Origin of the sequence: Pseudoalteromonas sp. McH1-42, from assembly GCF_022347845.1 — a bacterium.
GTDB lineage: Bacteria > Pseudomonadota > Gammaproteobacteria > Enterobacterales > Alteromonadaceae > Pseudoalteromonas > Pseudoalteromonas rubra_D.
The window spans coordinates 1-57,671 of sequence record NZ_JAKRFU010000005.1 but is presented as its reverse complement, the minus strand read 5'-3'; the positions used below and the strand labels follow the sequence as shown (position 1 = coordinate 57,671).

General features: G+C 48.2%; 35 protein-coding genes and 2 CRISPR repeat arrays (1 of these 37 running past the window's edge). Of the genes, 7 read left to right on the top strand and 28 right to left on the bottom strand.

All coding sequences use genetic code 11. The annotated features are described in order from the left end of the window. From MHN31_RS05530 to MHN31_RS05515, 4 genes are all read right to left on the bottom strand, one after another. Positions 1-976: the beginning of a DPP IV N-terminal domain-containing protein gene (locus MHN31_RS05530; RefSeq protein ID WP_239443677.1), read on the bottom strand. It extends 1,313 nt beyond the left edge of the window; 976 of the gene's 2,289 nt are visible here — the first part of the coding sequence; its start codon is at positions 974-976; its stop codon lies off the left edge, out of view. Positions 977-1,044: 68 nt separating this feature from the next. Further along, a complete protein-coding gene (locus MHN31_RS05525; RefSeq protein ID WP_239443676.1) occupies positions 1,045-3,849 on the bottom strand; it encodes a TonB-dependent receptor in 2,805 nt (934 codons plus the stop codon). A 291-nt stretch (positions 3,850-4,140) separates the two neighbouring features. Then, entirely contained in the window at positions 4,141-7,902 is a 3,762-nt protein-coding gene (locus tag MHN31_RS05520; protein ID WP_239443675.1) for an ATP-binding protein, read from the bottom strand. A 161-nt stretch (positions 7,903-8,063) separates the two neighbouring features. Continuing rightward, complete coding sequence (locus MHN31_RS05515; protein WP_125562494.1) at positions 8,064-9,233, bottom strand: PQQ-binding-like beta-propeller repeat protein; 1,170 nt, start codon at positions 9,231-9,233, stop codon at positions 8,064-8,066. A 376-nt stretch (positions 9,234-9,609) separates the two neighbouring features. Between MHN31_RS05515 and MHN31_RS05510 the strand changes: the two genes are divergently transcribed. Then, a complete protein-coding gene (locus MHN31_RS05510) occupies positions 9,610-14,031 on the top strand; it encodes an AMP-binding protein (RefSeq protein WP_239443674.1) in 4,422 nt (1,473 codons plus the stop codon). A gap of 78 nt (positions 14,032-14,109) precedes the next feature. Here MHN31_RS05510 and MHN31_RS05505 read toward each other — a convergent pair whose 3' ends face one another. From MHN31_RS05505 to MHN31_RS05475, 7 genes are all read right to left on the bottom strand, one after another. Further along, a complete protein-coding gene (locus MHN31_RS05505) occupies positions 14,110-15,339 on the bottom strand; it encodes an MFS transporter (RefSeq protein WP_194868619.1) in 1,230 nt (409 codons plus the stop codon). Positions 15,340-15,554: 215 nt separating this feature from the next. Further along, entirely contained in the window at positions 15,555-16,985 is a 1,431-nt protein-coding gene (locus tag MHN31_RS05500) for a S41 family peptidase (RefSeq protein WP_239443673.1), read from the bottom strand. Between the two features lie 400 nt (positions 16,986-17,385). Further along, positions 17,386-18,072 carry a hypothetical protein gene (locus tag MHN31_RS05495; protein ID WP_239443672.1) on the bottom strand — a complete coding sequence of 229 codons (687 nt, stop codon included), beginning with the start codon at positions 18,070-18,072 and terminating at the stop codon, positions 17,386-17,388. A gap of 3 nt (positions 18,073-18,075) precedes the next feature. Further along, positions 18,076-19,158 (bottom strand): hypothetical protein, encoded by a 1,083-nt coding sequence (locus tag MHN31_RS05490; protein WP_239443671.1) that lies wholly within the window; start codon positions 19,156-19,158, stop codon positions 18,076-18,078. Positions 19,159-19,160: 2 nt separating this feature from the next. Then, positions 19,161-20,132, bottom strand: a complete 972-nt coding sequence (locus tag MHN31_RS05485; protein ID WP_239443670.1) for a hypothetical protein — start codon at positions 20,130-20,132, stop codon at positions 19,161-19,163. 776 nt (positions 20,133-20,908) lie between these two features. After that, positions 20,909-22,282: a winged helix-turn-helix domain-containing protein gene (locus tag MHN31_RS05480; RefSeq protein ID WP_239443669.1), complete on the bottom strand. Its 1,374-nt coding sequence runs from the start codon at positions 22,280-22,282 to the stop codon at positions 20,909-20,911. Positions 22,283-22,366: 84 nt separating this feature from the next. Beyond that, positions 22,367-22,780: a VOC family protein gene (locus tag MHN31_RS05475; RefSeq protein ID WP_239443668.1), complete on the bottom strand. Its 414-nt coding sequence runs from the start codon at positions 22,778-22,780 to the stop codon at positions 22,367-22,369. Between the two features lie 416 nt (positions 22,781-23,196). Between MHN31_RS05475 and MHN31_RS05470 the strand changes: the two genes are divergently transcribed. Continuing rightward, positions 23,197-24,660 carry a collagenase gene (locus tag MHN31_RS05470; RefSeq protein ID WP_239443667.1) on the top strand — a complete coding sequence of 488 codons (1,464 nt, stop codon included), beginning with the start codon at positions 23,197-23,199 and terminating at the stop codon, positions 24,658-24,660. Between the two features lie 309 nt (positions 24,661-24,969). Here the strand turns inward: MHN31_RS05470 and MHN31_RS05465 are convergent, their stop codons facing one another. The 9 genes from MHN31_RS05465 to MHN31_RS05425 all read right to left on the bottom strand — a co-directional run bounded on the left by MHN31_RS05465 (position 24,970) and on the right by MHN31_RS05425 (position 39,465). After that, positions 24,970-25,644, bottom strand: a complete 675-nt coding sequence (locus MHN31_RS05465; protein WP_239443666.1) for a hypothetical protein — start codon at positions 25,642-25,644, stop codon at positions 24,970-24,972. A gap of 109 nt (positions 25,645-25,753) precedes the next feature. Then, positions 25,754-29,510: direct repeats of the CRISPR family, unit length 29 nt; unit sequence CGGTTTAGCCCCGTGCGTACGGGGAAGAC. A 155-nt stretch (positions 29,511-29,665) separates the two neighbouring features. Beyond that, positions 29,666-29,974: a type I-E CRISPR-associated endoribonuclease Cas2e gene (gene cas2e / locus MHN31_RS05460; RefSeq protein ID WP_239443665.1), complete on the bottom strand. Its 309-nt coding sequence runs from the start codon at positions 29,972-29,974 to the stop codon at positions 29,666-29,668. Continuing rightward, positions 29,971-30,900 (bottom strand): type I-E CRISPR-associated endonuclease Cas1e, encoded by a 930-nt coding sequence (gene cas1e, locus MHN31_RS05455; protein ID WP_239443664.1) that lies wholly within the window; start codon positions 30,898-30,900, stop codon positions 29,971-29,973. The genes cas2e and cas1e overlap by 4 nt, the downstream gene beginning before the upstream one ends. A 62-nt stretch (positions 30,901-30,962) precedes the next feature. Continuing rightward, positions 30,963-31,640, bottom strand: a complete 678-nt coding sequence (gene cas6e, locus MHN31_RS05450) for a type I-E CRISPR-associated protein Cas6/Cse3/CasE (protein ID WP_239443663.1) — start codon at positions 31,638-31,640, stop codon at positions 30,963-30,965. Continuing rightward, positions 31,633-32,304: a type I-E CRISPR-associated protein Cas5/CasD gene (gene cas5e / locus MHN31_RS05445; RefSeq protein ID WP_138550959.1), complete on the bottom strand. Its 672-nt coding sequence runs from the start codon at positions 32,302-32,304 to the stop codon at positions 31,633-31,635. Before cas5e ends, cas6e begins: the two co-directional genes overlap by 8 nt. Beyond that, positions 32,301-33,446, bottom strand: a complete 1,146-nt coding sequence (gene cas7e, locus MHN31_RS05440) for a type I-E CRISPR-associated protein Cas7/Cse4/CasC (RefSeq protein WP_239443662.1) — start codon at positions 33,444-33,446, stop codon at positions 32,301-32,303. Before cas7e ends, cas5e begins: the two co-directional genes overlap by 4 nt. A 14-nt stretch (positions 33,447-33,460) precedes the next feature. Next, positions 33,461-35,539 (bottom strand): type I-E CRISPR-associated protein Cse1/CasA, encoded by a 2,079-nt coding sequence (gene casA / locus MHN31_RS05435; RefSeq protein ID WP_239443661.1) that lies wholly within the window; start codon positions 35,537-35,539, stop codon positions 33,461-33,463. A gap of 109 nt (positions 35,540-35,648) precedes the next feature. Next, the gene (gene cas3, locus MHN31_RS05430; protein ID WP_239443660.1) at positions 35,649-38,525 is read right to left on the bottom strand and encodes a CRISPR-associated helicase Cas3'; all 2,877 of its coding nucleotides are present in this window, start codon (positions 38,523-38,525) and stop codon (positions 35,649-35,651) included. 106 nt (positions 38,526-38,631) lie between these two features. Beyond that, entirely contained in the window at positions 38,632-39,465 is an 834-nt protein-coding gene (locus tag MHN31_RS05425) for a WYL domain-containing protein (RefSeq protein ID WP_239443659.1), read from the bottom strand. Between the two features lie 359 nt (positions 39,466-39,824). Between MHN31_RS05425 and MHN31_RS05420 the strand changes: the two genes are divergently transcribed. Then, positions 39,825-40,010 (top strand): hypothetical protein, encoded by a 186-nt coding sequence (locus tag MHN31_RS05420; protein ID WP_239443658.1) that lies wholly within the window; start codon positions 39,825-39,827, stop codon positions 40,008-40,010. Positions 40,011-40,047: 37 nt separating this feature from the next. Continuing rightward, positions 40,048-40,887, top strand: coding sequence for a hypothetical protein (locus MHN31_RS05415; RefSeq protein ID WP_239443657.1), 840 nt, complete (start codon positions 40,048-40,050; stop codon positions 40,885-40,887). A 66-nt stretch (positions 40,888-40,953) separates the two neighbouring features. Beyond that, positions 40,954-43,490: direct repeats of the CRISPR family, unit length 29 nt; unit sequence CGGTTTAGCCCCGCGTCTGCGGGGAACAC. A 319-nt stretch (positions 43,491-43,809) separates the two neighbouring features. Here MHN31_RS05415 and MHN31_RS05410 read toward each other — a convergent pair. The 5 genes from MHN31_RS05410 to MHN31_RS05390 form a co-directional block, all read right to left on the bottom strand. Then, positions 43,810-44,244, bottom strand: a complete 435-nt coding sequence (locus tag MHN31_RS05410; RefSeq protein WP_125564685.1) for a hypothetical protein — start codon at positions 44,242-44,244, stop codon at positions 43,810-43,812. A gap of 9 nt (positions 44,245-44,253) precedes the next feature. Continuing rightward, positions 44,254-44,508, bottom strand: coding sequence for a hypothetical protein (locus MHN31_RS05405; protein ID WP_010379919.1), 255 nt, complete (start codon positions 44,506-44,508; stop codon positions 44,254-44,256). Between the two features lie 147 nt (positions 44,509-44,655). Further along, positions 44,656-45,330, bottom strand: a complete 675-nt coding sequence (locus MHN31_RS05400) for a hypothetical protein (RefSeq protein WP_239443656.1) — start codon at positions 45,328-45,330, stop codon at positions 44,656-44,658. A 202-nt stretch (positions 45,331-45,532) separates the two neighbouring features. Beyond that, positions 45,533-46,525, bottom strand: coding sequence for a phosphatidylinositol transfer protein (locus MHN31_RS05395; RefSeq protein WP_239443655.1), 993 nt, complete (start codon positions 46,523-46,525; stop codon positions 45,533-45,535). A gap of 112 nt (positions 46,526-46,637) precedes the next feature. Next, on the bottom strand, positions 46,638-47,303 hold the full coding sequence (locus MHN31_RS05390) for a hypothetical protein (protein ID WP_239443654.1): 666 nt from the start codon (positions 47,301-47,303) through the stop codon (positions 46,638-46,640). A gap of 390 nt (positions 47,304-47,693) precedes the next feature. Here MHN31_RS05390 and MHN31_RS05385 point away from each other — a divergent pair, with 390 nt between their 5' ends. Beyond that, a complete protein-coding gene (locus tag MHN31_RS05385; RefSeq protein WP_125564678.1) occupies positions 47,694-48,887 on the top strand; it encodes a GGDEF domain-containing protein in 1,194 nt (397 codons plus the stop codon). Positions 48,888-48,894: 7 nt separating this feature from the next. On the opposite strand, the gene MHN31_RS05380 is transcribed toward MHN31_RS05385, so the two are convergent. Next, positions 48,895-49,749, bottom strand: coding sequence for an SDR family oxidoreductase (locus MHN31_RS05380; protein WP_138538493.1), 855 nt, complete (start codon positions 49,747-49,749; stop codon positions 48,895-48,897). Positions 49,750-49,848: 99 nt separating this feature from the next. Here MHN31_RS05380 and MHN31_RS05375 point away from each other — a divergent pair, with 99 nt between their 5' ends. Then, positions 49,849-50,748: a LysR family transcriptional regulator gene (locus MHN31_RS05375; protein ID WP_239443653.1), complete on the top strand. Its 900-nt coding sequence runs from the start codon at positions 49,849-49,851 to the stop codon at positions 50,746-50,748. Between the two features lie 149 nt (positions 50,749-50,897). After that, positions 50,898-51,344 carry a DoxX family protein gene (locus MHN31_RS05370; RefSeq protein WP_125564674.1) on the top strand — a complete coding sequence of 149 codons (447 nt, stop codon included), beginning with the start codon at positions 50,898-50,900 and terminating at the stop codon, positions 51,342-51,344. A gap of 72 nt (positions 51,345-51,416) precedes the next feature. Here MHN31_RS05370 and MHN31_RS05365 read toward each other — a convergent pair whose 3' ends face one another. After that, positions 51,417-52,088 carry a hypothetical protein gene (locus MHN31_RS05365; protein WP_239443652.1) on the bottom strand — a complete coding sequence of 224 codons (672 nt, stop codon included), beginning with the start codon at positions 52,086-52,088 and terminating at the stop codon, positions 51,417-51,419. Positions 52,089-52,557: 469 nt separating this feature from the next. After that, a partial coding sequence (locus tag MHN31_RS05360; RefSeq protein ID WP_239443651.1) for a non-ribosomal peptide synthetase occupies positions 52,558-57,671 on the bottom strand: 5,114 nt, incomplete at its 5' end.

Below are 57,671 nucleotides of genomic sequence, written 5' to 3'. Positions count from 1 at the left end.
TACCCCGTCGACGATCATGGTAGACATAACGACCATTGTCCTGCCACCAGCCCCACAATGCGCTGCCATAGTAAGTCTGCATCACAGGCGGAGCATCCAGCTTGATGGCCTTTTTCTTATCGGTGTCCACCAGCACCAGACTGGCTTGTGGTAAAGTCTCCTGCCCAGCTGAAGGATAGTAATAACGTACCGTTTTCGGTCTCAGGCTCGCTTCATGATCAGACTGAACCAGGGTGTATAAGTCAGTGCCACTGCGATCCAGCTGATAGGTGATTAGATAGCGGCTATCTTTGGACCACGTCAGTGAGGCGCCTTCACGCTGATAGTCTGTGCCCGTCTTAAAGCTGCGCGCCGGATTCGGGTGCGTTGCAGCATAAGGGCGCTTCTCAGTGCCATCCTGAGTGAGTACAGTGCGTTCCCCCGAATGCTTATTGGCCAAAATCAGATTGTGATTTTCAACCACCACTTGCCACCGCCCATCAGGTGAGGCACCTTGTTCTGATTCTTCGGTCTGTACGCGCGTTCGATGATCACAGGTATATGCAGGCATAGTGCAGGACCATTGAGTCTGTTCAATATTGAACCCTAACCGGGACCCGCTCAGTGTAATTTGCTCAAATGGCAATCGCGCTGCTGACACCTCTGTCAGACCCTCTGCGCGCAACACATCCGCAATTTTCTGATGATCAAACGCCGCAGACTGTGTGTTCTTGTTCGGGTCAACCAGCACAAAGCGGTGACCATGGCCATGCTGCTGAACAAACCAAAACCGACTCCCCCCATCCAGCCAGTTTGCGGTCAATTTATCGTTTTTGACTAAAGGGGCGAGATTTTGCGGCAAGAATTGTTCAGCCCGAAGATAGAGCTTCTGACTATCGCTTTGTTGCTCTGCCTGCGATTCCCTGACGGGAAGGCTCTGACAGGCTGTCAGTATCAGGCTAGAGCTGAAGAATAGTGCCAGTGTGCGCTGCAACATAAAACGGTCTCCTAAACTAAAAAAGCCCACTGCGCGCAATGCGCAAGTGGGCTGGGGGAAATAAGCGCTCAGAAACGAACTTTGGCCTGTAAGAAATACTCCATACCGACCGGGTTGTACTTATTGATATCGGCGAATGGCCACCACTTTTCAGATTCATGCTGATGCGGCTTTTTGTCGAACAAATTGACCACACTCAGAGACAAACTAATGTCTTCAGTGACATCGTAGCCCGCTTTCAGGTTCACTGTAGTCCAGGCAGGATAGCGCTCTGGCTGCTCTGCGTCCTCAACAGGCGACGTACCCAAACGATTAATGAACAAAGAGGCTGAGACCGCTTCTTTATGCCAGCCCAGTGTCAGATTGGTTTTGGTCCGGAAGGTGTTATTCCATGGCAAATCTCGGATGTCCTCCACCTCATCTTCAGGCAGGAATCGGAACGGTGATTCAAAGATATGGCTGTAGTCGAGCTTAGCTTTGAAAGTACCAAATTCATGAGTGTCGATTTTATAGCTGGTGCTGAAATCAACACCGGTTTGCTGCCGGAAACCTATGTTATAAGGTATGGTCGATACGCTGATGACCCCATTCTTTGGACCGCCTCGCTGAACGCGCGACAGGGCATCCTGGCACTTCGGGGAGTTTTTATCTATGTTGCTATCAAACTGGCCAAAGCCCAGCAAACATTCCGCCTCATAACGGAACAAACCATCCATAGTCATCACGCCAATCTGGTTTTCCAGGTGAAGCTTGTAAAAATCCAGGGTCATTGACCAGTTATCGGTGATATCTGCCACCATGCCAATGCTGGCACTGTAACCCGTTTCTTCTTTAAGCGATAAGTCACCTTCTGTGTATCTGCGAACGCTACCTGAACCGTAATCTTCAGAGCAGAACTTCCACCCCTGTCCAGCCGTCAGCCCTTCTTTGGTTGCACACTCATAAAAATCAGTGCCCGATGCGAAGGACGAACTACGCTCAGCATTCATCACGTGCATATCCGGCGCACGGAAGCTTGTTGCATAGTTTGTGCGTAACATCAACTCTTCCATAGGCCGCCAGGTCAGTCCAAACTGATAAGTGGCAGCACCATTTACATCGGATTTATCGTCATAATGGTCATAACGTGCAGCCAGTGTTGCATCCAGTTTGCCAGCACCGCTGCTTTCATCCAGCAACGGGATAGCCAGCTCAAACCCAATTGCGTAATGGTCACGCTCCCCTTTACCCCGGATCCCACTCCAACCGTAAATATCCCCATCTACTGTTGGCTGATCGGTGATAAATTCATAGCTTTCCTGAATAATTTCAGCCACAGTTGCGAACTGCAAAGGCCCGCTATCCAGCTCCATCAGGGTACCCGACAACTCGAATGCCAGGTTATACATGGAAGAATCCCCCTTACCAACTGAGGTATGCGTAACATCATTGAACATGTCTGGCGTCAGCTCACCGAGAATATCGAAATTTTTCGGGGTGTAGTCGCTGTTAAGCTGGCTTGCGTTAACCGTTACCCAGCGGCTTCCTTCCCAGGGTTGATCCCAGTCTTTGTCTTTTTCGCCGAAAATTTTCGCCAGCATCTTTTGATCATCAAAACGTACGACACTGTCTTCATAGTCATACTGACCGCCAGAAAAGCTCACGCTGTAATCATATTCACCCGCAATCACACCGCGGATCCCGGTGATGAAAGTCAGTGATGTTTCATCAAAGACCTGATTAGATGTGGGTACTTCATGACTTCTGAAAGTGCGATAAAAATGACGGCTGCCCAGCCAGGAATCCCCATCGGCTAACTCACCTCGCACGTCATAGTCAGCTTTGAAGCTATATCGATAGATCCCTGCCTCCCCCTCGGATTTCATGGCAATGATATCCGCAAACAAGGATGTGTCGGCATTCAAGTCATGGTCCAGGTGCAAAAACATAGAGCTGCGGTCCCTGTCATTCCTGACGGTGTAAGTGTTATAGGTATTATCACCACAATAATGGGGTGTATCCGTGTCGGAGTCATTTTGTTTGAACGGCGTGCGATTGGCGTTGTACACTGCTTCATATCCGACTGCAGCACACTTATCTTCAATGTCGATTAGCATGTAAGGATCCGGCTGATATCGCGCCCAGTAAGACATAACCTGAGTTAGGCCATGGCGAGTTTCATCCGGGCCATCAGTCGGCTCATCAAACCAGTCTCGGTCATCACCATGAATGGGTTTGCGTTGGTCAAGTTCCAGTCCCAGGGTAAAGTTGGTATCACCAAAAGACCCGCCAGTCGTAAAGCTCAACTTATTTGAAGCACCGCCTCCATCTTTGGTATCACCTCGACGATACGTTAAGGTGGATTCATCAACATCATCTTTTAAAATCACATTGACCACCCCGGTCACCGCATCCGAACCATAAATAGCAGAGGCGCCACCGCTGAGAATTTCAATCCGCTTGACCGCATCGCTGGGGATCGTAGCCAAATTTGTGACGTTGCCACTCACGGTGCCTGAGGGTTTAGGTAATACCGGAATACGGCGACCATTGATTAACACCAGGGAATATGAGGAGCCAAATCCCCGTAAATTGAGCGCCTGGGCATTGGCATTGAAGTTATTAGAGTTTGCTTCACCTATAAAAATACCACTGTTTGACGAAATTGCGCTCAGCGCATCAAAGACATTGGCATGACCCTGCATCTGAATGTCTTCGGCCGTAATGGTCACCAAAGGAGAGGCCCCTTCGAGATCTGCACGCTTTATCCGTGAGCCTGTTACTTCAACCACATCCATGTCCTGATTTTCAGATGCTTGCTGCTCGGCATAAACCGGAACAGCACAACTCATAGAAACGCACAGCGCCACCGCTGACTTACGAAAATTTAACATACCGAATTTCCTGTTGTTATTTATTGCTTTTTATTGAAGATCGGTACGACTATAGCTCAACGATAAATTGTATACAATATTTAATATCCCATTATGAAAAATGTCATTTTTATCCATTTCAGTGACCGAAGTGTCACCAAACCTCTTCGGCCAGGACAAATGGTCTGCATTCTTCCAGCCAGATAAAGGGGAAAATCAAGTTTGTTACACGAGGCAATGGCTTATCAAGCCTGCCATACACAAACGTCTGACTGGCATAAAATTGAGCAGGCAAGGAAACCGGACAATGTGTTAACCCGATGCCTGGCGCATCGGAATGGTGATCAAAAAAGCCGTGCCCATGTTGTCTTCTGATTCCACCGTAAGCTCCCCCCCTAATGCGGATTTAGTCAGATTGTATACAACATTGAGTCCCAGGCCGGTGTTGCCGCTGCCACGTTTAGTGGTGTAAAAGGGTATGAAAATCTGTTTCTGTATGTTTTCGTCTATGCCCACGCCATTATCTTTAAACATAATGGTTGCCTGGTTTTTTTGTGCACTTACCTGGATATCAACACGCTTGTCTTGTGCTGCGGGCATGTCCGGCTGATACTCAAAGGCATGGGCAACCACATTGTTAATCAAACAACCGATTATCTGACTGATAACCCCAGGATCGGTCATCAGTTTTGGGTCATCTCCAAAGACCTCGATCGCAATGCTGTTTTGCGCCAGAGTAAACTCAAATGCCTGCATCAACTCTTGCAGGTAGGTTTTAAGCTGGATCTCTCTGGGTTCCGATACGCTTTGCTCCGCTGACAGCTTTTTGAAGTCCTGGACCAGCCGCGAGCAGCGCTCCAGTGAGCTTTGTGTCAGAGATTCCGTCTCAAGACTTAACTGGGCAAAGTCGCTGATATCACACTTTCTAATCTTATTTTCTGCCAGTTTCTGCAAAATACTATTAGCGCCTGCGCCCAACCCGGTTATCGCAGTTAATGCAATCCCCAGTGGCGTGTTAATCTCGTGCGCCACACCAGTAACCACATGGGTTAATGAAGCGAGCTTTTCAGACTCTATCAAGCGTTCCTGCGCATTAATCAAATCGGCATGTGCCTGCGCATTTTCGATTGCCACAGCAGCATAGCTCGCAATGGTCGCAAGCGTTTGCAGATCAACACTACGAAACGCTTTTTTACGATGGCTTTGCACGCTGATACAGCCAATCACGTCATCTTGCAGCCAAAGTGGAATATAGATAATGGATTCGGTCGGGCTGCCAAACACCGGGGGCTTGAGAGACTGACCCAGCAACGCTTGCAGCGCGTCCTGACTGGACACACATATCTCTTTTTTGTGTGTCACACACCAACAGGCCGGCCGCGACAAGTCGTCTAAAGGATAGGAAAAGCTTGCCTGACGCACACCATCTTCAAAACAACCTGCAACATGCAGTTCATCCTGCTCATGATCAACCACGGCAATTAAAAAGACATCACAATGCAGTAAACTGGTCACTTTTTCATGCATCATGTCCATCACTTCATCTAAGTCCAGCGATGTGGTGAGCTCTTTACCTATCTCCGCCAATTGCTCTAATCGCCGGGTTTTGTCTTTCACCAATCTGTTCAGCAGGTGTGTCTGCTGTTGCAAACGACGCACTCTGAATCTGACGATACCCCAGATACCTAACAGCAACAGTGAAACGCCTCCTAAGTAGAATGCGTGAGTCTGATACCATGCAGGCAACTGCCTGACTTGAAGAAGTGTTTTTTCCTCACCCCAATTTCCAACCGCATTGGTACTCTTAACCAATAACTGATACTCCCCCGGTGGTAAATTGGTATAGGTAACGCGGCGCTCTTTGGTATCCTGCCACTGCTCATCAAAACCACGGAGTTGATGCATATACTTCAACTCCTCGGTATTTTTATAATCTAATGCACTGAACTGAATCGTAAAATTTTTAGAGGCGGGTGGCAGATCCAACTGTGTGTCACTGATAATGCGTGCCTCACCATTCACCTCTGCACTCGTAATCGCAATGTTGGGGCGAAACATCCAGGGTTGCCATTGCTGTGTATCAAACATGATCACCCCGTCCGGGCAGCCTATCAGCAGCAGAGTTTGGTCGACCAGATGCCCGCCTTCGCCATAGCACAGCGCATAAATGCCCAAAGCAGAATTGATATTGTCCCAGCGCGATAACTCAGGGTAATAAATACTGCTGTCGTTCCAGATGCGCTGACGCTGATCAACCCAAATATTGGCACCCGCTCGCACATCAGCACGTTCAGAAGGCAGCTGCTCGGCCTGAACAGGCCAGGTTTGAGTATCCAAATAGTAAAACCCCTGTAGTAGCTCATTGGTCACGATTAACTGGCCATTTGGATGAAATGCCACCCCGAAAGTCGCGGCTTTACTAATACCGCTGGCCGTCTGTGCTTCCTCATTAACCGCCAGCAAGGCCTGCGCTCCTTTACGCAGCACATACAAACCCGCTCGCGACGCAATCCACAAATTACCCTCGGAGTCTGTAAGTAACACATTTGAAAATGTTTTGTATGAGGTGGCCTCATTGCCAATTGTCTCAATTTTTTCTATTGAAAAATCGTCCAGGCTGACGCGAAACAGATGGTCTGAGGTACTCAAAAATGCCTCATCTGTCGAAAACGCCATGCGTCTGACGGCGCTGCCAGCAAACTGCCACGGCATTTTAGTTGCTTTTTGTGTGGCCGGTTCAATTACAAACACCCCGACATTTGTGGCAGCCCACAACTGCCCGTCAGGCCCTGTGCGAATTGTAAATACAGTGGCCGCATCCAGCTCAGTGCCAGTTTTTAGCGGAGCAAAGTCTTTATCCAGCCAGGAATACAAGGTGATACCCGCGCCCACGGTCCCAAACGCCAGATAGGCCTTATTGAGTGCGGCAATGGCACGGATGTTGTTGGTATTAAACGTTTTACTGAGAGAGGACCCCGCAACCAACCGCCTAATCGCAGTATGTACAGGGTCAAGCGTAAACACACCATCTCCCCATGTCGAAATCCAGATCACACCAGCGGCATCACGAAACAACGACTTTGGGTTAGTAGAAGCCAGAGCATGCGTAAACCCAGCTTCTGTATGAATAATGCTTTTGACCTGCAATGATTGTGCGTCTATCACCAAAATACCCACACGCAGTGCAACAGCCCATATTTCCTGATCAGACACCTGCAACCAATCTTCAACATCCACAGGAGTTTCAGACACACTGTCTGAAATTTGAGTTAGTGTATCCTCCGCTGTATTGAGGCGGTACATCCCCGCTGATGCCGTGCCAACCCAGACCATCCCGTTACCTGAAGTGAGTGATCTGACGGGCAGATCAGCCAGGGCTGCAATTTGCCGTGCCTGATATACCTTTGCTCTGCCTGGGATGGCAAGTTCACACAAACCAAAATCGCCCCCAACCCAGAGCGTTTGTGCATTTTGCCAGTGCAACGTATGTATGTATTGAGTACTAAACTCAGCACCGCACTCACCTTGCAGGGTGACGGCTTGCACATTAAACCCTTGACTGTCTTCGAAGATCAGGTCCAGCCCGGATGTGCTGGACACCGCAACGGTGCCCTGATTATTTCCCTCAATAGCAACCACACCATTGCCAGTAAGGCCGTTTGGCGGCGCACTCGCTGCATTAATGCGAACAGCAGACTCGGTTAACGTATTGAAGATGCTGATCCCTTCTGAGGTGTGTGATAACCACAATCGGGACTGGCTGTCCATCCAGAAACCGTTAACCAGATTGCTGGCAATGCTGGTCTGATCATCAACATCCAGATTGAAAGGTTTAAAGGTGTGTCCGTCGTACCGGTATATGCCCATATCTGTGGCGAACCAGATCAGGCCGCGTTCATCCTGCGCTATCTGGTAGACCCCCCACAGGGGCCACTTTTTGGTGTCTAACTTTTTAAAGTGACGTAGGCCTTTTTCAAATAAAGCGGTGTATTCATGTTCTGGCGAGGCACCTGCAAACCCGACGCCCCCTGTCAGAAATAACACCACCACACCAATGAAAAAAAGCCTTTTCATTAGCAGAACTCTTCAGTCGATAACCCACAAAGCGTAGTCTGCTATGGACCTCAGTGCAAAGTAACGCCCAACATGACTAAACCCGTCCCTTATATTGTGTGGATTAAAATCGGCCCTGAGATATATGCTCAGGGCTCTAAGTTGATTGCAGTTATGTTTAGTTACTCTTCAAAAACATGAATATAGCCATCCAAATCCGGCACGATCACTTTGCCATATCCGACCGCTGGCGCACCGTAAACACCACCATGAACAAAACCATTAATCTTCTCAGGCTGGTACTGCCATTGCTGCTCACCTGTGTGGCCATCGACCGCAAAAAAGCCTCTTTGGGTTGCAAACCAGCCTGGTTCATCATGACCTGTTGCGCCGATGTACACAGTGCCATTTTGGGCAACTGGTTGGCCCCAGCTCCATCCTCCAGTTTCGAATTGCCAGATCAGGTCACCGCTCTGGGCGTGATATTTATTGAGTAAATTGGAATCTGAACTGCCGATGTAAAAATGTTCACCATCCGCAGCCGCTGTTGCCGACGACTCCACCCAGGAGCCACCCGGATAAGCCTGCTTCCACAGTAATTCACCATTGAGTGGGTCAAGCCCATATAAATGGGTGTCACGGGAGCCAATCACCAGTACGTCATCGACAATGGCCGGGCTGGACGTCAACGCCCCCTGCGTATCATATTGCCAAACCCGTTCACCTGTATTCGCATCCAGCGCATAGACAGATCCATCCCAGCTGCTGATAAATACAAGCCCCTGATGATGCACAGGTGTAGCGCGAATTTTACCTTCCGTTTTAAAGCGCCACAGCACCTTACCGGACGATCTGGCGATGGCATAAAGGTGACCATCACCACTGCCAATAAAGACTTTGTTACCCTGAACCAAAGCACTGGATTTACTGTAGTCAAATTCCCACGGTGCATGGTTAGCAGGCAAAATGCGCTGTACGTCCGCATCATTCAGACTGGTGCGCCATAACAACTTACCCTGCCAACGATTGAGTGCATATAAATAGCCATCATCGCTACTAAAGAAGATCTGATGATGTTTTATCGTGGGCTTAGATCTCACCAAACCGTCGGTTTTATACGACCAGGCCAGCTTAGGCTGATTCACATTCAACGCATAAAGGTGGCCATCATCACTGCCAAAGTAAGCCGTATGATCGCGCAGTGTTATGCCTCCCCAGTTCTCTCCTTTAACCTGATAACTAAACAGATAATCGCCGCTAGCGGCAAAGGCTGTCTGCGCAACATCATGGCTGAGTCCGGTCGCCAACAAACTGACCAATCCAAGCTGTTTTAGTGTTTTAATTGAGTTCATGGTGTTCTCCTTGTGTGATTTGTCATCACAGTGGCGCAACCCGCGCTCAAAGATCCTGAAAACGCTCTGAAACCTTCTTAAAGATCCTTAACGCCTCGTCTCATGCCTTCACATCACTCCACGCAAAAGCCAATAAGCAACTGATTTTAATGCTTTTAATTATTATTTAGGTATTAAACCCACACTTTTAGTGACAAAAATATGAAATAATTTATTCAGCTCCACATTCTTTGCGCATTTCCTTTCTAGCTTTAAAAGAGGCAAAGCGAACGAGCGCTTTGGCAACATTTTGGCACCGTTTCACGACACATTAGACCAGATAAGGCAGTTCTGGAGGCAGTTACTAAACGGGCAAGGCCACAGAAGGAATATTGAAATGAATGAGTTAACAACCAAACAACAGTCACTGAACGCCTTTAAATCTCGCGTTATATCACAGTTGGGCTGCCATAAACTGGTGCATGAGCAATTACAAATCGCCACCGACAGCGTACTGAATCCCGACACGCTGAAGTATCACATCGGAGGCTTGTTTCATCTGCAAGGTGATATCTGTGCCCGGGACATGATCAGGCAAGTGACCTTAGTATTTAACCATCTGTGCGGTGAAAGCGAGCTGGACATAGATATGACACCGGAACTTGCAGATCAGGCACAGGCCAGAGCGTTCGCCGAGCAGTGCAAGCAGCAACCGTTTGATTTAAAGCACGGTGCCCTGATCCGCATTGCCATGAGGCGTGCTGCACAGGGCGGATACTATCTGGTGCTGATTGCACACCATATCCTGCTCGATGGACTGAGCCTGTACCGACTCTTTTGTAAGGCGCTGACCATGTTATCCATGTCAGTCGAGGAAATCACCAAAGAGCTGGCGCAAATGCGCTACGACAATGCCCACAAACACAATAATCGCCACCTGGCACACTGGCAGGCATATCTACAAAATTTACCTGACTTTATGTTTGACTATATCCCACCAGCACAGGCGGGCCAGCATACCCTGAGTACACACTTTTCGGTACCCAACACACAGATAGATGCCCTGATAGATCTCTGCCAGCAGCACAAAGTGGGCTTCCATGTTTACATTGCTCATCTGCTGGGGGAGTTTTATCAGCATCACTTTAAACAATCCGTGGTCGTTGGGTACGCTCTGAATCATCAGCGCCGAGACCAATACAGTTATGGCATGTCATCTAAAGTGTTGCCACAAATCGTGCCGCCAGCCGCAGACACTTTTGTTGAGTCTGTTCAAACGCTGCAAGCCGACTTCAACCAGTTATTCAGAAAAAGTCAGGTGCCCATTGGCGAAATTAATCAATGCGCAGCGGTGTCAGCCAGTGCCCGCACTTTGGTATATGACGTGATGATCAATTACCTCAACCCCGGTGCATTACTCAATATAGAAGACGTGCACCTGGCCAGTGAAATGTTGGTGCAATCCGACCATGCTCACCCCATATCAGTCAATCTGGTGTACAACGAGCACAGCACCATGGAAGTCATGCTGAGTGCCAACCCGGCGTACATTACGTCCGCACATTTACAACAGCTTAGCGAACTACTGGCGCATGCGCTGCATCAGGGGGCACAACAAACCTTGCAATTTAACAGAGCTACAAAGACCCCCTCTCAGCCGGAATGGCACATCATGCGGGGTAAAGCACAGCCATTGACCCCCTCAGAACTGCCCGCCCAGATGATTGATGCGGTGATCAGGAAAACACCTGAAACCATCGCCGTCCGTGATCACCAAGGTCGGGCGTTCAGTTATCAGTGGTTGCAGGAACGCCAGCAAAGTATTGCTCGCTGGCTGCGCGCAAACACCTTACCACAGCACAATGTGGCGGTCCTGATGAAGCACACCGCTGAAATGGTCGCAACCATGCTGGCGTGCTTACACACAGGCCGGGTGATAGTCCCCTTGAATGCCGACGCCGAAGTCAGCTATGCCCAGGACATACTCACCCGAGCCGAAGCGGACTGTGTCATTGTCGACGACCCTCTCTGGGCCAGTGCACTCAGCCAGTTTGAGGTTGTCACCATGGAGTCTTTTGCTGATGTGTCACATCGCTCGTCTGACGACGCACATGGCCATACTGTGTGCCTGGATTCACTGGCTTATCTGGTGTTTAGCTCAGGGACTACGGGTGTCCCCAAAGGCATTATGCTGGCACAACGCACCCTGGCAAACTTGTGTTTGCACCACCGTCTGGACCCCTGTTTATCAGCCCCGGCACAGGTGCTGAATACCACAGCACTCGGATTTGATGTGGCTATCCAGACCATACTCACCACCTTGTGTTGTGGCGGCACCTTGCATCTCACCACATCCAACGTGCGAAAAGAAGCTGCCAATATTCTCGATAATATCGTCACCAACCGGATTTCAAGACTGATAGTGACACCCAGCCTGCTACACATTCTGGCAGCACAAGCCAGCTTCAGCGAGCACGCTTTTAGCACTTTGCAACAAGTGATTGTTTCCGGAGAACAAATGGTGATGAGCGAGCAGGTGCGTACTTTTTTAAACCGCTCAGGCGCTACTTTGATCAACCAATACGGTCCTGCCGAAACACATGTGGTTACGCAACACAGCGTCTATGATTTGGCCTCACTGGCCAATGGCGATGCAGTGCCCATCGGTCGGCCCATATGCAATGTCAAACTGGCAATACGTCAAAATAATGCGCTGAGCGGTGATAATCAGGGAACCCTTTATATTGGCGGACCCAGCGTGGCACTCGAATATATTCAGGCACCACAACTCAGTGCTGAGCGTTTTGTACACTTACCAGCGCCCGCCGATCCAGGCCTGTTTTTCAACAGCCGGGACCGTATCGCCACGTTAGCCGATGGCCGGCTGCTGTTCAGCGGTCGGGAAGATGACTCGGTCAAAGTTCGCGGCCGCTTTGTTAACCTTAAAACAGTAGAAAAACGGCTCATGAGCATTGATGGTGTGGCAGATGCCTGTGCAACTACGTACCGCAGCCATGGTGTTATGCGCTTGCTGGCTTTTGTCACCTTATCTGGCCACCGTGCCGACCTGAGTGCATTAAATGTCAGGCAAACATTACTCGATGACGCCCCCAACTGGCTGGTCCCGGACACCCTGGTGCCACTCGACAGCTTTCCAAGAACCGCCAATGGTAAGGTCGATACCAGAGCGCTGCTGGCCGAATTTGAGCAAATGCAGCAGACCAGTCCCCCTGTTCAGGCTCAGCATTCCCATCAGAGGGATCAGGTTGAGCAACAGGTTTTAGAGGTGCTGGCGCAAAAATGCGGTGTTCACCCCCGCACTCTGGACGAGGATCTGCGTACTTGTGGCATGGATTCGCTGAGTATCATTATTTATCTGACCCATCTGTCTGAAACCTTTGGTCTGCAGCTGAATACCGATGATTTTATTGCAAACCCCAGCGTAACGACTATCGCTGCCTTTATTCAGGCCGGACAGGCATCGTCTTCAATGTCTGCCACCACGGGTCAGAAAGTCAGAAAACTGGGCAAAACCAGTGCACCAGCAACCTTCACACAAAGTAATATTTTTCGACAGTGGCAACAGGGCAATCTGTACAATATGTTTCAGTGCTTTGCAGTAAAGGGCGCCGTTTGCCCGAACCGTATGCGTCAGGCCTTTGCGCAACTGGTGTCAGGCACTGGGCTATTTAACAGCCGCTTTGAGATGCGCGGTGATACGCTATGGTGTTGCAGTAATGACGCCGACGTGAGCAATCCATTTGAGCACATCGACCTGAGCCACCTGGACCAACAAGCAGCATTTGATGAACTTGAATTACGCTGTAGTACACAAAAAAGCCATCGTTTTGCGCTCGAACAAGGTGAGCTTATCTATGTACAACTTCTCACCTTAGGACACCAGCAGCAGTATCTGCTGTTAAACATTCATCACATCATCACCGATGCTGTCTCCAACATTAATATCATAAGTGAGTTAAAGCGGTATTATGATCAGCACGCAGACAACACGCACGATGCACAATCGGTGGACTTTTTTGACTACGCCTGGGAAGAACAACGTTTCTTCGCATCAACTGAGGGTCAGCAAATTGTCAGTGACTATCAGGCCGAGTTCAAACGCCATTCACCTTATCCCAGATTCAAGCACCTGAACGGTGCCCTGTGGACCCCCTCGCTTTACCATACCCAGTCTTGCACGCTGGCGGGATTCTTCGCACAATCCGCTGCACAAACCGGGGTCAGCCAGATCCAGTCACTGATCGGCGCCTTATGTCAGGTATTTTCAGCACACCTGATAACACCCGAGATCCTGATGGCGGTGACCTTCACCGGTCGTACTTCCCGGGAAACCCGTGACATGATAGGGCCGTTATATAAAGTTGCCCCTTTGCTGGTTAGGCCCGATGAAACGCTTGATTTCAGTGCCTCAGTCGCCTCAGGCGTAGCCAAAATCTACAATGAATGTGTGCCCGAGTTCACCCAGGTTATTGCCCAGCCCGCGCTGAACGAGTATCTCCCCTACTTCAAGCTCAATTACATTACCAACAGCAATCAACTGCTGGCGCTCGATTTTGATGGCTTTACGCTGCAACCCGAAGATCATGGCGATCAGGAAGATGTGATCAAAAATATGGGAGTCTCACGCCGGGTGCCGCTCAACATCGTGGCGGTGCAATCCGGTGAGAACCTGGTGATGAACTGGCATTATGTCGAAGGCGCTTTGTCGGACAGTATGATAACCAATATGCTCGACGGGTTTTCAAGGATATTACGTGAATCTGAGGAGTGTCCCCCACTACAACGCTGCGCAGAGTAATCACAAGGAACATTAACTCATTTCCTCAATCCCATTAGATTAAACAGAGCGACTGCACGTTGCAGCCGCTCTGGCTATTTACACTTCAGACACTGTGCGAGGAGTGGCTTTTAGCTTAAGCTCGGCCACTTTGTAAAACGCCAGGGCCGCGAAGGAGGTAATCGTTGTCAGCACAAATAACATTACCCCATTCGATAAATCCAGCACCAGGCCTCCTAAAATGGGCGCAAACGCATATCCTAATGAGCACAAACCTGCCGCACCAAAATAGCTGGCCTTAAGGTTATCCGGCGCCAACCTGTCTACATACACATTGATATTGCTGAACATAATTGCTTCGCTCAGGCTCAGCACAATCATCGCCGTTATCCAGCCCCAGGTATTGTGCACATCATTCAGGGCCATCATCACTTGCGAGACCACCAGGATAGCGCCGCCCAGATACAGCCTGTGCTCTATGCGCCAATTTCGCATTAGGTGCAATAACGGAAACTGGCAGACAATGATCACGGTGGAGTTGGTAATGATCACCGCCGAGATCAACCAGGCAAGCTCAGGGACTTCAGCGCGGGTAAGATATTGCACCAGGCTGGTATCACACTGCGCATAAACGAAATACACCAGCGTCGTTGCCACTAATACCACCAAAAAGGTGCTGTCTTTATTGAGTATTTTCAGCCACTGGGAGAACTTAGGCGCAGACTGAGTAATTTGCGCAGTGCTCTCCCCTGCTGGCCGGAAATACACCAAAGCCACCAGCAGGCCCAGATAAGACACCGCAGTATATATAAAACTGAATTGCTCACCATTGAGGCCCGCCCACAGACCATAAAGCGGACCCAGCGCTGCACCCACATTGACCAAGAAGTACAGTAAGTGAAGCGCCAGCTCCCGGTCTTTGGGGTTAGCCAGCTCTTCAGTCAGCAAGGCTTTGCTTGGTGCTTCCCATAGTGTACGTGGCATACAAGCCAGAAACACTGCGACGGCAAACAGCCACAACGCATTGGCCAGAGCCAGCAGAGTAAATGACACGACCCCGACCAACACCGCCACATAGAGCATTTTGGTACGGCCGAACCGGTCTGCCAGATTGCCGGTGTAAAATCCTAAAAACACGGCCAATGTGGCTGAACCCGTCAATAACAGCCCGACCTCAGTGGCACTCAGACCATAACTTTCATACAGCATTACTGCGAGAAACGGCCACACCATATAGTAACTTGCGCGAACAAAGAAATTGCCAATCAACATCACCCAGACCAAAGGCGTAAATCGCGACAACTGCATTGGTAAACTACTTATATCCATATTTTTCCCTAGTATCGTTATTTTTATTGCGGTCAGACTAATTCCTCAAGTTAAGTTTAGGTCAAACTCAATTTGGTCTTTTTTACTATTTTCATCATATCATCACGCAAGATTGTGCAAACAATAATAACAACACGCGTCATCAGACTCTGAGATCAAAAATGCGGCCATTTTGGCCGCTTAAACAGGACACCTCAATGACGGAATAACCGCTCTTAAAGAGAGCGGGATGCACTCAGCGCTCTGGCCAACCACTGGGCTTTACTCAGGCCCTGCTGAGCGATCTCAGTATCCGGCTGTACTGGCGTCATTTGTTGTTTGCCTGACGGACGGTCCAGGATAAAGCGCGGTGCAACGGCACGTATCCCGGTATACTTAAGCGTCAGAAACTGGATCCCACCACTTTGCGAGCTGCGTCCACCGGTTGGCGTGCCAACCAAAGTCGCCAGGCCGTAGTCCTGAATGGTATTTGCAAACAGTACGGATGATGAGTAGGTCAGCGGCCCCGTCAACACACTCACCTTACCTTTAAAGCGCACACTTTTATCCGCTTCTGGCTGTGTCATCTTAGTCAATTCCCCTGACAAGACGGAGCCGACAACCTCACCTGGATCACGGTATTTCTGTAAAATTCGCACCTGATAGGTCGAGCCATGGCGGTAAGGTTGAGTGGCAATATATTTCAGGATGCCCCGTTTCCAGAAAACGTCATCTCCCCCGGTATTGTCAGAAATATCTATCATCAAATGCTGGATCTGGGCTTTGTTCAGCTGAGCAAACGTATCCGCCATAAAACGAAAATAGGTATCCGGTTCGTCCCAGCCAAACTGCTTGATGGTTAAAACAGCCTGCTGGTTGTCGAGCAGTTTGAGGTTGAAGTTTTCGTCGAAAGTGCGTTGTTTGATACTTTTGGGTGCCTTATTCAGTGCAGCAATCTGCACTGTCTTGCCCGTGCCGAACGTCAGCGTAAATGCGTCCGTAGCGCCATACGTCAGCCGATAAGTCATAGCAAACCGGCGAGCCAGTAAAGCACTGCGAAACGCTAGATTGTCGCCCTCAATCCGTTGCAGCAAGGCAGCGACCACTTCAGTCGTCGGTATGCCATTAATTTCAGTGATGTATTGTCCCTCATGAACCGATGGTGCACCGCCCAGCTCACTGACAACATTCAGCCCTTGCTCACTCACCGATACCTCAAACGGAAACAAAGTTATCCCCTGCGCGACCCAGTTTCGCCACTGCGCATTGGTCCCATCTCCAATGCTCAGGTGACCATCCGCCATCATGCCGTTGAGGCTGGCAAACTCACGCCATACCTGCTCACCTGTCATCGGCTTATCTAGCGTGTCACGCAGTGCGTCTATCCGAGCGTAAAATGCATCAATATCATCAATGCTGTGCGTCAGGTCCGGGTGCGTGGCATGCACCCAGTGCGTCCATTGGTCAATATCCGCCTGAATTTGCTCAGCACTGTATCGCTTAGAGAAATGTCCCAGCGACTCTTGTGCCTGAACAACCTGGGTACCCAGCATAAGCACCACGGCTTTAACCAGTGAAGAACTTAACTTACGCCTGAACCAGGCGGCTACGCCCTTATTGTGCTGTTCAGGAGCCTGGGCAGAAACGAGTGCAGTATTAGTGTACATATCGATATCCTTTGTATTGTATTTGTTGTTTTGTCGTCATGGATATTGGTTGCAGTTTACATACCAAAATTAATCACAATAAAATCAAATATTTACAATACACCATTCCACTCCCGGACGGACAGCGGACAGTCCGCGGACGCTCTTTTTTTGTACCTGTTTCGTTGTTATCTAAAAAATCAATAGGCTTCTCATGAAATATATAAATGCAGCACCTGAATATCAGCTTGCATTGTGTTTTGAGTGTAGCTGATGACAATGACCCTGCTTTTACCTGCTCGCAGCGCGCAAACCAGTGCATTAAGCCGCTCTGACCATAGCTCTTATTTGGCTGTTGTATATAAGTTATTAGGGAAATATATTTGTTCCCTTCTATATAAATACTTAAAGGTTAGCTTGATTATGAATCAATGTGTCTGAGAGTTTTGTAAATAATAGGAGTGATTAGCTTTGCTAATTTATCGCTCATAATTATTTTATTCGAACTATGAACTTCTATCATTTCTCTGGTACCATGGAAGTCAACAATAGCCTTGAACTTTTTTAATCTATGTTTTAAGTCCGCAAGAGGAAGTTTCAATTCATAATCATCAATAGACAAATTGCCTTTAACTACAAGCAATCCAGTCGCATCTTTACTTAACGCGATATCTGCTAACTCTATTTCCTTGACTTGAATTATAATTAGTCCATGTGCCTTCAACTCTTTAATAAGTTCAGGCAGTTTAAACTTAGGTGCTTCTACCACCAACGAGTAGTCTGAGCATTTGAGGAGCTCATTAAAAAATGTCTTGGTACACCTTCCTGGATTCTTAGTTTCGAGTAAGATATTTGCTCGTCTACTAAATTTGAAATCAATCACATCATACACTTGGCGCCGTTCTACAGTATTGTCTCCAAATGGGTTGATGAACTCTTGGGTTACTAACTTTGATTGAACAAATTTACCGACAACCATATCTCGACTAATAGCCTCAACTTTGAATCCTTGTTCGTCAGATTGGTTGAAAGTCGACTCTTTTATGGAGTCAACAAAAAAGTTAAACTCCGTCCTCAGCCCAATTGTGTACCAGTAGAATCTATCCATGAACTAGCCCTCTAAATTTCGAACTTTTTCTAATGCAAACCCAGCGGCCAGCTCTAGTCTTTTGTGTATATCCTTTTTTTCCACATTACTTGGAGGTGTTAGCTTTTGAGTTACATCTTGGGTTCTATCACTGTACCTGTAAACTCCTCTTATTTGAAATGAGAAGCCCTCTTTAGTTTCAGGTTTCTTTAACGAAGCCTCAAAAGCAACTCTATCCCCATTAGGCAACTTGTCGTCAGCCAACCATTGAACATTTGATATATGAAAGCCCCTGTCATATAGGCCATTTAGTTCGGGAGAAACTAGAACTTGCTTACCATTAAGCATAGCTCTTCTTATGTGACTTGCCGCAGTTTCTTCGTCTTCCTCATCACTATCGGGATGGTAAAGTTTCACATTTGTAACGTCTGTTAGTTTGTATCCATCTACATTGTCCATAAGCAAATTAAAAAACTTTGAAATCAGGCGACTATCACTTATTCCTGCTAGACTTAACTCTTGTACCGATAGTTTTTCATCAACTTCATTTGCTAATGATGCTTTTAACTCAGAAAGAAGCTTCTCTCCAAAATCGTTAGCTGGGTTTCTTATTGTAAAGCCATCTTGCTCTTTGAAAATTTCAATTTGAACTTTTTTAGTTTCGATTTGCTTTGCTTCTGGCTTTGTTAAGTCATGATCCTTGTACATAACATCCAAAACAAAACTGTCTTTGGTACAGCTTACGCTAGCTTGACAGTCAGGCTCAGCACTAAGCTTTTCACGCATAGAGATGAGCGTTTGCCGTATCGCTTCGTCATCAAGTTTTGAGTTTTCTTCCTTTTTTATTGAACTAGATGCAACGTTCTCCCTTTTGGGTTTAGTTGTTAACTGTTCTGATAGCTTATTTCTATCTTGGAAATCGAATATATAGGAAGATAGATAATACGCTAGCTCCCCCCTATCAGTCTCTTGTGATGCAAGCACATTCTTTCTCAGAAGAAAATGATGTAGCTCTGGTTTAGTAATGCCTTGTTGGCATAGTCCATCAAAAATAGCTTTGTCATGATAAAAATACAAAGTAGGCCCAAATTGCTTTCTTTTAATCATCCTTACCTCCAGCCGAGTTCGCCAATATTGTAGTGGGGAGCATGTCTATTTATTTTTTCTGGTTTAATTCTATTTAACTGTTCTTCTCGAGCATCATCCATAGACCAGTCTTGCATATACCTATACTTACCATTTTTAAAATTAGTAAGTACATTGCTCGATGTGTTGTTTGAAGCGAACCGCAAGTTTATAGGTAACTCATCTGAGAGAATTTGATAATGGGAAAGTAAATCTATCAGGTAAACAAACTCGTCTTCAGAATCACCATTTCTCAAATAGTAAATAATATAGCCTTCAGAATTTTCTCGAGTCTTGTACTTCAAAATAACTAAAGGACTCGAAAGAAGCTCGATTGTTGCAGGCTGGTCCCAGATATTACCATGCCTAACTTTGTGTAAGATCATGTCTGGATACCAAAACCCATACTGTTCTATATTCATCCGACCCATTAAGATTTGGAAGTCTGATGAAATTGCAAAGCAATCTTTTATTTGGCTTGGCCCAAATATATGAATTTGCTGGTTTTTGGCAACCTTTACATTAGAAGTATTAATGGAAGATAACTGTTCATGGAAATCATTAGTGTAATTATTGTCATGGTTGTATACGAACAGGAAACCTCTAATTGTATAATCAAATTGGCTTTCGGGGAGTACATATGAGCTTTTCCACTCGTCCGAAACATTAGCACAATGAGTAGCTAACGCTAGACTCTTTAAGGCACTCAAGACACTATTTTTAGAAATACTACCAGCACCATAGCTTTTTAAGTCTGTATTAAAATAAACCACCTTTCCTAAGTAAGGATCTACATAGTAGAAAACGCAGTCACAAGGGTGAGTGTTTTTATTATGTTCATCTATTTGGCAGGGTAGGTTTTGATCAAACAATTCTCGTCTTTGCCATTTAAAAGTCGAAAAGATTTCATCTGAGATTTGCGCTGCTGCTTCTGCCGTATTTATGGTTTCTGCCATTCATTTACTCCGTTGGGGCTCTAGTATTCCTGTATCGGACTCACTTTATTTCAAAACACATTGTTAAGTCAAAGTTTATATTTTGCCTTGCATGTTTTTTCCATGTAAAGATGAGGTGATCAAATTAACCTTATGTGGCTAGGTCTTAGGAATAGACACCGAGACTAAGCTATGCTTCCCCACTGATATCAAATAATGAAGCTTGACCTAAAGTGCTAGCGTATTGCTAACGGTCTTTTATAGGCCAACCCCCAGTACATCTTGGGCCATTGATATCGTGGTAGATGGTACTGGTTTAAAGACATACGGAAACGGTGAGTGATACGCAAGAAAACATTGTACGAATAAACACTGAGTCTGGCGAAAGTTACATCTGGACGTTGGTACAAATACGCAACAAATCGTGGACGCTGATTTGCTTACAATCCCTGTATCTGATTTAGAAGATCTGGAATGTAACGCACAGTTGTCAATTGAACTACACATTAACAACGCTTCAACAGTAGTTCAATGTTGCTGATGGTAAAGAGCCATATTCCTTTTTTTCGCGTTAAAATTTTATAGTTTGTTGTAATTCAAGTATATAAATAAGTATGTCGTGAATATCAAATACACGCTCTAATGATGCGACATTAATACTTAATATATCTCTTTTAACTGGTAGTTTGGATAAATCCCTTTCACGCTCAAACTTAGCAAAAACGTGCCCCTACCGGACCAAACGATTAATGATAGGGCTATTATAGTCATATGCGAAAACTACATAAGGGCTTTACTTAATGAGCCATGATCCCCAGTCGCTGAACGAACTGTTGATACGGCGGATACTCGTGCAATGGCGTAAACACCGGATCCACCGCCGCCCACAGCACGGCGTACTGGCGCGCCTCAAAAGCCTGATTCAGGTAAGTCACAGCGATTTCAGGCTCACCTGCCATAACCGCATAACGCGCCAGGGAAATGGGCGGCGTGTAATGGCCAATCTCTGCACGCAGGGGATCTTCGGTTAGCAACCAACGATACACGCCGGACAAACCCTCACGCCCAAATACCGACTCAACCTGCGATATAAGCTGTGGGCTGTAACCTGCATCCTGCATCACCCATTTCATCTGCGCAAATGCGTTATCATGCTCTCCGAGTTGTTCGTACACCGTGCGTAAACACGTGTGATAAAAGCGATTGCTGTCGCTGTAAGGCTGTAATTTCAGCAGTGCATCCAGCGCGGCTTCGTGACGCTGGCTCATGGTATAGACCCAGGCCACACTTTCGCTGGAATACCCGTTGGGCTCCAGCAACCGATACTGCTCAATGTGTTCCAGCGCGCCCTGAAAATCCCCCCTCGCCAGCAGGTATTGCCCGTACCAATGATGTCCCTCAGCATGGGGTAAAGCAGCCCTGAAGTAACGCCTTGCAGCGTGCGGGTCAAAGTCGATTAACATGATCAGCTGGGCCATCAGCAAATTGGCTTTCAGATGTTTGGGTGATTTGGCCAGCACCGATTGGAGCAGAGCCCTGGCACGATTGCGGTTACGGGCATGACGTTGCGGGTCGTCCAGTAGCTGACGTAAATAGGCATCTGCCAGCCACACTTGCGGCTCTGTCAGATCGGTGCGCCTGAGTGTCAGTTGCTGCAACAAAGCGATACTCTGATCAATGGCAGCGGGGTCGTGATTAAGTAAATAACGTGCTTTTTTAAATTGCTCTGCCTGTTCGGGCGACATGGGCTCAGGTGCCGACAATTCGCGAAACTGACTGCCCAACAGCACTACGCCCAGCAAGCAAATGACGGCCAGTATCATCACAGGCCCTGAAAACAAGGGCTTATCTTCACCTATTTTTGGGCCCACCCAGCGGTAACCAACCCCTGACACCGTTTTAATATAAATGGGCTGTTTAACGCTGTCGCCCAGCAACTTACGCAGACCATTCACGGTGACATAAATGGCGTCTTCACTCACCACCCGGCCCGGCCATAAGGTGTTAAAGATCTGCTCTTTCGTCACATCCTGACTGGCATGTGTCATGAGCAATGTCAGCAGCGCATACTGCTTATCATCCAGCGAGATAACACGCTGACCACTATGCAACTGCTGATGCTGATGGTTAAGCACCCAATCTGGTTTTGGAATGATGTTGACCGTCGCCATCCCGGCAGCCTCTGATAGAACCCTTTCTGACCACCGATAATAAAGTAAATTTTTTGTAAAGTCTCGTACCGATTTATCGAAATATTAATCACTGTTACGCTCAGCGGGTATATCACTCAGATATTCAACAAATTCCACTTCAAATCCTGCCGGGTCAATAAAGTACACATTTTTGCGATGCGGATGCTGTGCACCCTGTTTATCTACGGGATACCCGGCCTGCGTCAGGCGTGCAACAACCCTGTCAACCGACTGCACCACATAGGCAAAGTGCGCCAGCCCCACCGAATCACCACTCAACTCCCGATTACTGCCCTCACCGTGATCGCTAAAGGCAATATAATGGTGGTCATCTCCAAAATGTAACCAGTTTCTGGGTTTGCCGTGCCAGCTTCCGCTTCCTTCGCTACGTACACGCCAGTGAGGAAAAGCAGCCTGGTAGAAGTTAAGGGCCTGCTCAACGTCGTTAACAACTAAATTTACATGTTCCAGATACATAGCGTGCCTCCTTATTTATTTTGCATTGTGCCATTGAACAAACGCAGTAACTGCGCGCTAAACGATGAATGATTAATAGTGACTTGTTTCATGTCCTGACTCCTTTATTGATGTGCAGCCAAGATAAAACCTCAAGTTAAGTTGTGGTAAAGCGTTTTTTTAATTTTATTTATCTCAGGTCGTTGCGATGCTGACAAACATCAATGAGCACTTGAATATTGTATAAAATATAATATATTTACTTCACTTCTGTTTATTTTACATACAGAAGACACAGGTTTGGATCCGCACACGTGCCAAAGCATTTATTTATCCAATTGTTTATTAAGGATTAAAAGTACATTCGAGCACAGCATATCCGGGCCACTCTAAACCGCATACATGCGGTTAATACAACAACTGTAAAGGAAAGAACGATGAATCTGGTTAAACACACGTGGTGCATACCACTGCTTGTTTTACTCAATGGCCCGGCTATCGCAGCCCAGCTGGAAGATAAATGCGCCACTTCTGCTCCCTTCACTGGCAGGACGTTGCAAGATGGAGAAACCGTCTGTCTGCCAGCCAGCTCGCGTACCTATCTGAGCGTGGCGAATTTGGATAACTATGACAACGTTGCCATCAGTACCGCATACGGCACTGGCGACCTCAGCCTGTATGCCCGCAGTGGTGGCTGGCCCAGGCTGGACGGCAGCGACCCCGGCTCTTCCACACCTGGCAATAAAGAATGTATTGTACTGAAACGCCCCGCTTCGTATTGGGGCTATATCACACTGGATGGCAGCCACAGCGGCAGCTCTATTGTGGTCGATCTGGGTGCCACGACCTGTCGAACCACAGATACTACGGAGCCACCAACAGAGCCCCCGGGAGGCAACGACGGATACCCATACGATCATGTCAATATTCAGGTGTATCGCTTTCAGTTTAGCGACACCCCACTGACATGGCCGACCATGGAAAGTGACTTACAAGGTGTTACCACTTACTACGATCAGCAGTCTTATGGCCGCTTTAATGTCACTTACGACACCAGTACGCCCGTCATTGACATCAATCAGCCTAAGAGCACCTATAACAACGACTTCCATGGCTGGACCGCACTGTGGAAAAGCAAGATCCGTGCGCTGGGTGTTGACCCGGATGCCCCGGGCAATGCTCAGGTGGTGATGATGGTGGCACCCCAGGTAGGCAACTTTAACTCCAGCGCTGCGCCGCCGAGTATTTCGCTTTACCACCACACTACAGGCGTGGTTGCGCACGAATTGGGACACGCACTCGGGCTGCGCCACGCCAAAGCACTGGAGGCAGGCCCGGGTAAAATCATAGGCGTGGGTGATTACGACACAGAAAGCCTGAACTATGGCAATGTTTACAGCATGATGGGCATGGGCGCACACTCCTTACAAGCCTACAACTTGCTGTACAAACACTTTTTTGGCTGGCTAACCGACAGCGAAGTACCGGTGATTAATGCCTCGGGTACCTACCGTATCTATGCTTTTGACCAGGGCGCTAACAACCAAGGATATATAGGCCTGCGTTTAAAGTCTGGCAATGACAAATACACGTACTGGCTGGAATACCGCACGTCGCATGACCGATATACCGATACGCAAAACGGCGTGTTGATCAACTTACAAGGCTATTTTGAAAATGAAACCGATGAGCGATTCTGGAAAACCACTTCCTATCTGCTGGATATGACTCCGGGCTCCAAAACACCCGGTTGGTGGGGCGATGACCAAACCGACTCAGAGCTGATCATAGGTCAAAGCTATACCGATCACTGGGGCGGATTTACTATCACACCAACCCGAAAAGGCGGGACTGTGGGCACGCCCGACGCATGGATTGAAGTGCAGGTAGAACTGAAGTAACGTAATGGCTTAACACAAGTATTGTCATACTAAGATAGCAGGGTATCACCCTGCTATCTTATTTTAATTTACACCCTAGTACTCCACATCGGACCTGAGCCTATATGCCATTCAACACAAACTAAGTCATCACCATGAGCTTAAATTCATCAGACCCATTTTCTTAAACGCGACAAAAGTATATGGAAAAGTTAACAGGGCTAAAAGAAGAAAAGCTGAATGAAAACGGCCAGATAATCACTGAATCATAAGGTAAACGAATGCGACTAGCAGGCCAGCCTGGTCTGGCTGACCTCATTTGATAAGCGATTAAAACGCGTACTGCAGGTTTACACCCCAGTTACGAAACTCATCTGCATAACGATATTCCGTATTCACTGACCAGGATTTATTGAAGTGATAACCCACTGCCACTAAACCGTAAAGGTTATTAGGCGCGTAACCTGACAGATACTCATAACCAATTGCTGCTTTAAGGGCCAGATTATTTGAAAAGACATTCTGATATTGAACACGCAGGTCCCATAAATCTGTATCTAAACTACCACTGGAGTGGTGCTTTATCGAGCCCACGCCATCATCGCGAACAGCCAAATATTCAATTTGGTAATCGATCTCCATTTTACCGTGCAGTAAGCCAACATCTACCGATGAAGTGCTGTCCAAATCAAAGATAAAACCGCCACCCACACGATACCTGGTCAGTTCAACACCATGATTTGTATGGAAAGTATCAAAGCCTTCAACAGTATTAACTTGGTTGACAGTTCTCTCGAACTGCTCAGCATTCAATTCAAAGTAAAACTCGTCGACACGTTTACTGACCGTTAATTGCATACCGCCAGTAGAAAAGTCGGATTGATCACCGTGACGCTTATAACCCGCTTCAACATAATCATAATTTACCGCCTGAACTTGCTCCGCCATAGCACTCGTACCACACAACAACAAAGTCAAACTGGCCAAAGAAGGTAACTGCTTCATATCTATCCTAAATATGTACCTAAAAATGAGCGCGACATTGTATTGGTTTTTCAGCAAATAGCCAGCTATAAAGCAAAAGCTCTAATAATAAGCTAGAGGAGAGCAAAACCCGGCTGGCCCCGTGCATACGGGGAAGACCATTTTGACTACTCCAATGCCAACAAAGCCCGCGGTTTAGCCCCGTGCGTACGGGGAACACATTGCGGGTCAGACGCTACAAACGACGCATTACGGTTTAGCCCCGTGCGTACGGGGAACACGTGCCATCGGAAAACGACGCAGACCATGGCGACGGTTTAGCCCCGTGCGTACGGGGAATACATATTCACCATTAATGCGCTCATGTGGCTGGTCGGTTTAGCCCCGTGCGTATGGGGAACACTCTGAGTGCATCTTTACTATAACCGGCAATGCCGGTTTAGCCCCGTGCGTACGGGGAACACACAAAAGAGCAGTGGGCACAAATTGAATCAGACGGTTTAGCCCCGTGCGTACGGGGAACACGCTTCCAAGCGCCCTGAAAGTGATGAAATGATACGGTTTAGCCCCGTGCGTACGGGGAACACGCGCATGCTAAGTTTCCAGTGTTTACAGCTACCGGTTTAGCCCCGTGCGTACGGGGAACACGTTTCAGAATAGCCCTTAGTTGACCCCAATAACGGTTTAGCCCCGTGCGTACGGGGAACACGAGTATTTCAGATGCCCTGAGCTGGCGACCATTGGTTTAGCCCCGTGCGTACGGGGAACACGCCATTTTCCGCAAGTGTATCGAGTGAAATGACGGTTTAGCCCCGTGCGTACGGGGAACACCTAAAGCCGAGCTTGACATCACTGGCTGAAAGCGGTTTAGCCCCGTGCGTACGGGGAACACAAGCTGCTCTATCTGCGCATCATCATAATCATCGGTTTAGCCCCGTGCGTACGGGGAACACAAGCTGCTCTATCTGCGCATCATCATAATCATCGGTTTAGCCCCGTGCGTACGGGGAACACCAGAACAGGACGACGCTGACCTTCCACAACCACGGTTTAGCCCCGTGCGTACGGGGAACACGCTGTTTATTTAACACTGTCATTTTCGTCTTCCGGTTTAGCCCCGTGCGTACGGGGAACACGAGGCGACAGACCCGAGTCTTATAACGGCCTGCGGTTTAGCCCCGTGCGTACGGGGAACACTTTTGATGGAGAAAAAACGGAAACCGTTTCCACGGTTTAGCCCCGTGCGTACGGGGAACACTCTTCCAGACGACGCTGTGACAAAACCTGCTCCGGTTTAGCCCCGTGCGTACGGGGAACACTAATCCACCCGTGGCCACAGCATCAACCATTGCGGTTTAGCCCCGTGCGTAAGGGGAACACCCTCCACCAGAACTATCTCGGATAGCTGATTGCGGTTTAGCCCCGTGCGTACGGGGAACACGCAGAACAGTTTTTAGAAGTTGTAAGTGGAGACCGGTTTAGCCCCGTGCGTACGGGGAACACTAAGTATAAAAATACAGTCAAACCCAAGCTCACGGTTTAGCCCCGTGCGTACGGGGAACACAATTTAGAAGAATTGAAACAAATCAGACTCGCCGGTTTAGCCCCGTGCGTACGGGGAAGACAGCCAAAGGATCAAGTCCGTTTCTACCATTCGCGGTTTAGCCCCGTGCGTACGGGGAAGACAGTCTGCCCTGCTATCTGGTTTACCCAGTCGGCGGTTTAGCCCCGTGCGTACGGGGAAGACTAAAGATGGCCTCAATAACAGAAGGATTTCCGCGGTTTAGCCCCGTGCGTACGGGGAAGACTGTTGGTGCGGGTCTGGAGTGATCAACTCTCCCGGTTTAGCCCCGTGCGTACGGGGAAGACTAGCCATTGGGTACCTCCCGCGCCAGCCACTGCGGTTTAGCCCCGTGCGTACGGGGAAGACCAACATTTACAGTTTTAATCATTATGAACCACCGGTTTAGCCCCGTGCGTACGGGGAAGACTACTTTCAGGTGGTGGGTTTCAATCTGCCCCGCGGTTTAGCCCCGTGCGTACGGGGAAAACGCAATCAGATCCTTTTTAACCTCTGCAATCTCACTGGTTTAGCCCCGTGCGTACGGGGAAGACGCGAGCCAGTTCTAGATCACCAACAATCGTCAACGGTTTAGCCCCGTGCGTACGGGGAAGACTTCCTCATTGTCTTTTTGGGCTGCTAGATACCCGGTTTAGCCCCGTGCGTACGGGGAAGACACCTGAGAACAAAAGCGTTGATTTATCTATGGCGGTTTAGCCCCGTGCGTACGGGGAAGACCTCCAAATGCGCCAGCATTCGATGAACAACCTCGGTTTAGCCCCGTGCGTACGGGGAAGACTATATGTGCACCTGAATATACCCCTATTAGCCCGGTTTAGCCCCGTGCGTACGGGGAAGACGACCTTAGTGTGCTTTCTGCAATCTCAGTTGCCGGTTTAGCCCCGTGCGTACGGGGAAGACAATTTACGCATTAAAAAAGGCTACATAGGAGCCGGTTTAGCCCCGTGCGTACGGGGAAGACGATAGAATGCATGTTCACTATGATTCAAGATACGGTTTAGCCCCGTGCGTACGGGGAAGACGGTACTCCGCCCTTTTCATTGGCCAAAGCACGCGGTTTAGCCCCGTGCGTACGGGGAAGACGGCTCTGTAATCTGCCAGCGATGCCCGCCACGCGGTTTAGCCCCGTGCGTACGGGGAAGACACTCCTTAGGAATTGGAGCAATCAGAATACCACGGTTTAGCCCCGTGCGTACGGGGAAGACGGTTTCGCAATATCGATGTATCATGGTGCATGCGGTTTAGCCCCGTGCGTACGGGGAAGACGATGATATTCTTTTGTTTCACTGTATTTATTCCGGTTTAGCCCCGTGCGTACGGGGAAGACTAAGGGCTACAATGTAGCCTTTCAAGTTAAATCGGTTTAGCCCCGTGCGTACGGGGAAGACGAGCCATTGAAGTGTTTCCGTCTGGTTCATACCGGTTTAGCCCCGTGCGTACGGGGAAGACTCTCAAAAAACTTACTCTGTGGGTTAAATATACGGTTTAGCCCCGTGCGTACGGGGAAGACGCGATGTTATGTACATTGACAAGAGGGTGAACCGGTTTAGCCCCGTGCGTACGGGGAAGACTTGCTTTTGAAGGCGCTCATAACTCATGACTTCGGTTTAGCCCCGTGCGTACGGGGAAGACTTCTCTTCTCCAACTTTGATCCCAAATTCAGGCGGTTTAGCCCCGTGCGTACGGGGAAGACACATTTTTGGCACCTAGCTCAGGTAAGTAACTCGGTTTAGCCCCGTGCGTACGGGGAAGACTCGTGCTCTTCCATGTTTGCGAACGATATGGACGGTTTAGCCCCGTGCGTACGGGGAAGACACTGGCGCTCTATGCCTGTAATAACCAAGGCGCGGTTTAGCCCCGTGCGTACGGGGAAGACGAAAATGGCCAAGTTTACTGGGGGCAATCTGTCGGTTTAGCCCCGTGCGTACGGGGAAGACAACAACAGGGACTTGAACATGCTAAGGGGTTCCGGTTTAGCCCCGTGCGTACGGGGAAGACCCGGCTTAGCTCCCGAGTCGCGGCCAAACGCCCGGTTTAGCCCCGTGCGTACGGGGAAGACTGCAAAGCCCTATCTCTAACAGATACAGACTACGGTTTAGCCCCGTGCGTACGGGGAAGACGGTTAATGCTTGATTACGAATGGCCCTTAATACGGTTTAGCCCCGTGCGTACGGGGAAGACGGACCCGGAGTCTGATCCACACGGATTGATGCACGGTTTAGCCCCGTGCGTACGGGGAAGACGTGCGTCTCTCCCAGCGATTCCAACTCAGAAGCCGGTTTAGCCCCGTGCGTACGGGGAAGACTCTAAAATTATATACTTGTTTTTCATAAAGAAAAATCACCCATCAAAAGTTACCGAAAAATTTGGGTACAAACGAACCTCTCTTTATGAGATAAAAATCTGAATCACCAAGTTGTTAAAGAGCGCTAAATAGAGTTAGGAAACAGGGATAGATCGCTATTCAGCTCCCTGATTGTCATCTGCTCTGGGTGTGTACTTCACCAGTCTCAGCCCCTGAAAATCCACCGGCATTCGGGCATTCTCACCATACGTGATAAAATCAAAGCCCGACTCAGTGTTGGTTGCCCAGGCCATAACCACATTGCCGTCTTCAGCCAATTCACTCACCTGAAACCAGATCATTTCGCGAACACGCTTACTCACATCGCCAACATACACACCAGCGCGGATCTCCAGCAGCCACACTGCAAGGCGACCTCTTAGCCTGGGCGGCACAGCTTCAGTGACAACCACACACATACTCATAGCGCCCCTCCGCTGCGATGACCATCATCGCCTACTGATTCAGGTTCCGGGAGTGCGAGCGGTTGTGCATCAGGATAAGGTTCAGGTGGCGCTATCTCACCGGCGGCGAGTACGTCTTCAATCAATGGGATAAGCCGGGGCAATACCTTGTCTTTGCGGAACGCTTCGCGGCAGGCAAGCCGCACCTCTCGATCCGGTGATTGTGGCCGTCGTTTGGCAACTTTAAACGCCACAGGTACAACGGTATCGAATTTAATAATGTCTGCAATATCATATACAAAGGATAATGGTTTACCCGTGTGCAAAAAGCCAATGGTCGGCGCATAGCCAGCAGCCAACACAGCGGCTTCGGTAACACCATACAAGCAGGACGTAGCGGCGCTAATACACTGATTAATCACATCACCCTTCGCCCAGTCTTTGGGATCGTAGCGTCGGCCTTGCCAGCTAACTTGATACTGCTTGGCGAGCAGCTCATAGATTTTGCGTACACGCGAGCCTTCGATGCCTCGCAGCTGATCAACCGAACGTCGCTCGGGTGCTGGTTCGCCAAAGCGAAGTTCAAACATTTTACGTACGACCTTAAGCCGCAGGTTTTCATCCAGCGCCAGCTTAGCCTGATACAGCAACTTATCGGAACGCGCACCGCCAGGCTGCCCCGCAGAGTAAAGCCTGACACCCGCTTCGCCTACCCAGATAAGCAAAGTACCGGTGGTCGCTGCCAGCTTCACCGCAGCATGGCTCACCCGCGTACCCGGCTCCAGCATAATACACACCACAGAGCCCACCGGGATCAGCATCCGTTCGCCGTTCACTTCATCAATCACAGCAAACGCGCCATCACGCACATCAATACGCCCCATGCCAATAAAAATCATTGAGTTACGATCTTTGATTGGAATAGGCTTTAAAGGAAGAAATGCCATTCCCTGCACTCCCAATTTAAGTAAGAAATAAATAAAAAAGGCGAGTCGCCCCGCCTTACAGATTACAGTGGTTTGATCAACATCAGCCCGCAACCAAAGGCTTTGGAGCGGCCGATGCCGCTAAACAATGCCTGCTCCAGTTTTTGCACATCGGTGATTTTTGCCACGCCAAAATAATCCAGGGTGCTGAGCTGAATTGGCCTCGCCCCGTCTTTTTTAGCCACTTTGTGCTGCTTGTAATTGCTGAACTCAATACACTGAGTCAGCAACTCCAGACCACCCTTTTGTAGTTTTTTGTCAAGCCAGGCTTTTGCAGCAATATCTACAGCTTCATTTACATCGCTATTTGCTTTTTGAGCCTGTTTCTTGGCATGCATCAAAACATCGTGACGGCGAGTTTTCTCTCCTTTTGGCGTAATATCTACCGTGGGGTTAGCTCGCAAAGAGAACTGAACCAGCCCTTCCTCTTTGAGCTGATCCGGCTGTGTTTGAGTGACTATTTTCCAGCTTTTAATCGCATCTTTTAACTGACGTTTTGAGCGAATAAATACTGTTGGCACTGGCAACGCCATATCCACGCGAAACATAAAATCAGCCTGAGTCAGCTCGCTTTCAACAAAACAACGCCACACCCACTGATGCTGCTTATAAAGATCATCAGGATGTAAAAACCCAAGGTCTTCTCCCGCCTGATCAGGATCAAAATACAATCGGCTTTCATACCAAAGAGTGTCAGACATATAGCACTTCCTCCGTATCCACCAACCCCCAACTGCTTTTAACACTTCTGAATGTAAAGGCTCTGTGGTTTATCTCAAAGCTCAGTGGCACGTCATGCCGTTGCTCCGTGCCTTCTTGTGCTTCGCTGTCTATGATGTATTTCACCGGTGTGCCGGCTACCTTTTCATGCTCAGCTTGCATTCTTGGTGCTTGTTGCAACGCTAGCTCTAAAGGTAATTCTAAACACGCACTGTGAGGATCAACTAAAGGAATGCCCGGCAAGTATGACTTACGCCCTAAAAACTGCGGCCAAACCGGGTTTAACAAGGCATGATGCAGTTTTTTAAGCAAAACCACGTCGCCTTCAAAGCCTACCCAAAAGGCGGCATCTGCCAGATAAGCTCGATGCGACAACTGCGTGTCCGGCTTGCCACCGTCAGCCTTTGCCACATTCAGCGCCGTTTGGTAATCAAATGCAAGATCGCCAGGTTTATCTATACGCACGCCCATTCGCAATGCAGTAAGATCATTCAGAGGCTCATTTCGCTCACGTCCTAGCGATGCACACAGCAAACCGATCACACCACTTTTTGTCGGATCAAGCTGAGTGTTGCGCAGTTCAAAAGCACTTTTTAGCCCCCATGACTGCATCGGACCGGCTAGTCGGATCAACAAAGTGCTCATTGACACTCCAGAGCACCCTGCAGTGCATCCAGCATTTGAGCTTCCAGTTGGGCAATGGTGCCACTGTCTTTGCCCTGATACTCTTCCAGATTGTCGATGTAAGTGCTGCGACCCTCAAAAATAAAGCCCGACTCGCCATACATAGCCGCCAGCTTCTTGGCGAACATTTCCAGTTTTTGTGCTGACTGATGCTCAAGCTCCGCTTCATCAGGCTTGTCTATCATTACTGCCTGAGTAAATGCGTTGCTCAGAGACCAGGGCGCGCCATCTTTGCGCACATTCACTTTGATATAGCTTGGCGGATTCTGCGCCGCAAAACTGTTTTGTTTACCCGAAGGCACCGCCTGAACTAACGCCCGGAAAAACCCTTTTACCGCGCCTGTCACCTGTTCCTTATCCTGCCCAAGATTGGTCGCCAGTTTATCTATATTGATCTGGGCATAGCGGTAATAACAGGCACTGTTAAAGTAAACGCCACCCATCATGCCAGAGCCTTGCTCACCTGCCTGTAACTCATCGTCCACAGCAGTGAAAAAATCCATGGCTGGTGTAACGATATTGGTTGAAATTGCATGGGCCACCTGGCACGCCGCATCAACATTAATATTGTTGTTGTCCGCGACCATACGGCCGAATAGTGCAATATCTGCGGCGAAAGACTTACCCTCTTTTACAAACACATCGCCCACCGCTTTGGTGATGGCTTTGTCCAGCTTGTCTGCCTGAAACTCACTAAAGTGCGCCTCAGCAATCGCTTTCAAAGCACTCACTTCATTTAATCCAAGAAACAGCAGATATTCTGTTTTAAACGGATGCTTTTTGTCTTTGCTCAGGCTCAGCTTTACCTGTTCTAACAGCTTTTGTGCGACGGTTTCGCTTTGCTTTTCGTCATTACCATTAGCAATCAGGTGATCACGGATGTCGATGGCTAGCTTACGAGTGCGTACCGCACGATCGCCCTGATGCTCTACCACTGCATCGTTAAATGCCCCATGTGTACGGATCGCACGCTTCTGACACTGGCTTGAGATACGCGCCCGTTGTGAACCACCAAATACACAAGATTTAGGGGTGTTAGTATCGTCACGATTTAAGTTGCTGGGGGCAAAGTTCTGTAATACATGAAATTCGATAAAAGACATAAGGTAACTCCTTTTTAATTTGTCGCGTCTGCTGAGTTTGTAGACTCATCGGATTGAATTGGTTTGGCCCAGTAATCTCTGGCCCATTTAAGTTGAATGCGTTTGTCGTCGCTATCCCAGTGATAGAGATCTTCCATCAGGGTTCGGTAATCAATGGCAATGTCTTTGCTTTTTAGAATTTGTACCATCTGGCGCAGCGTATGTTTTAACTGCTCGCCTTTGGCCTCCAGCAGGCACTCAAAGCGAAAACTCATGCCGGGGCGTTGATCTTTATCCGCCTGATACCAAATGTGACCAAAACTGCTATGTTGTGCTTCTTGATACACTCTGGCATGACTTGCAAATAAACCAGCAACAAAAGCCTGCACTTTGGAGCGTTCATCCTCACTGGAAAGTAATGGCCCTAAGTAAGATATCGCCGTCAGTTGAGAGCCTTTTTGCAGATCCAGAGACTTCCTAAGCGCAGCCAGAATATCTCTCTTTGGGTAATCCGGATTGCCCCACTGATATAACTGCCTGATGATGTCCTGAGTATCCTGACTCCAGTAAACATGACGCTGCCACGTTCTTCCGTATAGCGATTCTTCTAGTTGTTGTTTAGCGATACTCAAGCCCTTTTGCGCTCTAACTCCTCCATAGCACCAGCTATGTGTTGCACCTTCGAATGCAGCAAATGCAATTTCCTGGCACACTTTACGCCAACTAGATTTGGCCTCTTCACTGTTATTACTTAATGCCCAAATAAATTGTTCAAACGACTCATTGAGCTTGGGCCAGTAGAAACGTGCAGGGTTGATCGACTCAACCTTTGTTGAAATATCTTGTGCCCTGGCACCATCTGGTAGTAGGTGAGAAGCAAAGGTTCTTACAGCACTCAATAGCTGTCGGTGAATTATTTCAGCCCTCTGTATACCTTTTAGTAAAACCAGGCCATCTCGGCTTGGTTGTGTAGGGTCTTTTTCGACCAAATTAAGTGGTAATGGCAAACGCTCTTCAAACCAAGCTAAAGGGTTAGCTTTCTTGTTCTCTAAGCCCATTAACTGGCAATTAAGTTTTAGTTTATCGATAAGCTCGTTATCCTCAGCGGCTAACAACTGAATACCCGCTGGCCTTAAATCTTCAGGCTCTATACCCACTTTAGATGACTTCGCATATTGCAACAAACTCGCAGTATTTAGCCAAAATGCTCGTTCGAAGCTTAATCTGACAGGTAATTTTTTATCTTCTTTGTTGAAGTAATACGCGAAATAAGGCTCCTGCTCCATTTCTTTTGGATTAGGCAAACCCTGAGCAAAAAACATACGAGCAACGCTGCCATCTTTCTGGGGCAGTAAACGCACATGACGAGCACGCCAAGTGAGATAATCACTCAACCCTCGCATTTCACGAGCCTGAGGCTGCTCTGGCTCATTTTGCTCCCATACAGGCAGGTCCGTTTTGCGCTCGAGCCACTCTTCATTTTTAGGCATATGCAAATTAAGCATTAAAGTTTGGAACAGGTTTTCGCCCTCCACCATCACAACTGCACCGCCAACTAATGGGGCATTGGTCAGGTTTGGGTGCTTACCAAATTGTACCGAACTGCCACTCACCCCACCGCCCAAGCTAAAATACTGACAAACAAGTAACTGAAGTGCGGCTTCATTTGCCGGTAGTGAGAACTCATGATTATCAGCAATATGATTGAATAGGGTTTTATTGTTACCGCTCGCCAGATCAGGAGAGAGCTTTTTAACCGATGTTGTTACGCCCTTTTCTTTAGTGAAGTTTGCTGTTTGAAAGAAGGGAGCCGTTTCTGAAAAAAGGTCAAACTTTTCTACGCACTCAGCCGAACCAAGATAGCTGGAGACTTGCTCATCGAACTCTCCAGCTGCAAAAACCTCATCCCACTCGTCTGGTTCCAGGTAGCCATAACTGCGATACAAGATTGCCAGTAATAAGCGTTGTACCGATGCCACTACAAGCGGCTTTTCGTGCACTATCCGCTTTAACTTTGGGGCTGCCTCAAGCAAAGATAGTATTGAGTATTCGTTGGTTACCCCCTGTAAATCTAGGGCTGGTATCCAACTTTCAGTTAGTAAATCGTATTTCATATTCCCTCACACTCTGTAAGTAAACCAATTATTGCTTACCAATTTCATTAATTTTGGACAAAGCTCCAAAGTGTTACTGCCTCTTTTAACAACACCGGAAACTCCACTTTTAAACTTTTTTTCTATCCACCATAAGCCCAAATTTAGGATCTAACCTGAGCACTCCCAACTCGCTATTGGAGTAAGATAAGTCTTGACCCAACACAACTGGAATACAGTTAAACAGTGTTGGCGAACGTCGCCAGGTTTCATTAGCAACAAAACTAAACGGCCAGCACTCTTCTTGCTCCTTAAAGTGCGTCACCCACCTGGCGTGGCTCAGTGAGATTTGTGCTTGCTTTAAACGGGCAATATCTGCTTTTTTAAGTCTTTCTTCAGCTCGCCAATCAATCGCTTCTGATTCTGCATATTCCTTTACCCTCTGTTTAAGTGCTTGCACATTTTGTGTATAGGACGGAAACTCTGTGACCGGAACAAGCACACCTCCCCCGTTATCAACAAGAAAAATCAGTTGAACGCTGACACTGGTTAAACGCGTACTGAGGACAATGTCATCGTTTTCAATTTCACTATTCGTGTACTTTAATAGAGCTCTGACGCTCGACTTATCCGCATCAAACATCATCTCTTTAGCCAAAGTATATTGCGTCCGCTTGTCCAGCCTGAATTCAAATGCTTTGTCGTATTCCTGCTCGAGCCAGGTTATTTGTTGGTCAACATCGGCATACACTTTATTGATCCATGTATCCATATCGTTATTAATATGAATGTCAAAGCCGCCCCCACCAACTTCCTCATTCTTCTCCCAAAGCAAGCGAGTTGTTACAGCCAGTAGATGTGAGGGGTAGATAAATACTTCACCGTGGCCAAACCATTCTCCATAGTCCTCGGGAATTTTATCCATTGATGGCAGGTAGATATTTAACGTGGGTGTTTTGATAAACTTAGAGCGAGCAGTGTTATTAATTTGATGACGCCAAACACGGCCAACTCTTTGCAAGAGCAGATCAATTGGTGCAATTTGGGTAAACATCTCGCATGCATCGTAATCCAGACTTTGTTCCAGGACCTGACTCCCTATTAGGATCAAACATTTATCCTTCACTGGTCGGTTAGGGTTGATGCTACGATGGTCCGCAGGATGTTTGCCAACCTGATATTCAATCATCTCCTCAATGGACAAACGTGTGGCTAATGGATACTTTGCATGGAAAGTTAGATACTCAACTCGACCATCACTTTCGCTGCAGTATTTTGCAATGAGCTTGGACATTTCCTGAACTTTATCAACAGTATTCAAAATACAAACAAACACACCACAACCTGCGTTATTGGCTGTCGCTAGAACATCATTTGCCATATTGCTGATACACAACTTTGGAGACGTTGAGTGCAGCTTTATCTTGTAAGTTCCGGGAGGGCTGGTTAGGTCTTCTTTTTTACTATCACTCTCAGTTTCTATAATCGTGTGAGACCTTGCCAGAGCCCCTGAGCTATATGTGGTGATCCTTGGATAGGGTTTATCTTCTACTTCAATCTCTGTTTCTGATGCTTGCCCATACGCCTGAACCAGGTCAACCAACATAGTGCGGGGCAAAGTTGCAGAAAGAATGATGACTCTGACATTAAGCTTGGCCATCCAATGCAGCGTATTTTTCAGCAAGTCTAGCTGAAAACTCTGTAAGGAATGCACCTCGTCCAGTATCAGAACTTTATTTGAGAGCCCAAATAATCTGACAAAGTTATGCTTATAGCGCATTGCAGCCATTAGCAACTGGTCAATAGTCCCCACACATGCATCTGCTAGTAAGCCATGTTTTTTTGGTGTGAACCATTGATTTGCTACCACTGAGGGAGTGGTGTTTTGCTGATGCTGATAGTCGATACTTTTTAATTTTAATGCTTCATATTGCGGATCAAAATCTGCGTTGCTGTGTTTTAAGTGGGTTTCTATATTCTGATACCCAAGCACATCTTTTTTGAGTAACCTTAAAGTCCGTTTGAATAACTGATTTGCTGTCGCTTGTGATGGCATAGCCACATACAAACCCGAGTGGCCCAGGTGGCGTATAAAATGATCGGCTAAAACCTGCGCCGCTTCTGTTTTACCACTCCCCATACCGCTTTCAATAATCGAGAGCCAGGGCAGCTCATTCAGCTTGATAAGCTCTAATACCTTTAATTGCAAAGCATTAGGCTTAAAACCAAAAACATCTACGAAATTTGCCTTGTTATTTGAAGCTGTAACATGCTTAATATTTAAAAAGCCAACAAGCGCATTGGCAGTATCCATTCTTTGCACAGCATTGTATTCACTGGCTGTACAATACCTAAACTTTGATTCATCTGAACCAATCCAATCAGCAACCGAACAAAGCCCAGCCATATAAGAGTACCAAGCAGGCGTTAACGTTTGAACTGCAAGCTGGTTAAATAGATAAAGGTCAATAGAAAAGTAACCGGCTAACCATTCTATTGCATTGATCTGCACCTCATTCCATTGCTCATCGCCGCACAAGCCACATTGTTTTTTATTCGCTACAAATACACCATGATGACTGGCAACCGCAGAAAATATTACTCTCGCAACACTTTTATCTACACCATACTGTCCACACAAGTAGTCATGCAAAATAACAAATCCTGAATTGCCATGTTTGGTCTCCGCGTCTCCACACACCTTGAATGTGTTAATGTCGAATAAATCCTTTACCCGATCCTGCAACTTATACTGAAAACCCGGTGTGATCTTGCCAATATCATGCAGGGCAATAAGCAGTACTACCATTGCAATTGCGATATCTTCATCAACACCTTCAATAGCTAAAAACGGCTTGAGTAAAATAGCCCGCTCCTGAGCTGCCAAATTGAGAATAATCGCCCGGGCCACAAAGGCGACATCCAGCATATGACATACTGCGGGTAAAGTACTTTGTTCGTCGGCCTTGCCCCAGAACTGAAAAATGTCGCTGTTAAAATCACTCACACTGTTACTTCCTTGCTTTCAATACACTCAGCTTACGACGCGAATAAAGTGCCAACAATCCTGCGATTGCAACCAGTAAAAAAATTACCCGGTCTGGTACGCTTGTTCAGCTGTTCCATAGCAACCTTCTGGCCCTCAGCTCCTGATGGCAAGCCGGATCCATGACTATTTGTTGTGCTTCCGGATGTGGATGCTGAACGTCTAGCCTCAGGATGCTGATCAGATAATTGATCAGCGCAGCGTTAGTTTTAATTTGCTTTTGGTGGTTGTGCATATCAAAGTCGTGAGCAATGACCTGCTGGGCGTATTCACTGAGTCTTGGGTCGGGGATAATGGTTAAAGTGACTTCCTGCTGCCAGGCTTCGTCGTCTTTTTTATATTTTTGTGCTTTGCTGATAAATTCCGGCGAGGCAGACACGATACGCGATAATGAAAAGTCTCTGAAGCCTTTGGCTTTTTCACAGTAAGCTCTCAGATGATAGCGCAGCCCAGAGTTGATCAAGGTGTGAGGGCGAATAACACGCTCGGTTTCACCGCCTTCTTTTATTGACTGATAGCGAATATCCAGCACGCTTTGTCGCCGACAGGCATTCAATATGGGCCGCAAAATGGTTGGATTGAGCTTTCTGTGTGGTAATGCCAACGCAGTAATGGTGGAGGTGCTCAGGTTATGAACGTACTGTTCCCCGGTCAGACTGGCGTACTCGGCAAAATCCTGAGAGATATAGTTGGGTGTAAATGGGCTTGTCAGTACATAGGCTTTTTCAGACTCATTATAGCTCGCGGCAATCTGGTAACTTTCGATAAAGTCGGTCACATAACGCCGCGCACTGGGTCGTGAAAGCTTGAATTTATCCTGAAATGTGCCAGTTTGAATTTCTCCTTGCCAAAACAACACCGCTTCAATGTACCTAAAATATTGCTCTTCCTTAGCCTGCATAAAACACTTTAGTAAAATTATCGTGAATTAAATGTATCAGCAACAGAAAGACAAGTCATTGACCTGCGACAAACTGTCAGCTTTTGGTTTAGCAATAGCGCTTTTGTGCGGCTGACTATGCATAATTGAACTCGCTCAACAACGTTCTAAAGTAAAATTATGGTCAAACAGCATAGTGACAGGCTTTTTTAATTTGTAAGACATTACCCATAGACGAACATCTAAGTGGGCTGTAAGGTTTACATATTAGTAAGCACTTCACTTGCAAATAGACATTTGACATAAGGTCACGCATGCCCTTGACTATAAAATGCACATAGTTAAAATGCGCATCCGCTAATTGGATAATGGAGGGGAGTATGTCAGGCATCATTGAATCAGTTACTAACTTTTTTGCTCCCGGGCTTGAAGAAAGTCAAAAGGCGCAAATTAAAGTTGTCGCAAAGGGAGACGGGACCTTTAAGGTTCCCATGGAATCGCTCAGAAACAGCGACGAAGTGAAAAATCAAATTGCTCATATTCGAGCAGAAAAAAAGGGAGCATGAGGCTCCCTTTTTGATTTCTTAAAAAAGAAGGAATTACATGATAAAGCCCACCGTGATCTTAGTGCTGGTTTTCACCATTGTTGGCTATATTTTTTGCCAAAGGCACTACGTGACCAAACCAACATTCCAGAAAACAAGCGGTTATCATACATTTATTTTGTCAGCCTCGTGGGGGTTCGCACTGTATATGGTCGCCACACTTTTATTTGGTATCAGTGCATGGGTTTTAGAGTTGTCAGGCTTCCCTCAGGGAATAATAGCGCCAACTTTGAAGCACACGGTTGAGTTGATTTTTCCGGGTTTAATTTTTCCCTCATACAGCATTCACTGTATTCTGATTTCCGCAATTGCGCTGATATTGTCAGTATTTGGCCCAAATATGATACTAAGCATCACCGCCAAACAGAAAAATGTTACCCCGGAAGATCTAAAAAATGCGGTATACTTTAGCTTGTCTGGCACGGATGATACGCCAGAGTTTACCGGTATACTTCACAACAGCATGCTCAAAGGGCTCCCCATTGCTTTTACGCTTTCAAATCGCAAGGTTTATATTGGCTATGTGATTAACCTGGGCTATCACATGAACGATTTTATGGTACTTCCGCTCAAGAGCGGTTACAGGTGTAAAGACGAACTACGCCTGGAATTGGTCACCAATTACGCCTCTGCCTGGTCAGATATTGAAGCCAGCAACAAAGACAAACCAGAAGCAAACAAATCAGATGAAGTAGTATTAGACTTAGAAAAATTCCTCATCAACATCCCCGTCAGAGAGGTTGTCCACGCTAACTTGCACGACTTTGAGTATAAAGAGCATTTTGAAAACAACGAAGAGCCAAGATCTGCTACCAGACCATCACAAGGTACTGATTAACTCCAATCAGATAACTCAATTACCCTGTGATATCGAAGTCGTACAACCCATAACCTGCCTCGAGCTAAGTTTAGCCCTGCTTCAGCGGGGAACACAGGCGTACTTTTGGAATGAAGCTAAAGAGAGACAGTTTAGCCCCGCGCCTGCGGGGAACACCCAGAACAAAAAAACTAAGCCAGGCAAGCTGTCGGTTTAGCCCCGCGTCTGCGGGGAACACAACCACCATCCCGCCAGGACAATGATATTGCCCGGTTTAGCCCCGCGCCTGCGGGGAACACATAAAACGTATGGACCACATCGCTGGCCGCATCGGTTTAGCCCCGCGTCTGCGAGGAACACTTCTCGCCTAAGCTCCCTGTCCAGTCTTTTTTCGGTTTAGCCCCGCGTCTGTGGGGAACACAAATATGAATATAGGGTATCTATGAAAATACTCGGTTTAGCCCCGCGCCTGCGGGGAACACGCGAAGAGCGGCCAGAAGGCAATGTACGGCCACGGTTTAGCCCCGCGCCTGCGGGGAACACTGGATGCACTAATCAATTATACAGGGCTCTCACGGTTTAGCCCCGCGCCTGCGGGGAACACGGAAGCAATTTTTACAGTTTCGGATATTGCTCCTGGTTTAGCCCCGCGCCTGCGGGGAACACACCCCACAAGTATTGCAATTCAGACGTTGAAACGGTTTAGCCCCGCGCCTGCGGGGAACACGCTATTCACCAACTCGTGGCAAATCTGGCTCACGGTTTAGCTCCGCGCCTGCGGGGAACACGCCTAATCATCCTGACCACACAGGATATATATCTGGTTTAGCCCCGCGTCTGCGGGGAACACCAGGGTTCGCTTTATGGCTCGGTTGTAGGACGCGGTTTAGCCCCGCGTCTGCGGGGAACACTCATTGAATTCATTTTTCTCCTGGTCACGGGCCGGTTTAGCCCCGCGTCTGCGGGGAACACGGTACAAATGAGTCGAATGGAAAATCGATAGGCGGTTTAGCCCCGCGTCTGCGGGGAACACGCAAAACCGGTTGACCGAATGAGTGGTGATTGACGGTTTAGCCCCGCGTCTGCGGGGAACACTTCATACTTTTCCTTAACTGAGTCGTCTATTTCGGTTTAGCCCCGCGTCTGCGGGGAACACGGGTAATGCCAATGGTCTGTAAATGGCACCTCCGGTTTAGCCCCGCGTCTGCGGGGAACACTTGATAGCCAACTTCAAGGCCAATTGTTTCACCGGTTTAGCCCCGCGTCTGCGGGGAACACCGATGCTAGCCATAGATAAGCACCGTGCGGCCCGGTTTAGCCCCGCGTCTGCGGGGAACACGCTATCACTATGTGTTGATGCACCATCTAACTCCGGTTTAGCCCCGCGTCTGCGGGGAACACATAAATTTATCGTTTTGCAAGGTGCGGGGAAACGGTTTAGCCCCGCGTCTGCGGGGAACACTCCTTTAGGGATCTTTGCGTTGCTATTACGGCCGGTTTAGCCCCGCGTCTGCGGGGAACACCCAGTGATTGGGATCTTTTTTCAGGCTGGTTACGGTTTAGCCCCGCGTCTGCGGGGAACACTGCTTGCAATTGTGCTCGGACTGATTGCATACCGGTTTAGCCCCGCGTCTGCGGGGAACACTGCTTGCAATTGTGCTCGGACTGATTGCATACCGGTTTAGCCCCGCGTCTGCGGGGAACACGACATTCAATGTTGCGACACAGGTAATGCGCGCGGTTTAGCCCCGCGTCTGCGGGGAACACCCGAGTATCAACAATTTCTGTTAGGGGCATCGCGGTTTAGCCCCGCGTCTGCGGGGAACACGGAATGTAAATAACTCAAGGAGCTAGTCATGCCGGTTTAGCCCCGCGTCTGCGGGGAACACGGAATGTAAATAACTCAAGGAGCTAGTCATGCCGGTTTAGCCCCGCGTCTGCGGGGAACACCTAAAAAATTGGCGTTTGAAAAAAATGGGGAGCCGGTTTAGCCCCGCGTCTGCGGGGAACACGTACAACTGGAGAAATCACTATCAAGCGCATGCGGTTTAGCCCCGCGTCTGCGGGGAACACTGTGTTATTGTATTTGTCGTATACCAGCTGCGCGGTTTAGCCCCGCGTCTGCGGGGAACACACCGATAACGGTCACTCAGGCCCTTATACTGACGGTTTAGCCCCGCGTCTGCGGGGAACACGTTGGGATAGGTTTATCAGGAAGGCGATTTAACGGTTTAGCCCCGCGTCTGCGGGGAACACGTGTGCTATCTGATGAGCAGCTAAAAAATAACCGGTTTAGCCCCGCGTCTGCGGGGAACACCAGCGTTTTGCCTGAGCGTTGAACTGTGCAATCGGTTTAGCCCCGCGTCTGCGGGGAACACGTAAAGCGTATCGAGAGGGGCAGAATGCTCGCTCGGTTTAGCCCCGCGTCTGCGGGGAACACACATACGGTTTAGTTCATCTTCCTCCTTTTTTGCGGTTTAGCCCCGCGTCTGCGGGGAACACTCAGCTCCGGGCGGGTATATTGTTTCTGATGGCGGTTTAGCCCCGCGTCTGCGGGGAACACAGCGGATAAAACAAGCTCGAGAGAAAATCAACCGGTTTAGCCCCGCGTCTGCGGGGAACACTCTAAAATTATATATTTGTTTTTAATAAAGAAAAGTGAGAGTGTAAAAGTTACCAAAAATATTAGGTACAAAATCAGGTGAGATATTGACGTGTATTGATTCACTGTTAAATCACTTTGTTAAAGAGCATGGACTTAATGTAGCAACACAACACGCAGGAAAAAATACCTGCTGCCAGAATCGTTAATAAGGAGAACAAGATTAAGCCAGGTGGTATCGCTGCTAAAAATGTACTCTAATGAAAGGTAAGCAAGCGCATCCATTCGGCCTCAACAACGGCAAAACACACCGAGGTAAACTCTTCACACTCCCTTTTTGGCTAAGCCCCATTATTCCTGCTGGTGCCAAACACATAGCCCAGTAGTGCGGTGAGGGTTGGAAAGAGCACATTGAGTATGATCAGCTGGAGCGTGTCGAACCAGAATGCGCGGAAGGTGGCGCGCTGGTTTGCAAGTAGCTCAAGTTTGGCCTGCATTTGTTCGGCGCTGAGTGTGTTGTTTGGGTTGGTGGTGATGGCGTTAAAAAAGCGGATCTCGCCCCACACAAAAATACTGAGAATGATGAGCAAGAAGCCAATTAATACCGCAATGATCCCCCAGGTGAGGTTCACACCGGCTTTTTCTTTACCTGTCAGTGGCTCCGGATCGGAGACCGGGGCTTCCATAGGCGACGAGTCCTGGGCGGAGCTTAAGTCCAGGTTTTGCCATGGTGATTGTGTGTGGTTTTGGTCGCTGTCCTGTGCGTTACCTGTCATCCTGTATACCTAGTGTTGTGCGCTCGGCTTTGATTTGTTGATGTTATTGAGTTCAGGCATGACGAGCCGATGTACATCTTTGCCTTGTTTGTCTGCCGATAAAATGGCCCTGTCATGCACCACTTCGTCAGAAGCCCAGTCCAGCAGAGTGAGTGCAACTTTGGTCAAATCGCTGGATTTTTTTAATCCTAAGCGTTGTTGTAGCTGCGCCAGATAATCTGCATCGACGGAAAAGCGTACTTCAGTTTTTTTACTGTCTGCCATATATACTCCAAAAAGTTTCCGGATTTCCTCCAATATTAGTGGAATAAGGAAAGGGGTGCAAACAAAACAATGCACAACTCCCTCATTGTTTAGGATCAAAAAAGGCCAGTCACATGGCTGGCCTTTTAGTTATACTCGAGTATGCAATTAGAAGCTGTATCTAAAGTTGACGTCCAACGTGTTGTAGTCGTCAACGTTGCGATATTCTGCATTTACCGAGAACATGGTGTTAAAGTGATAGCCCGCACCCACAAAGAAAAGCGGGTTGCTATCGCCATCTTCACCGCTGGTTTTCTCGTAGCCAAGTCCTGCTTTTAATTCAATATTTTCCAGCACTCGCGTCTGATATTGACCACGTAGACGATAGATATTTTCATCATCGGAGGCAGAGGAGCTGCTTTGGAATACTCTTGTTTGATATGTTTCCGTGACGTCAAGCTTAGCTTTCAGATCCACTTTACCAATATGAAAACTCACATCAAACAAAGAGGTTTCATCCAATTCGTGAATGTAACCCGCGCCAAGTGTAAACTGGTCAATATCCAGCTCATAGTTAGCATTAAAAGAGTGGCTTTCATCATATTGATAACTATTGCCAAATGAATCGCTTACACTGTAGTAGCGCCCTTCAACATAGTAGTTTTCAAAGCGCTTACTTGCTGCCAGATTTACACCGGTAAGCGTATCATTGGCCATATCACTATCGTTTACACTAAAGCGCTTATAACCCACTTCCACTTTATCAAAGTTAATCGTGTGAGCCACCGCAGGCGCACCAGCCAAAAGCGTGGCTAATCCAGCCACAAGAGATAACTGCTTCATCGTTTTCCTTTTTACTCTATCTCAAAAAATACTGACTACCGGACCTGTTATGGTCCGAATATAGCTGCGCGCATTATAAATATTTGTTCTAAAATGTACAGGATATACGCATTAAGCGATTGATAAATAGGCAAAATGGGAATGAAATTACTCTGATTAAGCAGAATATGGGCCAGCTAAGATGATGGCCCTGGTTTAAATATTACTCACACTGCGCTGCAGGAAAGGTATCAACCTCATCGGTAATATGTGCATTGTAACTATTATTAGTAATAGCAGTGGTACCGTAATGACCGGCATCCGGACCTATTGTAAAGCTGTTTTGTGCGCCCAGCCCTGCGCGAATAAAGGCTTCGGCGTCTGTTTTTGCATTACCATACGCACGCACTATATTCAGGCCCTGCGATTGTAACTGCTGGATCTGCTCAATCTTATATTCAGCCGTTCTGAATAAGCTGGTTTCATTGCTTAAAGAAGTACGTAAAAAACCACGCGGCAGACCCATCCAGTTTAACCAATCCCGGGTACCTTTGGCGTACCAGTAAACACGGGCAGTCAGGTAAACAGGCTGATAACCCAGGTCCAGGTATCGACGCACCAGGCTATAAGCGCCTTCTTTTTCATCGGCGCGGTCAATACCGGTATAATCGCCAATTTGTTCAGCATCGGATTCGGTCAGAGTACCATCAATATCGAACAAGACCGCCTGCGTATTTGGCTGAATGACTGTCACAAATCCTTCGGTACCGCTTCCATCCGCAGGCACCGCAGCATAAATGCGGTACTGTCCGGCATTAATTGCTGGCAGTGTGACACTGGCTTTGCCATCGCTGTTGGTCACGGCCTCACCCAGATAGCGCCAGTCACTGTCCTGCTGAGCACGCAAGTAAAAGCGTACCGTTTCAAACTCGAGATCTTTGTGTGCAATCGCGCCGTAATCAAATTTTGCAGTTACAGTAACACTGTTACCTTCAGCCACCACTTCATCGTGGATCATATGAAAACTCGGCAACCAGGTAATAAAACGATTAAGACCGTTGCGATAGCCCGCACTGGGCACATTAGGTTTAGCATAATTTTGCTCAATCCAGCTTGGCTCTGGACACTTTGGCAGTGCTTGTGCGCCAAAAGTACATGCAACGGCTGCAATAGCAACCGCTTTAGCTGTGATATGAGTCAACCTTGATAACTTCATACATACTCCCGTCGTTTAATTCGAGGCAAGAATATATACTCTAGATTACATTTTTATTAACGCAAACTTTTCACACAAGCAAACATTTTAACAACAAAGTTTAATCCTACCATCACCGGGTAAAGACGACTTTGGGTTTTGCTGGCTCTGCGGTGCGCTCTGGTTGGGGTTTTGTGGGCGCCTGGCTGTGCGCAGACAAGCTTTTTAACGGGGTCGAGTGGATATTGCGCTTAGCGGCTACCCAGGCATATTGTCCATAAGATTCAAAGATATAATTGCCACTTGGCAGCTGGATTTGTCCATAAATCACATCATCAGTCAGGGTCAGATAAACGTAGGAGCGCTCATCTGGTTGTTTGCCCACCTGACCTGTGAGTCGTTTCTCCTGCCCTGTTTCGGTGATGTCTATGATTTCAGAGCAGATCTTTTCCTGGGTCTGCGGAATTAAAAACTCAAAGCTATCACCCATCTCCAGGGTGCGGATGCTTTTTACGTCCAGCTCCACATACGCTTCGTCATACAATTCATAGGGAACTGTGGTACCCGACTTGAAGAATGCTCTGGCGTGCTGTGACTCTTTGTTGATGGTGTAGTAGGTACTTTGTAATTCATGCTGTGGCAATCTCACGCCACTGTTATGCTGGGCAGCCGTCATCACTGCTGGCTCATGCGTAATGGCCAGTTGCAGTTCGGTCACGTTCAGTGGCGCGCTTACCTGCTTGCCCGACGTGCCCAGACCGTCTGGGAGAGTCTGCTCATTGCCATAAAACAGCAACATAACACATGACACCAACCCAACGACGCCCATTAATATGTAAGTGAACACTTTCAACATATCAATAAATTAACAAATGAAGTACTAATGGGAACATTAATTGCTCTGCCAGTATTTATCAAGTGAGATTAATAACAGTACAGGCTGCCAGCACCGCCCGTGTACATAATTAAACTAATATCAATATGTTAAAAAGGAAACACTATTTACCTTTGTTTACATTCGCCAAACTGCCGATGCGCTGGATTCTTTAATGAAAGGGCTAAATTTCACACAGATGGTGCGCATCTGAGCCTGCTGGTGCTATGCTTGAAGCTTAGGAAAGTCTCATAATACGCCTGAACACACGTACCAGAGTGCAGGCAGCAACCGGAGTACACATAGGTCGATTTAATGCAGGTTCATGATCTTACACTGATGCTGTCGTTGTGGATTGCGTCTCTTACTGGTGCGACTTTGCTGTTTGTGATCTCGAAAATGACCCAGACCATCACCGGCACCCGAGTTTGGTCCCTGGCTATGTTGCTACTTTCCTTTGCCTATTTATCACAGTTGAGCATGCAAAGCCTGGATGTTCAATGGCGCGTTTTAACCTTTAATACCTTCCTTATACTGGGGCACTCAGCCTGGCTGATCGGCACCTGGCAATTTGTCGAACGAACCCCGTCAAAACAAAAAATAGCCTGGCTGATCCTACCTGTATTGCTGATCTCCTGGCTAACAGCCACCGTCTTTCCTGAGCGAGAACTACGCATCACACTTATTGGCATTTGGCTGATAGCAGTACGTTGCCATTATGCCTGGGTGCTGTACAAGCACGCACGTCAGGATAGAAACGAATTTCTGGCCGCCAGGATCGCTATCGGGATCGTGTGTCTGGAGGTCTTTTTCTCGATTATGTATACCCTGCAAGGTGCGCTGGGCAACCTGCCACAAATCGGAGAAGCCTTCAACTGGGTAGCTGGCTATACCTGGGTTGCGGCTTTGCTGGGGATCCTGGCCGGTGCGCCGATTTTATTGCTACTCAGTGCAGGGCGCTTTGTAAAGGCGCTGGAATTTGCCGCCAATCACGACCTGCTGACCGGACTGCTCAATCGCCGCGGGCTAGCCAGACAACTCAACGAGCTGCTGCCGCTGAGCAAAAGAAAGTGTGACTCACTCACCGTCATGATGATAGATCTCGACCATTTTAAGCGCGTGAACGATCTGTACGGCCACCAAAGCGGTGACCGCGCTATTGTCTGCATTGCCGATGTGCTCAAAACACACTTTCGCAGTGCCGATCTGCTGGCACGCTGGGGCGGCGAAGAATTTTGCCTGGTCCTGTTTGATATGCAGCCCGACATGGCGGCAACCTGTGCAAACAAACTACAAAATGCCTTTGCACAACAAAGTCTGCAACTGGGGTTAGGTGATACTCCTTTGACCATCAGCATAGGTATTGCCTGTAGCCGCGAGATCAGCCTGCCGGGCTTCGAAACCACCCAAAATCAGGCAGACAAAGCTCTGTACGATGCCAAACATGCCGGACGAAACTGCGTGAAAGTAGCCAGCATGGCACTGAGCCTGCTCGAAGAAACGCCCTGATTTACCGTTAGGCGTTCAGCTGATAGGTCAGGCTCTCAAGCATGGTTGTAGTTGGCCGACCTATCAGGCGACCCAGTGTGCCGCTATTCTCATACAGCCAGCCCGCATTCGCCTGAGCTTCAGCATCAGCCAGCAACGCCGCAAATCCGGCCGGTAATCCCAGCTGAGTCAGAAAATCTGCATAATGTTGTTCAGACACATAATTTGTCAGTACGGTTTTGCCACTTAGCTCAGTGGCCAAGTCAGCCAGTGCCTGTAAATTAAAGCTCTGATCGCCCGCCAGCTCATAGGTTTTGCCAGCATGGTCCGGCTCGGTCAGTACCACAGCTGCTGCCTCGGCATAATCCCCCCTCGCAGCACTGGCAATTCGTCCTTCATGCATTGCACCAACAATGGCGCCCGCTGCAATACTGCCAGCAATCCCTGCGCTGTAGTTTTCGTTATACCAGCCGTTGCGCAACAACACATAAGGCACATCCGACGCCTTAATCAACTGCTCAGTATCCCGATGCTCATCACTGAGTTGCATGGGTGACTTATCGGCATGCAAAATACTCGTATAAGCCAGCAACGCCACACCTGCTTGTTTCGCTGCGTGAATAACCGCGCTGTGCTGACGTACCCGTTGGCCAATCATATTACCCGAGATAAGTAATAACTTACTTACACCCTTCAAAGCATTAGTCAAGGTTTGTGGCTGATCGTAATCTGCTGTTCTGAGTGTTACTCCAAGACGGCTTAACGCTTCGGCTTGCCCCGGGTCGCGTACCAGTGCCACTATCTGCGACGCCGGAACACGCTTTAGTAAAGCCGCGATCACCAGCCGACCCAACTGACCATTTGCACCTGTTACTGCAATCATATTATCTCTCCACTGTTTGTGTTTCATGTTGATGGGCTTATTGTCTGGCAAAGTGGCTGTTATCATAAGATGGTCATTACAAAATGAAGTGTTCTGAAAATGATTACAATCAATCATGGCTCGCTGAAATTACTGGCTATCTTTGCAACGGTGATTGACAGCGGCAGTTTTGCAGCCGCCGCACGGCGTTTACACTCCAGTCGCTCACGAGTAAGTGAACAAGTGTCTCAGTTGGAATCGCAATTGAATGTACGCTTGTTGCAACGCAGTACACGTCAGTTAAAACTGACCCAGGAAGGAGAAAAAATACTGCAACATGCCCGTCAGTTAGACGGCATATTACAAAATATAGAAGCGGATCTGACGGATACTGAGCCCAGTGGCCGAGTTACACTGACCATGAATCACGACATTGCGCATAAGTTTATTCTGCCCAAGCTCGACAAACTGGCACAGCGCTATCCGAAGATTAGCCTGGATTTGATTGTCGATGATAACCCGCTCGACCTGATTGAACAGCAAATTGACCTAGCTATTCGGATTGGCTTTATTCGTGATGAATCTTTGGTTGCACGCATTCTTCATCAGGAGCGCTTTGCCCTGTTTGCCAGCCCCACATTGCTGGCACAGTATGGCATGCCCAACACAGTGGCTGAGCTGGAGGCCATGCCCTGGCTGATGCTCAAACAAACCGCCGAGCAGGGCGCACAAATGCTGTTTGATAATGAGGAGCCGGTGGTGATCCAACCCCTCCAACATCACAGTTGTAATTCACCTTACCTGTTGCAGCAAATGGTCGTGAGCGGGCTTGGCGTAGCAATCTTACTGCCTTCTACCGTGCAACAGGAGATCAGCGATGGCAAGTTAGTCACACTCTGTGAATCGTTGCACAGCGAACCGCTGGTGTTTTCACTGGTTTACCCGTCTCGTCGTCAGGTGCCACAACGTACCCGGGCCGTCATTGACTTTTTACTTTCGGAGTCGCTGTTCCACCTTTAAATTCTATTTAAGAGAATGATTAGTGCGATTTTTAGAAATTTTAAAAACTAAAAACGAATTTATACTGCTTCATATCGGCTGAGGGGACAACAACGAAGCACGTTTCCCGCAAGCCCTGGCTTAAATATTACGCACTTGAGGAAACAGTAATGACTAAATTAATTCAACTATTCGACCAAAACACAACGCTGTCTCATATTGCTGCACTGCTTGCACGCATTGGCTTGTCGGCCATCTTTATTCTCGCAGCGATGAACAAGATCCAGTACTTTGAAGGTAACGCACAGTATATGGCATCAAGCGGCCTGCCTGGCGAGTTACTGCCACTGGTCATTGCCTTTGAGTTAATCGGTGGTCTGATGATACTGGGTGGCCTGCTTACTCGCCTGACAGCCATTGCATTCGCTGGGTTTAGTCTGGTTAGTGCGCTGTTGTTCCACTTTGACCTGGCAGATCAAATACAGTTTATTATGTTCTTCAAAAATGTTGCGATGGCAGGTGGTTTCCTGGCGCTGGCGGCCTATGGTGCGGGTAAATTCAGTATCGACCAAAAAATTCTGACCTCTCAGCCAATCGTTAAAGGCAAGCTGGCTTAAAACCAGTTTCACTTAATATCTGAAAAGAAAATCATGAACGCGCGGTAGCTCAACGCACCGCGCGTTTTTAATTTATTCTGACGCCATGACACGCTTACCATTGGCATCAACCACCAACAGATAAGACTGGCCAAAATCACCGTTACACAAATCAATGCTATTGCCAGCGACCTCAAGCCCGTCGGCACAGCTGCTAACTTCATAATAAGAAGTCACCTGACCTTTTTCGGTAGTGGTGACTTTTTCGCCCCCAACCATCACGTCATAGCTACCATTGGCAAACAAACGCACGTTAAATACGTCGGCTTTATTTTCTTGCTTTTTACTAATCACAGACAAACTGCGTTCGCCGTCTGCTTCCCAGGCAATCACCCATAGATTGGCACCATCTTTCAGGGTGGTATTCATACGCTCTTGCTTTTCTCCACTGTTACTGTCTTTAACACCCAGGTTGATCATGTTATTGATTGCTTTGTAGCTGTAGCTATATGTCTTGCCCACCTCTTTTGCAGGTACATCCGCTGACACCACACTACCGCTGTCAAATAAACCGCTATAACCCGAACTGATAGACCGTCTTTTCGCGTGAAAATCGGCCATATAGTCCAGAGAGTTAACAAAAGACATTTTCGCATCATGGCTCAGCTGCTCGTCCAGCTCGTCACTACCTTCACCACATCCAGTCAGGGCTGCTGATAAACCCAGCAAAACTGCTAGCCCTAATCCTTTGTTGACGTTGTTCATAATCATCTCCGTAAATCCATCCAATAAAGAATAATACTGCCAGGCAATGCTTTGCCTGAGTTAAGTCTTAAACACCATCCAGGCTGATTACCCACAGCGCTAGCAAACGGTGTTGTTTATTTGTGTCTGCTCATTTTCATGGAGAAGATATTAACATGTTAATTACCTTCTCCAAGGTTGATAAATGTGCACAATTGTTTAATTCTGTAAGCAGAGTGACAGCCTTGTCATAAACACGCTCAGCCCCTCAAAATACAGATAAAAATCAATATTAATCAGCCATTAAACACTTATGGGATTGAGAGTAAAAGTAAATTAAATTTATGAAAAGTGCGTGACAAAGATGCTCAAACAAGCTGATATGTTTGAATATAGCCAGAAGATTAACCGCAACTTAAAATACAACAAATTCACAAAAAAGTAAAAACTAAAGCAACCCAGGGGCAGCCCCCGGGTTGCTTTACAGGGCTCAGATCTCAAGCACCTCTTCGTCCTCATCAATATCGCTATCATCAAAGGCCGAAAGTAAAGTCACCTCACTATGGATCAGTTCAGCGACCTCGCCAAGGTACTGACATTCAAAAACCTCAGCCACACTCAACTCAATTTGCCAGTGCACCTTAATCTCACTGAGTAGTCGCATCATCAATAGCGAGTGCCCGCCCAAGTCAAAGAAATTCGCCGACATACTGATGGTATCGGACTCCACCTCCAGCAAGCGTGCCACCACATCAACCAATTGTTGTTCCAGTGCGGTTTGCGGTGCAACATACTCTTCAGCAATGGCGGTTAACGCAATATCCGGCAATGCCTTTCTGTCTATTTTGCCATTGGCGGTCAGTGGCCAGGAGGTAATTAGTTGCCAGGCCGAAGGCACCATATAAGGCGGTAAACTGTCAGACATAGTAGCCATAAGCTGATCGGTTAAGTCATCGGTTTGTTGCTGAGGGTGTGGCTCGACATACGCAACGATCAGGCCACGTGCTTTATTCACCATAACCAGAGACTGCGCAACCCGCTCATCCGCATTCAGTGCAGCCTCAATCTCGCCCAGCTCTACCCGAAAACCCCGGATCTTAATCTGATCGTCAATACGACCTACATATTCCACTAAGCCATCCTGCTTAAACCGTACCAAGTCACCGGTTCTATAAAGCTCAGCCGCTTGTCCAGGCTCTGAAAAATAGGGGTTTGCAATAAACCGCTCTTTACTCAGCTGAGGTTGATTCAGATATCCCAATGCCAGACCATCTCCCCCCACACAGAGCTCACCCACCACACCTTGAGGCAATTGACGTCCTTGTGGGCTCAGCACCAAAATATGATCCCCCTGCACACCTCGACCAATGGGTACACCGGCACTGATATCATCATCAGCCGGCACCGGATAGCAGCAGGTAAAGGTGGTATTCTCAGTGGGGCCATAACCATTAATCACGGTAATCTCAGGCAACTCTGTTTGCACAGCGGTGACGGCTTGTGGATTAAGCACATCGCCCCCGGCCAGCACAGTGTGTAATGCCAAAGTGTCTGACTCTAATTCGCCACACACCTTGCTCCATTCCGTGAACAAACCTGAGGTCAGCCACATTGCTGTTATCCCTTGCGTACGCAACACTTTGTTGATCCCGTCTAAAGACAGATAAGTCTCGGGGTACAACACACACCGTCCGCCATTCAGCAGTGGGCCCCAAATTTCCAGGGTGGCTGCATCAAAGGCGATATTGGCGCTTTGCAGGAACACAGTCTGGTTGTTCAGAGTCATAAAGTTAGGGTCGTACACCAGACGATTGACTGCCCGATGCGGTGTCATCACGCCTTTGGGCGTGCCCGTAGAACCTGACGTGTAAATCACATAAGCAATCGACTGCGCCGTTAGCCCTTCAGCCCTGGGCAGATCCAATACACTCAGTGAAGACCATGGGGCAGCAGGGATATCTACCGACACTTTCGCCACCGAGCTGAATGCCAGCACTTCATGCTGCGCTTGCTCAGTCAGGATCACAGTTAGCTGAGTATCCTCAAGCATATATGCCAGACGAGATTCAGGGTAAGTTGGATCCAGCGGTACATAAGCACCACCGGCTTTCAAAATCGCCAGTGTTGCGACCAGTAACTCCACAGAGCGGCCCAGGCACAAGCCCACTAAGGCACCTGCGCCAATCTGATGCGTTTCTCGCAGATACTGCGCCAGTTGGTTTGCACGCGCATTCAGCTCACCATAACTGAGCATCTGGTCATTCAGCTGCACAGCCACTTCATTGGGTGTAGCCGCAGCCTGTAACTCAAACAACTCATGAATACAGGACAAACGCGGATAGTTAGCGCGCCCACTCTGCCACGTGTCTTGTAGCGCTATCTCCGCAGGTGGTAACACCGCCAGCGTCGACACAGGCTGATTGCTATTATCTTGCAATGCACTCACCAGCGCATGTAGCGCCGTTTCCATCCAGTCAGCAATACGTGTTGCCTCAACGGTTTGCTCAATCTGGAAGTCCAGCGTAAAGCTGGCTTGCTCGCCCAGATCGTTAACAGACAGATCAAACGGGTAATTGGTACGCTCACGAGTACTCAACAGACTCGGCGCGCCCTCATCACGGTGAGACGTAGCCTGTTCCTGAGCGGCACCATGTCCGGTATGGCGATAATTGAGGATCGCACTGAACAGTGGCGTATTACCGCTGATGGCACTATGGCTTTGCGCTTCAGCCAGCGACACCTGCTCGTAAGGCAATAGTGCCTGCAGTGCATCGTTGACCTCACTCAAGGCAACCTGAGCACTTTGCTGTCCCAGCGAAACACGCAGTGGCAAGGTATTAATCAACATGCCCATCATATGTTCTATGCCTGGCATACCATTCATCCGGCCGGACATCACAGTACCAAAAACCACCTCATCACGGCCTGTGCTGGCACTCAATACCTGCGCCCAGGCAAGGTGGAATAATGCAGCCGGGCTGCATTGCAGGCGTCGGGATAGCGCCCGGATTTGCTGCGACAATACCATATCAAGCGTCGTGCTGTATTCCGCTACCGCACTGCCATCTCCGGTCACCTGAGACAAACCAAATGGCAAGGTTGGCGTATCAATGTCGCCGAGCTGCTCAGTGAAAAACGCCGCCGTATCCAGCTTAGTGCTTTGCGCCATTGAACGGGCGATAAACTCTCGATAAGGCAATGGTGCAGGCAATTCAGTCTTGTTTTGTTCACTCAGCTCAGACAGCAAAATTTCCAAAGAAACATGATCGGTGATCAGGTGATGGAACTTCAGCAATGCATAAATTCTGCCCTGCTCGTCCTGTGGTGACACCATCAGTTGGATCAGCGGTGCAGATTCCAGCTCAAAGCCATGCGCAGCATTGGCCACATAGTCTTCAAACTGCGCTTTTATCTGTGCGCGCTCGAACGGCAACTCAGACACTGGTAGCTGCGCCTCACGTAATACAACCTGCACCGCCTGCGCACGGCCACGCCAGAAAATCGCAGTACGCAGCACATCATGACGCTGGATCACAAAGTTCAGCTCGGTTTTGAGTTGCGCCAGTTGAGACTCATCAGCCAGTTCAAACGCCATGGTACTGACATAAGGGTCGTGCTGCTGGTTCAGCGTGTGCACAAACAGCACGCCTTCCTGTAGCGGAGCAAGTGGATACATATCCTGCACGTTTGCAGCGCCACCAGGCACCTGCGCAATCAGGCTGTCTATGCTGTCCTGTGTCAGTTCAATCAAAGGCAACATGTCCGGGGTAATGGTGCTCGCCTGCTCGGGAATAAGGTTTTGAGGCACGCTGAATTCAAATTCAACCTGCGGTTGTGCGTCCAAATGCGCAGCCATCACACTCAGGCTACCCGCCTTGAACAAAGCCTGTGCCTGGCACTGATAGCCCAGCTGTTTTACCCGAGACAGTAGCTGCATGACCAATAAAGAGTGGCCACCCAGCGTAAAAAAGTTAGCATCACGGCTAATTTGCTCTACCGGCAAGTTCAGGACATCAGCCCAGATTGCAGCCAGTGTGCGCTCGGTATCGCTCTGTGGTGCAACATAATCGCGGCTTAAATTCGCCTGCTCAGGCGCTGGCAACGCCTTGCGGTCAATTTTACCGTTAGGGGTTTGTGGCCATTCGTCAATCAACACGAAACTGGCCGGGATCATGTACTCAGCTAATGATTGACCCAGTGTCTCAACAATCGACGCTATCAGCGTCTGCTGCGCCGCTTGCGCCTGCTCTGCATGCGGTTTAACGTACGCGACCAGACGCTGGTTGCCCTGCGTATCTGACAACGCCATCACCAGTGCCGAATCAACTTCGTGATGCTCACCGATATGATATTCAATTTCACCCAGCTCAATACGTAATCCGCGAATTTTTACCTGATGGTCCATCCGGCCCATATATTCTATGGTGCCATCATCACGAAAGCGCACCAGATCGCCGGTTTTATAGAGCCGCGAACTTGGCAATGTATCCTCAAACGGATTATCAATAAACCGCTCAGCTGTCAGCTCAGGGCGATTATGATAGCCGCGCGCCAGACCTTCACCACCAATATGCAACTCACCGCAAGCACCTTGTGGCAGTAAGTTAAGGGCCTCATCCAGAATCACCAGCTGAATATTCTGGATTGGTTTCCCGATTGGCACGCTGCTGCCGTGTGGCTGGCTGCAATCCCAATAGCTCACATCAATGGCCGCTTCGGTCGGACCATATAAGTTATGCAGTTGTGCCGAAGGTAAACTCACTCTGAACTGTTCAACGTGGCTGATCTGCAGCGCTTCACCACTACAGAACACCTGATTAATGGACGTACAACGAGCCAGATCGCCATGCTCCAACATCACACCCAGCATGGAGGGGACAAAGTGTAGTTTGGTGATCCCCGCGGCCACGATCAGCTCGCTTAGATATTCTGGTTCTTTATGACCACCCGGTTTGGCAATCACCAGCTGCGCCCCTTTGAGCATAGGCCAGACGAATTCCCATACAGATACATCAAAGCTATAAGGCGTCTTTTGCAAAATTCTGTCGTCCGGGCCACAGCCGTATTCGTTGTCCATCCAGTCAATGCGGTTATGCAGCGCCTGATGCTCAACCAACACACCTTTAGGTAGCCCGGTAGAACCTGACGTGTAAATGGTGTAGGCAAGATTGCGAGCATTCAGGCCAATGTCACTCACTACAATATTGGTATCCGGATAAGCGCTAAAATCGAACTCATCCAGTCGCGTAACGCTTGCTTCGCCAAGACTCACTCGCTTGGCAACCACAGCTGTGCTAAGCACCACAGCCGCATTGGCATCTTCAACCAGGTAAGCCAGGCGTGCCGGAGGCAACTCGGGGTCCAGCGGTACATAGGCACCACCGGCTTTGAGAATACCCCAAATCCCTATCACCATTTCCAGCGAGCGCTCTACACACAAGCCCACTAACGAATCCGGTCCGATATTGTGCTCCGCGCGCAGATAATGGGCCAATTGGTTGGCTCTGCTATTAAGCTCACCATAGCTCAGAGTCTGCTCACCAAAGCGCAGTGCAATCTGCTCCGGAGCCGCTGCGGCCTGCTGCTCAAATAATTCGTGAATAC

Excerpts from the sequence above, each read along its gene's own strand:
- cas2e (WP_239443665.1), bottom strand. The coding sequence starts at position 29,974 with ATGAGTATGTGTGTGGTTGTCACTGAAGCTGTGCCGCCCAGGCTAAGA.
- cas5e (WP_138550959.1), bottom strand. The coding sequence starts at position 32,304 with ATGAGCACTTTGTTGATCCGACTAGCCGGTCCGATGCAGTCATGGGGG.
- cas1e (WP_239443664.1), bottom strand. The coding sequence starts at position 30,900 with ATGGCATTTCTTCCTTTAAAGCCTATTCCAATCAAAGATCGTAACTCA.
- MHN31_RS05495 (WP_239443672.1), bottom strand. The coding sequence starts at position 18,072 with ATGGATAGATTCTACTGGTACACAATTGGGCTGAGGACGGAGTTTAAC.
- MHN31_RS05525 (WP_239443676.1), bottom strand. The coding sequence starts at position 3,849 with ATGTTAAATTTTCGTAAGTCAGCGGTGGCGCTGTGCGTTTCTATGAGT.
- MHN31_RS05490 (WP_239443671.1), bottom strand. The coding sequence starts at position 19,158 with ATGATTAAAAGAAAGCAATTTGGGCCTACTTTGTATTTTTATCATGAC.
- cas6e (WP_239443663.1), bottom strand. The coding sequence starts at position 31,640 with ATGTCTGACACTCTTTGGTATGAAAGCCGATTGTATTTTGATCCTGAT.
- casA (WP_239443661.1), bottom strand. The coding sequence starts at position 35,539 with ATGAAATACGATTTACTAACTGAAAGTTGGATACCAGCCCTAGATTTA.
- MHN31_RS05365 (WP_239443652.1), bottom strand. The coding sequence starts at position 52,088 with ATGAACAACGTCAACAAAGGATTAGGGCTAGCAGTTTTGCTGGGTTTA.
- MHN31_RS05420 (WP_239443658.1), top strand. The coding sequence starts at position 39,825 with ATGTCAGGCATCATTGAATCAGTTACTAACTTTTTTGCTCCCGGGCTT.
- MHN31_RS05410 (WP_125564685.1), bottom strand. The coding sequence starts at position 44,244 with ATGACAGGTAACGCACAGGACAGCGACCAAAACCACACACAATCACCA.
- MHN31_RS05395 (WP_239443655.1), bottom strand. The coding sequence starts at position 46,525 with ATGAAGTTATCAAGGTTGACTCATATCACAGCTAAAGCGGTTGCTATT.
- MHN31_RS05505 (WP_194868619.1), bottom strand. The coding sequence starts at position 15,339 with ATGGATATAAGTAGTTTACCAATGCAGTTGTCGCGATTTACGCCTTTG.
- cas7e (WP_239443662.1), bottom strand. The coding sequence starts at position 33,446 with ATGTCTTTTATCGAATTTCATGTATTACAGAACTTTGCCCCCAGCAAC.
- MHN31_RS05385 (WP_125564678.1), top strand. The coding sequence starts at position 47,694 with ATGCAGGTTCATGATCTTACACTGATGCTGTCGTTGTGGATTGCGTCT.
- MHN31_RS05520 (WP_239443675.1), bottom strand. The coding sequence starts at position 7,902 with ATGAAAAGGCTTTTTTTCATTGGTGTGGTGGTGTTATTTCTGACAGGG.
- MHN31_RS05470 (WP_239443667.1), top strand. The coding sequence starts at position 23,197 with ATGAATCTGGTTAAACACACGTGGTGCATACCACTGCTTGTTTTACTC.
- MHN31_RS05425 (WP_239443659.1), bottom strand. The coding sequence starts at position 39,465 with ATGCAGGCTAAGGAAGAGCAATATTTTAGGTACATTGAAGCGGTGTTG.
- MHN31_RS05400 (WP_239443656.1), bottom strand. The coding sequence starts at position 45,330 with ATGAAGCAGTTATCTCTTGTGGCTGGATTAGCCACGCTTTTGGCTGGT.
- MHN31_RS05415 (WP_239443657.1), top strand. The coding sequence starts at position 40,048 with ATGATAAAGCCCACCGTGATCTTAGTGCTGGTTTTCACCATTGTTGGC.
- MHN31_RS05380 (WP_138538493.1), bottom strand. The coding sequence starts at position 49,749 with ATGATTGCAGTAACAGGTGCAAATGGTCAGTTGGGTCGGCTGGTGATC.
- MHN31_RS05515 (WP_125562494.1), bottom strand. The coding sequence starts at position 9,233 with ATGAACTCAATTAAAACACTAAAACAGCTTGGATTGGTCAGTTTGTTG.
- MHN31_RS05480 (WP_239443669.1), bottom strand. The coding sequence starts at position 22,282 with ATGGCGACGGTCAACATCATTCCAAAACCAGATTGGGTGCTTAACCAT.
- MHN31_RS05475 (WP_239443668.1), bottom strand. The coding sequence starts at position 22,780 with ATGTATCTGGAACATGTAAATTTAGTTGTTAACGACGTTGAGCAGGCC.
- MHN31_RS05405 (WP_010379919.1), bottom strand. The coding sequence starts at position 44,508 with ATGGCAGACAGTAAAAAAACTGAAGTACGCTTTTCCGTCGATGCAGAT.
- MHN31_RS05370 (WP_125564674.1), top strand. The coding sequence starts at position 50,898 with ATGACTAAATTAATTCAACTATTCGACCAAAACACAACGCTGTCTCAT.
- MHN31_RS05375 (WP_239443653.1), top strand. The coding sequence starts at position 49,849 with ATGATTACAATCAATCATGGCTCGCTGAAATTACTGGCTATCTTTGCA.
- MHN31_RS05465 (WP_239443666.1), bottom strand. The coding sequence starts at position 25,644 with ATGAAGCAGTTACCTTCTTTGGCCAGTTTGACTTTGTTGTTGTGTGGT.
- MHN31_RS05485 (WP_239443670.1), bottom strand. The coding sequence starts at position 20,132 with ATGGCAGAAACCATAAATACGGCAGAAGCAGCAGCGCAAATCTCAGAT.
- MHN31_RS05510 (WP_239443674.1), top strand. The coding sequence starts at position 9,610 with ATGAATGAGTTAACAACCAAACAACAGTCACTGAACGCCTTTAAATCT.
- MHN31_RS05500 (WP_239443673.1), bottom strand. The coding sequence starts at position 16,985 with ATGTACACTAATACTGCACTCGTTTCTGCCCAGGCTCCTGAACAGCAC.
- MHN31_RS05390 (WP_239443654.1), bottom strand. The coding sequence starts at position 47,303 with ATGTTGCTGTTTTATGGCAATGAGCAGACTCTCCCAGACGGTCTGGGC.